The 56,780-nt window shown below is 62.3% G+C and carries 54 protein-coding genes, 1 tRNA gene, 1 riboswitch and 1 other annotated feature (1 of these 57 running past the window's edge); of the genes, 46 read left to right on the forward strand and 9 right to left on the reverse strand.

What is annotated here, in order from left to right; genetic code table 11:
* Positions 1-200: 200 nt before the first annotated feature.
* Positions 201-2,363, reverse strand: a complete 2,163-nt coding sequence (locus tag H6B31_RS02505; protein WP_204897058.1) for an ATP-dependent helicase — start codon at positions 2,361-2,363, stop codon at positions 201-203.
* A gap of 191 nt (positions 2,364-2,554) precedes the next feature.
* On the opposite strand from H6B31_RS02505, the gene H6B31_RS02510 reads away from it, so the two are divergent.
* The 21 genes from H6B31_RS02510 (at position 2,555) to H6B31_RS02610 (ending at position 22,887) form a co-directional block, all read left to right on the forward strand.
* Positions 2,555-3,238 carry a YoaK family protein gene (locus H6B31_RS02510; protein WP_204897059.1) on the forward strand — a complete coding sequence of 228 codons (684 nt, stop codon included), beginning with the start codon at positions 2,555-2,557 and terminating at the stop codon, positions 3,236-3,238.
* Between the two features lie 268 nt (positions 3,239-3,506).
* A complete protein-coding gene (gene smc, locus H6B31_RS02515) occupies positions 3,507-7,079 on the forward strand; it encodes a chromosome segregation protein SMC (RefSeq protein ID WP_204897060.1) in 3,573 nt (1,190 codons plus the stop codon).
* A 13-nt stretch (positions 7,080-7,092) separates the two neighbouring features.
* A complete protein-coding gene (locus H6B31_RS02520; protein ID WP_204897061.1) occupies positions 7,093-7,305 on the forward strand; it encodes a hypothetical protein in 213 nt (70 codons plus the stop codon).
* Between the two features lie 9 nt (positions 7,306-7,314).
* Complete coding sequence (locus tag H6B31_RS02525) at positions 7,315-7,623, forward strand: transposase (protein ID WP_204897062.1); 309 nt, start codon at positions 7,315-7,317, stop codon at positions 7,621-7,623.
* On the forward strand, positions 7,620-7,943 hold the full coding sequence (locus H6B31_RS02530; protein WP_204897063.1) for a hypothetical protein: 324 nt from the start codon (positions 7,620-7,622) through the stop codon (positions 7,941-7,943). Before H6B31_RS02525 ends, H6B31_RS02530 begins: the two co-directional genes overlap by 4 nt.
* Before the next feature lie 37 nt (positions 7,944-7,980).
* Entirely contained in the window at positions 7,981-8,292 is a 312-nt protein-coding gene (locus H6B31_RS02535) for a hypothetical protein (RefSeq protein WP_204897064.1), read from the forward strand.
* 15 nt (positions 8,293-8,307) lie between these two features.
* A complete protein-coding gene (gene ftsY / locus H6B31_RS02540) occupies positions 8,308-9,177 on the forward strand; it encodes a signal recognition particle-docking protein FtsY (protein ID WP_204897065.1) in 870 nt (289 codons plus the stop codon).
* A 148-nt stretch (positions 9,178-9,325) separates the two neighbouring features.
* Positions 9,326-9,529 carry a hypothetical protein gene (locus tag H6B31_RS02545; RefSeq protein WP_140394146.1) on the forward strand — a complete coding sequence of 68 codons (204 nt, stop codon included), beginning with the start codon at positions 9,326-9,328 and terminating at the stop codon, positions 9,527-9,529.
* A gap of 118 nt (positions 9,530-9,647) precedes the next feature.
* Entirely contained in the window at positions 9,648-10,361 is a 714-nt protein-coding gene (rph, locus tag H6B31_RS02550) for a ribonuclease PH (protein WP_204897066.1), read from the forward strand.
* A 45-nt stretch (positions 10,362-10,406) separates the two neighbouring features.
* Positions 10,407-10,679 carry a hypothetical protein gene (locus tag H6B31_RS02555; protein WP_087287919.1) on the forward strand — a complete coding sequence of 91 codons (273 nt, stop codon included), beginning with the start codon at positions 10,407-10,409 and terminating at the stop codon, positions 10,677-10,679.
* The gene (locus H6B31_RS02560) at positions 10,676-11,269 is read left to right on the forward strand and encodes an XTP/dITP diphosphatase (protein ID WP_204897067.1); all 594 of its coding nucleotides are present in this window, start codon (positions 10,676-10,678) and stop codon (positions 11,267-11,269) included. The genes H6B31_RS02555 and H6B31_RS02560 overlap by 4 nt, the downstream gene beginning before the upstream one ends.
* A 48-nt stretch (positions 11,270-11,317) precedes the next feature.
* Positions 11,318-11,638: a ribosome assembly RNA-binding protein YhbY gene (gene yhbY / locus H6B31_RS02565; RefSeq protein WP_204897068.1), complete on the forward strand. Its 321-nt coding sequence runs from the start codon at positions 11,318-11,320 to the stop codon at positions 11,636-11,638.
* 87 nt (positions 11,639-11,725) lie between these two features.
* Entirely contained in the window at positions 11,726-11,872 is a 147-nt protein-coding gene (locus H6B31_RS17050; RefSeq protein ID WP_243418806.1) for a hypothetical protein, read from the forward strand.
* Between the two features lie 39 nt (positions 11,873-11,911).
* Entirely contained in the window at positions 11,912-13,120 is a 1,209-nt protein-coding gene (nadD, locus tag H6B31_RS02575) for a nicotinate (nicotinamide) nucleotide adenylyltransferase (RefSeq protein WP_204897069.1), read from the forward strand.
* A gap of 9 nt (positions 13,121-13,129) precedes the next feature.
* On the forward strand, positions 13,130-14,848 hold the full coding sequence (locus tag H6B31_RS02580) for an LCP family protein (RefSeq protein WP_204897070.1): 1,719 nt from the start codon (positions 13,130-13,132) through the stop codon (positions 14,846-14,848).
* A gap of 48 nt (positions 14,849-14,896) precedes the next feature.
* Positions 14,897-15,256, forward strand: coding sequence for a ribosome silencing factor (gene rsfS / locus H6B31_RS02585; RefSeq protein WP_417092931.1), 360 nt, complete (start codon positions 14,897-14,899; stop codon positions 15,254-15,256).
* Between the two features lie 29 nt (positions 15,257-15,285).
* A complete protein-coding gene (locus H6B31_RS02590; RefSeq protein WP_087287872.1) occupies positions 15,286-15,477 on the forward strand; it encodes a DUF6440 family protein in 192 nt (63 codons plus the stop codon).
* An 80-nt stretch (positions 15,478-15,557) separates the two neighbouring features.
* Positions 15,558-15,775 (forward strand) — a binding site (T-box leader).
* An 80-nt stretch (positions 15,776-15,855) separates the two neighbouring features.
* Entirely contained in the window at positions 15,856-16,410 is a 555-nt protein-coding gene (locus tag H6B31_RS02595) for a YcxB family protein (protein ID WP_204897071.1), read from the forward strand.
* The gene (locus tag H6B31_RS02600) at positions 16,407-19,049 is read left to right on the forward strand and encodes a valine--tRNA ligase (protein ID WP_204897072.1); all 2,643 of its coding nucleotides are present in this window, start codon (positions 16,407-16,409) and stop codon (positions 19,047-19,049) included. The genes H6B31_RS02595 and H6B31_RS02600 overlap by 4 nt, the downstream gene beginning before the upstream one ends.
* Before the next feature lie 529 nt (positions 19,050-19,578).
* Positions 19,579-21,249, forward strand: coding sequence for an ammonium transporter (locus tag H6B31_RS02605; protein ID WP_204897073.1), 1,671 nt, complete (start codon positions 19,579-19,581; stop codon positions 21,247-21,249).
* A 324-nt stretch (positions 21,250-21,573) separates the two neighbouring features.
* A complete protein-coding gene (locus tag H6B31_RS02610) occupies positions 21,574-22,887 on the forward strand; it encodes an alpha-amylase family glycosyl hydrolase (RefSeq protein ID WP_204897074.1) in 1,314 nt (437 codons plus the stop codon).
* 49 nt (positions 22,888-22,936) lie between these two features.
* Here the strand turns inward: H6B31_RS02610 and H6B31_RS02615 are convergent, their stop codons facing one another.
* The 3 genes from H6B31_RS02615 to H6B31_RS02625 form a co-directional block, all read right to left on the reverse strand.
* Positions 22,937-24,286 (reverse strand): MATE family efflux transporter, encoded by a 1,350-nt coding sequence (locus tag H6B31_RS02615; protein ID WP_204897075.1) that lies wholly within the window; start codon positions 24,284-24,286, stop codon positions 22,937-22,939.
* Positions 24,287-24,454: 168 nt separating this feature from the next.
* Complete coding sequence (gene queA / locus H6B31_RS02620) at positions 24,455-25,483, reverse strand: tRNA preQ1(34) S-adenosylmethionine ribosyltransferase-isomerase QueA (protein ID WP_204897076.1); 1,029 nt, start codon at positions 25,481-25,483, stop codon at positions 24,455-24,457.
* Positions 25,484-25,624: 141 nt separating this feature from the next.
* Positions 25,625-27,370 (reverse strand): SpoIID/LytB domain-containing protein, encoded by a 1,746-nt coding sequence (locus H6B31_RS02625; RefSeq protein ID WP_204897077.1) that lies wholly within the window; start codon positions 27,368-27,370, stop codon positions 25,625-25,627.
* A 77-nt stretch (positions 27,371-27,447) separates the two neighbouring features.
* A riboswitch (Lysine riboswitch) is annotated at positions 27,448-27,634 on the forward strand.
* A 336-nt stretch (positions 27,635-27,970) separates the two neighbouring features.
* On the opposite strand from H6B31_RS02625, the gene asd reads away from it, so the two are divergent.
* From asd to H6B31_RS02650, 5 genes are read left to right on the forward strand one after another with little or no spacing between them, the layout of a single operon-like run.
* Positions 27,971-29,065: an aspartate-semialdehyde dehydrogenase gene (gene asd / locus H6B31_RS02630; RefSeq protein ID WP_204897078.1), complete on the forward strand. Its 1,095-nt coding sequence runs from the start codon at positions 27,971-27,973 to the stop codon at positions 29,063-29,065.
* Positions 29,062-29,436, forward strand: a complete 375-nt coding sequence (locus tag H6B31_RS02635) for a hypothetical protein (protein WP_204897079.1) — start codon at positions 29,062-29,064, stop codon at positions 29,434-29,436. The genes asd and H6B31_RS02635 overlap by 4 nt, the downstream gene beginning before the upstream one ends.
* Positions 29,437-29,450: 14 nt before the next feature.
* Positions 29,451-30,338: a 4-hydroxy-tetrahydrodipicolinate synthase gene (gene dapA, locus H6B31_RS02640; RefSeq protein WP_204897080.1), complete on the forward strand. Its 888-nt coding sequence runs from the start codon at positions 29,451-29,453 to the stop codon at positions 30,336-30,338.
* Positions 30,339-30,370: 32 nt separating this feature from the next.
* Positions 30,371-31,129 (forward strand): 4-hydroxy-tetrahydrodipicolinate reductase, encoded by a 759-nt coding sequence (gene dapB, locus H6B31_RS02645; RefSeq protein WP_204897081.1) that lies wholly within the window; start codon positions 30,371-30,373, stop codon positions 31,127-31,129.
* A 42-nt stretch (positions 31,130-31,171) separates the two neighbouring features.
* Positions 31,172-31,540, forward strand: a complete 369-nt coding sequence (locus H6B31_RS02650; protein ID WP_204897082.1) for a DUF2500 family protein — start codon at positions 31,172-31,174, stop codon at positions 31,538-31,540.
* 86 nt (positions 31,541-31,626) lie between these two features.
* Here H6B31_RS02650 and H6B31_RS17460 read toward each other — a convergent pair whose 3' ends face one another.
* Both H6B31_RS17460 and H6B31_RS02655 read right to left on the reverse strand, forming a co-directional pair.
* On the reverse strand, positions 31,627-31,758 hold the full coding sequence (locus H6B31_RS17460) for a hypothetical protein (protein ID WP_255378391.1): 132 nt from the start codon (positions 31,756-31,758) through the stop codon (positions 31,627-31,629).
* A gap of 13 nt (positions 31,759-31,771) precedes the next feature.
* Positions 31,772-31,942 (reverse strand): hypothetical protein, encoded by a 171-nt coding sequence (locus H6B31_RS02655; protein WP_204897083.1) that lies wholly within the window; start codon positions 31,940-31,942, stop codon positions 31,772-31,774.
* A 182-nt stretch (positions 31,943-32,124) separates the two neighbouring features.
* Here H6B31_RS02655 and H6B31_RS02660 point away from each other — a divergent pair, with 182 nt between their 5' ends.
* The 4 genes from H6B31_RS02660 (at position 32,125) to H6B31_RS02675 (ending at position 34,649) form a co-directional block, all read left to right on the forward strand.
* Entirely contained in the window at positions 32,125-32,469 is a 345-nt protein-coding gene (locus H6B31_RS02660; RefSeq protein ID WP_204897084.1) for a PadR family transcriptional regulator, read from the forward strand.
* 42 nt (positions 32,470-32,511) lie between these two features.
* Complete coding sequence (locus H6B31_RS02665) at positions 32,512-33,414, forward strand: DUF2812 domain-containing protein (RefSeq protein WP_204897085.1); 903 nt, start codon at positions 32,512-32,514, stop codon at positions 33,412-33,414.
* Between the two features lie 25 nt (positions 33,415-33,439).
* A complete protein-coding gene (locus tag H6B31_RS02670) occupies positions 33,440-33,655 on the forward strand; it encodes a DUF2812 domain-containing protein (RefSeq protein WP_204897086.1) in 216 nt (71 codons plus the stop codon).
* Between the two features lie 79 nt (positions 33,656-33,734).
* Positions 33,735-34,649 carry a DUF2812 domain-containing protein gene (locus H6B31_RS02675; protein WP_204897087.1) on the forward strand — a complete coding sequence of 305 codons (915 nt, stop codon included), beginning with the start codon at positions 33,735-33,737 and terminating at the stop codon, positions 34,647-34,649.
* Positions 34,650-34,711: 62 nt separating this feature from the next.
* Here the strand turns inward: H6B31_RS02675 and H6B31_RS02680 are convergent, their stop codons facing one another.
* Positions 34,712-36,742: a sensor histidine kinase gene (locus H6B31_RS02680; protein ID WP_204897088.1), complete on the reverse strand. Its 2,031-nt coding sequence runs from the start codon at positions 36,740-36,742 to the stop codon at positions 34,712-34,714.
* Positions 36,743-37,438, reverse strand: coding sequence for a response regulator transcription factor (locus H6B31_RS02685; protein ID WP_087287904.1), 696 nt, complete (start codon positions 37,436-37,438; stop codon positions 36,743-36,745). It lies immediately after the preceding gene.
* Between the two features lie 283 nt (positions 37,439-37,721).
* Between H6B31_RS02685 and H6B31_RS02690 the strand changes: the two genes are divergently transcribed.
* The 6 genes from H6B31_RS02690 (at position 37,722) to H6B31_RS02715 (ending at position 45,403) form a co-directional block, all read left to right on the forward strand.
* Positions 37,722-39,170 carry a sigma-54 interaction domain-containing protein gene (locus H6B31_RS02690; RefSeq protein ID WP_204897089.1) on the forward strand — a complete coding sequence of 483 codons (1,449 nt, stop codon included), beginning with the start codon at positions 37,722-37,724 and terminating at the stop codon, positions 39,168-39,170.
* Positions 39,171-39,443: 273 nt separating this feature from the next.
* Positions 39,444-41,060, forward strand: coding sequence for an amidohydrolase (locus tag H6B31_RS02695; protein ID WP_204897090.1), 1,617 nt, complete (start codon positions 39,444-39,446; stop codon positions 41,058-41,060).
* On the forward strand, positions 41,057-42,400 hold the full coding sequence (locus tag H6B31_RS02700; RefSeq protein WP_204897091.1) for a branched-chain amino acid transport system II carrier protein: 1,344 nt from the start codon (positions 41,057-41,059) through the stop codon (positions 42,398-42,400). The genes H6B31_RS02695 and H6B31_RS02700 overlap by 4 nt, the downstream gene beginning before the upstream one ends.
* A gap of 110 nt (positions 42,401-42,510) precedes the next feature.
* A complete protein-coding gene (locus H6B31_RS02705) occupies positions 42,511-43,731 on the forward strand; it encodes a M20 metallopeptidase family protein (protein ID WP_207752242.1) in 1,221 nt (406 codons plus the stop codon).
* Positions 43,732-43,827: 96 nt separating this feature from the next.
* Positions 43,828-45,219, forward strand: a complete 1,392-nt coding sequence (locus tag H6B31_RS02710; protein ID WP_243418807.1) for a YfcC family protein — start codon at positions 43,828-43,830, stop codon at positions 45,217-45,219.
* Positions 45,220-45,327: 108 nt separating this feature from the next.
* Positions 45,328-45,403 (forward strand) — tRNA-Ala (locus H6B31_RS02715).
* Between the two features lie 146 nt (positions 45,404-45,549).
* Here the strand turns inward: H6B31_RS02715 and H6B31_RS02720 are convergent.
* Positions 45,550-46,485, reverse strand: coding sequence for a helix-turn-helix transcriptional regulator (locus tag H6B31_RS02720; protein ID WP_204897093.1), 936 nt, complete (start codon positions 46,483-46,485; stop codon positions 45,550-45,552).
* Between the two features lie 196 nt (positions 46,486-46,681).
* Between H6B31_RS02720 and H6B31_RS02725 the strand changes: the two genes are divergently transcribed.
* From H6B31_RS02725 to alr, 10 genes are all read left to right on the forward strand, one after another.
* Positions 46,682-47,821, forward strand: coding sequence for a Gfo/Idh/MocA family protein (locus tag H6B31_RS02725; protein WP_204897094.1), 1,140 nt, complete (start codon positions 46,682-46,684; stop codon positions 47,819-47,821).
* Positions 47,822-47,866: 45 nt separating this feature from the next.
* On the forward strand, positions 47,867-48,868 hold the full coding sequence (locus tag H6B31_RS02730) for a sugar phosphate isomerase/epimerase family protein (protein WP_204897095.1): 1,002 nt from the start codon (positions 47,867-47,869) through the stop codon (positions 48,866-48,868).
* Between the two features lie 39 nt (positions 48,869-48,907).
* Positions 48,908-49,942 (forward strand): TIM barrel protein, encoded by a 1,035-nt coding sequence (locus H6B31_RS02735; RefSeq protein ID WP_204897096.1) that lies wholly within the window; start codon positions 48,908-48,910, stop codon positions 49,940-49,942.
* Between the two features lie 21 nt (positions 49,943-49,963).
* Positions 49,964-50,797: a class II fructose-bisphosphate aldolase gene (locus tag H6B31_RS02740; RefSeq protein ID WP_204897097.1), complete on the forward strand. Its 834-nt coding sequence runs from the start codon at positions 49,964-49,966 to the stop codon at positions 50,795-50,797.
* 7 nt (positions 50,798-50,804) lie between these two features.
* Entirely contained in the window at positions 50,805-51,866 is a 1,062-nt protein-coding gene (locus tag H6B31_RS02745) for a carbohydrate kinase family protein (protein ID WP_204897098.1), read from the forward strand.
* A gap of 324 nt (positions 51,867-52,190) precedes the next feature.
* Positions 52,191-53,018, forward strand: a complete 828-nt coding sequence (locus H6B31_RS02750) for a helix-turn-helix transcriptional regulator (protein ID WP_204897099.1) — start codon at positions 52,191-52,193, stop codon at positions 53,016-53,018.
* 167 nt (positions 53,019-53,185) lie between these two features.
* Entirely contained in the window at positions 53,186-53,677 is a 492-nt protein-coding gene (locus H6B31_RS02755) for a hypothetical protein (protein ID WP_204897100.1), read from the forward strand.
* Positions 53,674-55,341, forward strand: a complete 1,668-nt coding sequence (locus H6B31_RS02760; RefSeq protein WP_204897101.1) for an NAD(P)H-hydrate dehydratase — start codon at positions 53,674-53,676, stop codon at positions 55,339-55,341. The genes H6B31_RS02755 and H6B31_RS02760 overlap by 4 nt, the downstream gene beginning before the upstream one ends.
* A gap of 716 nt (positions 55,342-56,057) precedes the next feature.
* Positions 56,058-56,630, forward strand: a complete 573-nt coding sequence (locus H6B31_RS02765) for a hypothetical protein (RefSeq protein ID WP_204897102.1) — start codon at positions 56,058-56,060, stop codon at positions 56,628-56,630.
* A 17-nt stretch (positions 56,631-56,647) separates the two neighbouring features.
* Positions 56,648-56,780, forward strand: partial view of an alanine racemase gene (gene alr, locus H6B31_RS02770; RefSeq protein ID WP_204897103.1) — the start only. 1,001 nt of this gene lie beyond the right edge of the window; the window shows 133 of its 1,134 coding nt (coding positions 1-133); the start codon lies at positions 56,648-56,650; the stop codon falls past the right edge of the window.

Raw genomic sequence — 56,780 nt, forward strand, 5'->3', positions numbered from 1 at the left:
TCCATTTTTTCGCCCCCATATCTGTTTCTATTTTACCAGATATGGGGGCTTTGTGCTTGTTTTTTGACAGACTGAGACCGCCGCGGCTGTCTGCCGCGGCGGTCTCTTTGCTGTCAGAAAGCGGGAAAGCCGTTTTTTTCGCTTGGCTTCAGAAAATCTTTCCCTCAAGTTTCTGGAAAACTGCCTGGGGAGATTTTGGGTTACCCAGGGGGAAGGCCCTCCAGCCTGGCCCGGAAGGAGATCTTCCGGGGGGTATCTATAGAGTCAAACTGAACGGAGTAGGCCCCCCTGTCCAGATCCACCTCCAGGACGGTGCCCGGACCGAACATGGCGTGCTCCACCCGCTGTCCCGGGGAGAAGCGGTCAGTCTGGTCCGCCTCGGGCAGATACCGCAGGCTGTGGTCGATGTAGCTCCGTGCGTCCCGGATGAGCCCCTCCTGGGGCTCCTGGGGGAAGGTGAGCAGGCTGGGGTCGATGTCCAGCAGAAACCGGGAGGGATACCGGGGGGAGCCGTCAAAGTTCCGGCCGTCCGCCTCGGACAGGTAGAGGCCCTTCTCCGCCCGGGTGAGGGCCACAAAGGCCAGCCGCCGCTCCTCCTCCATCCCCGGGAGGGTGCGCACCTTCCGGGAGGGGAAGATCCCCTCGTTCATCCCGCACAGGAACACGTAGGGGAACTCCAGCCCCTTGGCGGCGTGGACGGTCATCAACTTCACCTTATCCCCCGGCTCCCCGGCGTCGGCGTTGGTGAACAGGGCCACATGGGACAGATAGTGCGCCAGGGTGCTCTCCTCGCCGCAGGTGGTCTCGTACTCATAGATGGACTGCTTCAGCTCCGCCAGGTTGTCCAGTCGTTCCTGGCTGCCCTCGGTGCGGAGCATGGCCTCATAGCCGCTCTCGTTGAGCAGGGCGGAGAGCACCTCGGAGATAGGGCGGTTTTCGTACCCGGCGGAGAAGAGCTCCACCAGGGAGACGAAGGCGGAGGCTTTGGTGCCCTTGAAAATGGGGTCCTCCAGGCTGTCGGTGAGAGCCTGGTACAGGGTGCACCCGTGTTTTTGAGCGTACTCCTCCAGAAAGGCCATCCGCCGCTTGCCTAGGTTCCGCTTGGGCACATTGGCCACCCGCCGGAAGGACAGGTCGTCCCGGTAGACGATCATCCGCAGGTAGGAGAGGGCGTCCTTGATTTCGGCGCGCTGGAAAAACTGCACCCCGCTGTAGATGGTGTAGGGCAGTTTCTCCTCCAGCAGCACCTGCTCCACCGTCCGGGTCACGTAGTGGGCCCGGTAGAGGACGGTCATGTCCCGGTAGGGCACCCCCTGACTGTGGAGGGCCTTCATCTCTGAAACCATCCACCGGGCCTCCTGCTCCTGGCTCTCCGCGAACTGGCACAGCACCGGGGGGCCGGAGGGCCGGGTGGGCCGCAGCTCCTTGGGGATGCGGTTCCGGTTTTTGGAGATGAGGGAGTTGGCCGCCGCCAAAATCTCCGGGGTGGAGCGGTAGTTGTCCAGCAGGAAGATGGTGCGGGCGCCCGGGAACTTCTGGTCAAATTCCAGCAGGTACTTCACATTGGCCCCCCGCCAGGTGTAGATGGTCTGGTCCGGGTCGCCCACGATGAACAGATTTTTGTGGTAGCCGCACAGCACCTCCATGAGCTCATACTGGAGCTGGTCGATGTCCTGAAACTCGTCGATCATAATGTACTCCAGCCGCTGCTGCCATTTGAGCTTGATGTCCGGGTGCTCCTGAAAGATGTACAGGGAAAATTTGATCAAATCGTTGTAGTCCAGGCCGAAGCACTTCTTCTCCTGGTACAGATAGCCGTAAAAGATGATGTCCGCGGGGGAGAAGGCCCGGTCGTACTTCTCCTTCAGCGCGTCCAGGGACAGGGCAATCAGGTCCCGGTAGTAGTCCGGCCGCTGGAACAGCTTCTGAATCTCGATCATGTCCCGGGCGGCGGAGAAGGTCATATCTCGGAGGGTGAGCCCCCGCTCCTCATAGATGATCTGGAGTATAGCGTCAATGTCCGAGTTGTCCAGCACCAGGAAGCTCTTGGGGTACTGGACCGCGTGGCTGTCCTCCTGGAGGACGGAGACGCAGAAGCCGTGGAAGGTGTTGATATAGCCGGTGTCATTGTCGCCGGTGAGGGCGTGGATGCGCTGGCGCATCTCACCCGCCGACTTGTTGGTGAAGGTGACGCACAGGATGTTCCCCGGCAGGATGCCCAGTTCGTTCACCAGATAGGCGAAGCGGTGGGTGAGGGCCCGGGTCTTGCCGGAGCCCGCCCCGGCCACCACCCGGATAAACCCCTCGGTGGCGGTGACAGCCTCCCGCTGGGCCGGGTTGAGGCCCTGGAGCAGATCAGTCATGGCGGTGCCAGCCCCTTTCTCGAACGGTTGTTTGCTTTATTATACCAGACGCCGGGCCGGGGCTCAAGAGGGAGGCGGGAAATCCAAGCGGCTGGTTCCGGGCCGGAAGCGGTCCGGCCCCGGATTTTCATTGCGGGCCGGAGAAAAATGTGCTATTCTGTAACCTGCAACATCTTCTGGAGGTCGGTTCCATGAAACAGTTTCAACCCTCGGAGTCCTTAGCGGTGGGATTTCTGCTGGCTCTCACCGGCGGACTGCTGGACGCGTACAGCTACTTAAATCGGGGCGAGGTGTTCGCCACGGCGGAGACGGGCAATATCGTCCTGATGGGAATCAATCTGGCCCAGCAGAACTGGAGCGGCGCGCTGCACTATCTGCTGCCCGTGCTGGCCTTCACCGCCGGAATCCTGGCCGCCGAGTGGGTCCGCCGCCGCTGTGACCCCGGGGAGGGGCGTCCGCAGCGTCTCCACTGGCGGCTGCCCCTGTTGCTGGCGGAGTGCGTGGCCATTCTGGTGGTCTCGGCGCTCCCCATGGGACCGCTGGACCCGCTGGCCAACATCATCATCTCCTTCGCCAGCGCCCTCCAGGTGGAGTCCTTCCGCAACATCCAGGGGTACGGCTGTGTCACCACCATGTGTACCGGAAATCTGCGCAGCGGGACGGAAAACCTGTTCCACTGGCTGTCCCGCCGGGAGCCCAAGGCGCCCCCCAAGATCAGGGTCTACTACGGCCTGATTACCTGCTTTATCCTGGGGGCGGTAGTCAGCGGCCTGGCGAGCCCGCTGCTGGCCCAGCGGACGGCGCTGCTGGCCTGTGTGCCCCTGCTGGCGGTGTTTTTCCTGCTGCTGCGCGGGGAGAGAGGGAGCGGGACGTGAGTTCCGCCTCCGATGCCGTCAGAAGAACACCCCTATCAGGGAGCTGAAGAGCCCGGAGAGACAGCTGTGTCCTCCGGGCTTTCTGCTGGGGAAAGGGGGCGCTCCCAGTTCTGCGGGCGGATGCCATCTGCCGCCTTGAAAAGGGAGGGGCGGTGTGGTACAATAAAATGCTTCATACTTTCTGAAATACCGGGGTGGGCGGAGGGGAGAGACCGCCGCGCCCCAGGGGAGAGAAATTGCAAGGACAGGAAAAGGGAGAGGTGTGCTTATGTACCTGAAGGCATTGGAGATCCAGGGGTTTAAATCCTTCCCGGACAAGACGGTGCTCACCTTCGGCGAGGACATCACCGCCATCGTGGGCCCCAACGGCTCGGGCAAGTCCAACATCTCCGACGCCATCCGCTGGGTGATGGGGGAGCAGTCCACCCGCACCCTCCGGGGGGGCAAGATGGAGGACGTGATCTTCGGCGGCACGGCCCAGCGCAAGCAGACCGGCTACGCGGAGGTCTCCCTGGTGCTGGACAACACCACCCACCTCTTTGATCTGGAGGAGAGCGAGGTCATGGTGACCCGCCGGTACTACCGCTCCGGGGAGAGCGAGTACTACATCAACCGCCGCTCCGTCCGCCTCAAGGACATCAACGAGCTGTTCATGGACACCGGCCTGGGCCGGGAGGGCTACTCCATCATCGGCCAGGGCAAGATCGACGAGATCCTGTCCCAGAAGTCCGCCGACCGCCGGGAGGTCTTTGAGGAGGCCGCCGGCATCTCCCGCTACCGCCACCGGAAGGAGGAGGCCGAGCGAAAGCTGGAGCGCACCGACGAGAACCTGGTGCGCATCAACGACAAGATTGCCGAGCTGGAGCTCCAGGTGGAGCCCCTCCGAGAGCAGAGCGAGAAGGCCAAGAAATATCTGGTGCTCCGGGACGAGCTGCGCGGTCTGGAGATCTCCGTGTGGCTGGATACCCTGGAGCGCATCCGAGTGAACAACATCAAGCTGGAGACCGACTATAAGGAGGCCGTCCGCCAGAAGGAGGAGGCCGAGGGGGCGGTGGAGGAGCGCTTCGCCCAGGCGGAAAAGCTCTCCGAACAGATGCGGGACAAGGAGGTCCAGGCCGACCAGCTGCGCTTTGCCATCCAGAGCCGGGAGGCCACCATCCGGGAGCTGGAGTCGTCGGTGGCCGTGCTCAAGAGCAGCATTCAGCACAATCTGGAGAACACCCAGCGCATCCGGGAGGAGCTGGAGCAGCGGGAGGGCCGCCAGGACAGTTTATCCGGGCAGATCGCCGAGCGCGCCGCCCGTCTGAGCGAGATTGAGAAGCAGCTCTCCGACACCCGCTGCCGGGCCGAGGAGCAGAACCAGAAGGCCCAGGAGGCTTTACGCACGGCCGGCACCCTGGCCCAGGAGCTGGAGGCTTTACGGGGGCAGGAGGCCACCAAGACCGCCGACGCCCACCAGGCCAAGGCCCTCCTCTCCGCCCTGGCCGCCGCCGCCCAGGAGGTGCTGGACCGGGACGGGGCGGTGCGCCAGGAACTGCGCGGTCTGGAGGAGCGGCTGGACTTTGCCCGCACCGACCTGGGGGAGGCGGACAAGAAGCTGAAACAGGCCCGGGAGGAGCGGGACAGCGTCCAGAACGTGATCTCCGGCTACGCCCTGCGGCTGGAGAGCCGGAAGAAGAAGGCCGCCCAGGCTCAGGAGCGCCACACCCGCCTGCGGATGGATGAGAACGCCCTGGCCTCCCGGATCAAGTTGCTCACCGAGATGGAGAAGGACCGGGAGGGCTACTCCAAGGCGGTGAAACTGGTGATGGGGGAGGCCGACCGGGGCAGCCTCCGGAACATCCACGGGCCGGTGGCCGGGCTCATCCACGTGCCCGACCTGTACACCGTGGCCATCGAGACCGCCCTGGGGGGCGCCATGCAGAACATCGTGGTGGACCGGGAGGAGGACGGCAAGGCCGTCATCCAGTACCTGAAACGACGGGACGGCGGCCGGGCCACCATCCTGCCCCTGAGCTCCATCCGGCCCTACGACCTGCGGGAGGCGGGCAGCCTCCAGCGGGAGCCCGGCTTTGTGGGGGTGGCCGACCAGCTGGTGCAGTTCGACCCCAGGTACCGGAATGTCTTTTCCAACCTGCTGGGCCGGGTAGTGGTGATGGAGGATCTGGACGCGGCCATCGCCGCGGCCCGGAAGTACGGCTATAAGTTCCGCATCGTCACTTTGGACGGACAGGTGCTCAACCCCGGGGGCTCCATGACCGGCGGCTCCGCCAGCCGCTCGGCGGGCATCCTGAGCCGGGCCAACGAGTTGGAGCGGCTGAATACCCAGGCCCAGGGCCTGAAGGAGCAGCTTGCCCAGGCGGCCCGGGAGCTGGAGAGCGCCAGCCGGGAGGCGGAGGCCGCCTCCTATGAGATGGAGACTGCCCAGGGCCAGCTGCGAGAGTGGGAGGACGCCATTCTGAAGGCTCAGGGGGAACAGAACCTGTGCAAGAGCGTCCTCTCCGACCTGGAGCGCCAGCAGGAGAGCCAGCGGGCTGAGTTGGAGCAGCTGAAACAGCGCTCTGAGGAGATCGAGCGGGACACCCAGGCCGCCCGGGCGCGCATCCAGGAGCTGGAGGGGGAGGCCGCCGCCCTGAAGAGCGAGGCGGAGGGCAAGGCCCGGGGCCAGAACGACCTGCAGGAGCGGTCTTTGAAGCTGACCCAGGAGCTCTCGGAGCTGAACGCCGCCCTGGCCGCCCTGGAGGCGGAGCGGGAGGCCACCAGCAAAGGGCTGGAGGAGCTGGAGAGCTTACGCAATGACATCGCCGGGGACCAGGAACAGAGCCGGGCTCTCATCGGCGACTACGAGGAGAAAAACGAGGCTTTCACCCGGGAGATCGGGGAGAAGGAGGCCCGCCTGGCCCAGCTGCGCCGGGAGAATGAGGGACAAAACCAGGCCATCGCCCAGCTCAACCAGGAGAAGCTGAGCTTGGAGGGGGAGCGGGTGAAGGCCACCCGGGAGGGCCAGGAGAAGAACAAGGAGCTGCTGACCATCAGCGGCGAGGCCTCCCGCCTGGAGCAGAAGAAGGTGGCCGCCTCCCTGGAGGAGAAGCAGCTGCTGGATAAGCTGTGGGAGACCTACGAGCTCTCCCACGAGGCGGCCAAGCTCCAGCGGGTGGAGATTGAGTCGGTGCCCAAGGCCAGCCGCCGCATCGCCGAGCTGAAAAAGCACATCTCCGCCCTGGGCAATGTGAACGTGGGGGCCATCGAGGAGTTCCAGCGGATCAACGAGCGGTACACCTACCTCACCGACCAGCGGGACGACGTGGAGACCGCCAAGAAGGAGCTGGAGGACGTGATCGCCCAGATCACCGGGGAGATGAAGACCATCTTCGCCCGGGAGTTTGAAAACATCAACCAGGCGTTCCAGCAGACCTTCCAGGAGCTCTTCGGCGGCGGACGGGCCGCCCTGGAGCTGGAGGACCCGGATGACATCCTCAACTGCGGCATCGAGATCAAGGTGCAGCCCCCCGGCAAGGCTCTGAAGGTGCTCTCCCTCCTGTCCGGCGGAGAGAAGGCCTTTGTGGCCATTGCCCTGTACTTCGCCATTCTGAAGGTGCGCCCCACCCCCTTCGTGGTCATGGACGAGATCGAGGCCGCCCTGGACGACAACAACGTGGTCCGCTTTGCCCGGTATATGCGCTCCATGTCCGATAAGACCCAGTTCATCGTCATCACCCACCGCCGGGGCACCATGGAGGAGGCCGACGTTTTGTATGGCGTGACGATGCAGGAACAAGGCGTGTCCCGGATGCTTACAATTAACCTCAACGACGTGGAGAAAGAACTGAATATCCGGTGAGGCGTTGATAGAAGTGCAGATGGAATATCCAGTACGAAAACAGATCCGGTTGAAGGATTATGATCACAGTAAAAACGGCGCGTATTTTGTGACGATTTGTACGGAAAATCGGATGCACCTTTTCCCATTTGTAGGGGCGGCCCCATGTGGCCGCCCGCATCCCGCGCGGGAAATTGCGGAAACATGGATGCAAAAGATACCGGAAAAATTTCCCCAAGTCTCCTAGTGCCATTATGTGATTATGCCAAATCATGTTCATATTCTCCTTGTGATCGATGCCGGAGAAGGGACGGGCGGCCACATGGGGCCGCCCCTACAGGCAATCTTGGATTGGTATAAGACCATGACGACAAACGCGTATATCCGCAATGTTCGGGAGGGAACGCTTCCGCCGTTTCAAAAAAGAATTTGGCAGCGCGGATATTATGAACATATTGTCCGCAATGAATCGGACTATCTGAATATCTGGACCTACATCGACCAAAACCCTGCCCGATGGACACAGGACGAGTATTACCAGGAAGAACGGGAGAGACAGCCATGAATGATAAGAAAAAACGCACAATTTTATCCGTTGTGGGGATGGTTGCCCTGCTGATTGTCTGTGTAATCGGGGTTCAGGCGGTATTTGCCGGGCTGGGGATGGTAAGCGCCCAGAATGGGGGCGTCTCCTCCAGCCAGAGCGCCCAGGCGGAGGGAGACGGAAGCCAGCCGGCTCAGGAGCCTGGTGCGTCTTCCGTGCCGGAGGATGCCGGCTCCGCCCAGCCCGCCCCCAGCTTCTGTCCCTTCTGCGGCGAGGGCCTGCCCTCCTCCTTCCAGTGGGGCCAGTTCTGTCCCTACTGCGGGGAGCAGATCGAGGCGTAGGAAAAAGCCACGTAGAAAAGAGTAGGAGGGAGATCACATGGAGAAAAAGCTGAGCTGTCTGCGCTGCGGCCGGGATATGGTTTTTTTGAGACGGGAGCACTTGCAGCTGGGCAAAACCGGGCTGTTCACCGGGGACTGGGGCAATCTGCTGGCCGGAGCCCTGGATGTGGCCATCCTCCAGTGCCACGGCTGCGGAAAGCTGGAGTTTTTCAAAGGGGACGCCTTTGAGGAGCAAGACGAGGGTCCGGCGGGTGACCTGGCCCAGGTGACCTGTCCAAACTGCGGCGTGCGCTACGACTGCGACTATCCTAAGTGCCCGGCATGCGGCACAAAGAACACCATTTTTTAAGGAAGGAACGACACCATGGGCTTTTTTGACAAACTGAAAAAGATCAACATTTTTTCCAGCTTCGGCTCGGAGCTCACCGACGACTTCTACGACGAGCTGGAGGAGTCTCTGATCCTGGCGGACACGGGGATGGACACCACCCTGGAGCTGGTGGAGGAGCTGCGCCGCCGGGTGAAAGACGAGCACATCAAGACAGTGGAGGAGGCCCGCTCCTGCATGTGCCGGTGCATTGCCGACGCGCTGAACGCGGGGGATGTGTCCCTGAACCTGTCCACCCGGCCCTCGGTGGTGCTGTTCATCGGGGTGAACGGGGTGGGCAAGACCACCACCATCGGCAAGATCGGCTATCAGCTGCGCCGGGAGCGGAAGAAGGTCCTCTTCTGCGCCGCCGACACCTTCCGGGCGGCCGCCGCCGATCAGCTGACCATCTGGGCGGACCGGGCGGGGGTAGAGATCGTCAAGCAGCACGAGGGGGCCGACCCCGCCGCCGTGGTCTTTGACGCGGCCACCGCCGCCAAGGCCCGGAACACCGACGTGATGCTGGTGGACACCGCCGGCCGCCTCCACAACAAGCAGAACCTGATGAACGAGCTGAATAAAATTTCCCGGGTGATTGACCGGGAGCTGCCCGGCTGCGCCCGGGAGACCCTGCTGGTATTGGATGCCACCACGGGGCAGAACGGCCTCATCCAGGCCAAGCAGTTCAAAGAGGCCGCCGGCATCACCGGCATCGTCCTCACCAAGCTGGACGGCACCGCCAAGGGGGGCATCGCCATCGCCATCGCCAAGGAATTGGGCGTGCCTGTCAAATACGCCGGCGTGGGCGAGGGCGTGGACGACCTGAAACCCTTTGATGCCATGGAGTTTGCGGAAGCGCTTGTTTGAATTGACAATTGACAATGGACAATTGACAATTTGCCGGGGACGGGAGCAGTTCGATTCCGCGCCCAGGGAGAAAAATTGTGAGGAGGCCGTATGCCGCTTCCAGGTCCCCCTGGAATATCAACAAATGGAAAATGAGAGGAGACACAACGTGACGCAGGAAAATCTTTGGTTTGGGCTGTTAGTGGCCTGGGTAGTCATTTGGCTGTGGACCCGGTTTCAGTCCGGGACCATGAAACTCAAGTATTTCAAGTTTTGGGGCGATGTGCCGGAGGCACAGCGGAAGGACAATCTCAGAGGCTTTGGCATGACCGCGGCATTGCTGGTCATCAATGTGCTGCTGAATATCTTCTGATGGCGGCCTTTGACAAGTTAAGAAAAATTTAAAGGGTCAATTCACATACTATCCAAACATTTCCGGTGGAACCTGTGGTACAATAAGAAAAATCAATTCGAGAGAGGAAGTTTTTGCCATGCCACGTATGGACGGAAGAGCCAACGACCAGCTTCGGCCGGTGGAGATCATTCCCAATGTAAACAAGTTTGCGGAGGGCTCCTGCCTGATCCGCTGCGGCAATACCCACGTGCTGTGCACCGCCAGCGTGGAGGACCGGCCGCCCCGCCACGTCCCCGAGGGGGAGGGCTGGGTCACCGCCGAGTACTCCATGCTCCCCCGGGCCAACCGTGAGCGGTCCCGCCGGGACATCTCCAAGCTGAAGCTCAGCGGCCGCTCCGCCGAGATCCAGCGGCTCATCGGCCGGGCTCTGCGCTCCGTGGTGGACCGGAAGAAGCTGGGCCCCTGGAATGTTACCATCGACTGCGACGTGCTCCAGGGGGACGGGGGGACCCGCACCGCCTCCATCACCGGGGGCTATGTGGCCATGATCCTGGCCTTTCAGAAGATGCAGAAGGCCGGGCAGCTGAACGCCTGGCCGGTGAGCGGGATGGTGGCCGCCGTCTCCGCCGGCGTGGTGGACGACGTGCCCATGCTGGACCTGTGCTATGAGGAGGACTCCTCCGCCATGGTGGATTTGAACTGCGTCATGGACGACCAGGGTCGCCTCATTGAGATTCAGGGCACCGGCGAGGGCCGCCCCTTTACCCTGGCCGAGCAGCAGAAGCTCTTGGAGCTGTGTGCCAAGGGAATTCAGGAGCTCCAGGCCATCCAGAAGAGCGTATTGGAGTAAGAAGAAGGGGGAGAGGGAGTCGTGGCTCAGGCATTTGAAGCGATCATGCTGATTTGTTTCGGGATTTCCTGGCCCTTCAACATCGCCAAATCCCTGAAATCCCGGACCGCCAAGGGAAAGAGCCTCCAGTTTGAGATCTGCGTGGTGGTGGGCTATCTCTTCGGCATCGCGGGGAAATTTATCGGCGGAAACGTCACCTATGTGCTGGCGGTCTACATCCTGGATGTGCTGATGGTGAGCACCGACATCGTTTTAACCTGCCGCAACCGCCGGCTGGACCGTCTGGCGGAGGCAAAAGAAGGGAGCGCTGCGGAATGAAACTGGTACTGGCCAGCAAAAATCAGAAAAAACTCGTGGAGATGAATGAGATCCTGTCCCACCTGGGAATTCAGGTCTGCTCCGAGGCGGAGGCCGGGGTGGACGTGGAGGTGGAGGAGACCGGCACCACCTTTGAGGAAAACTCCCTGCTGAAAGCCAGGGCGGTCATGGAGGCCAGCGGCATGCCCACCATCGCCGATGACTCCGGGCTGTGCGTGGACGCCCTCAACGGAGCGCCCGGGGTGTACTCCGCCCGCTACGGCGGGGAGGGGCTGGACGACACCGGCCGCTACCGCCTTCTGCTGGAGAACATGCGGGGACAGACCCCCCGGACGGCCAAGTTCGTGTCCGTCATCACCTGCTGCTTCCCCAATGGGGACGTGCTCTCCGCCCGGGGGGAGTGCCCCGGCACCATCGCCTTTGCCCCCATGGGAGAGGGCGGCTTCGGGTACGACCCGGTGTTCTTCATCCCCAGCCTGAAAAAGACCTTCGCCCAGCTCTCCCCCGAGGAGAAAAACGCCATCTCCCACCGGGGCAAGGCCCTGGAGGCTTTCCAGGTCAAGCTGGAGGAATACTTGAAGAAGAATTAAGAATTGGGCGGCGCCCGACACACTAAATTACAGGAGTTAGAAATTATTATGGAAGAACTGACAAGCAAACAGCGCGCCCAGCTGCGGGGCCTGGCCAACAGCATCGACACCATTCTGATCGTGGGCAAGGACGGCATCGGGGACAACCTGGTGAAGCAGGCCAACGACGCCCTGGAGGCCCGGGAGCTCATCAAGGGCAAGGTGCTGGAGAACTCCCTCATGTCCGCCCGGGAGGCGGCGGAGGCCCTGGCCCCCCTCACCCGCAGCGAGGTGGTGCAGGTCATCGGAACAAAATTTGTTCTGTATCGTCCAAGCCACAAGAAGGATAAAAAGGACAAGATCGTTTTGGTGAGCGGTAAAAAGAAGTGACAAATTTTGTTCCGATTGCCGCCAAAGGCGGCCGCGCCTGATGGCGCGTAAAATCGGAGCCGGAGGCGGAGATTTGCGCAGGGCGGATTGATTCCGCCCGAGCAGGAAAAGGACCCGGGGCCCCACGGCGGCCAGACGCCGTGGGAGACAAAATTTGTCCTGTATCGTCCAAGCCACAAGAAGGATAAGAAGGACAAGATCGTTCTGGTGGAGGGCAAGAAAAAGCGGCCCTGACGGCTGGGACAAAATTTGAAGCAAAGGTGGGATCGCGCAGTGAAAATCGGCATTTACGGGGGAACCTATAACCCGCCCCATCTGGGGCATCTGGCGGCGGCCCGGACGGCCGTTGACGCGCTGAAACTGGATAAGCTGCTGCTCATGCCGGCGGCGGTGCCCCCCCACAAGGCGCTGCCGGAAAACACCCCCGCCCAGGAACACCGGCTGGCCATGGTGGAGAAGCTGGCCGATGCCATGGACCTGCCCGGCGTGGTGGAGGTGTCCACCCTGGAGCTGGAGCGGGAGGGCAAGAGCTACACCTCCGAGACGCTGGAGGAGCTGCGCCGCCGCTACCCCAAGGCGGAACTGTGGCTGCTCATGGGGACGGACATGTTTCTGACCCTCCACCTGTGGCACGACGCCAAGACCATCCTGCGGCTGGCCAAGATCTGCGCCTTCGGCCGCACCGAGCAGGACGGAGAGGCGGTCTTTGCCCCCCAGCGGGAGTTTTTGACCCGGGAGTACCACGCCGACGTGGTGACCATCACCCTGCCTGGGCTCATCGACATCTCCTCCACCCAGCTGCGGGAGCTGCTGGTCCGGGGGAAGGGGCGGGAGTACCTGCTCCCCTCTGTGTACGGCTATATTCTGATGAATCACTTGTACGGCACTCAAGTGCATTTAAAGTGCCTGGAACTGCCCGAGCTGCGGGCCTGCTCCTATTCCATGATCCGCCACAAGCGGGTGGCCCACGTGATGGGGGTGGAGGAGGAGGCGGTCAAGCTGGCCAAATTCTGGGGCGCCGACCCGGAGCTGGCCCGCCACGCCGCTATTTTGCACGATTGCACCAAATACCTGGGCCTGGAGGACCAGTTGCATTTGTGTGAGAAATATGGTATTGAATTAGACAGCTTGGAGCGCCAGGCGGTAAAACTGCTTCACTCCAAGACGGGGGCATGTATTGCCAAGTATGTTTTTGGGGAACCTGATGAGGTATACGAGGCCATTTTCTGGCACACCACCGGCAAGGCGGATATGACCCTGCTGGACAAGGTCCTGTATATGGCGGACTACATAGAGCCGAACCGGGACTTTGACGGGGTGGAGGAGCTGCGGAAGCTGGCCTACACCGACCTGGATCAGGCCATGCTCCTGGGGGTGGACTCCACCATCCGGGAGATGGAGGAGCGGGGCTATCTCATCCATACCAATACGCGGGAGGCCAGACAGTGGCTGCTGGATCAGGGCGTGAAGCTGAAGGAGTAAACAGACCTTATGAGCGGAAAAAGAGAGAGTAAGACAAACAGAACCCGCCGGAAGTCCTCGGAAGGGCTGGCCGGCTGGTGGAGACAGCACCGGGCCTGGGTGTCCGGCCTGGACCGGGGACAGAAGATCCGGTACCGCCTGTTTCAGTTCCTGGTGGTGCTGGCCGTCCTGGCCATTGCCGCCTGTCTGGCGGCCCGGGCCTGGATCACCCTGCCCACCGTTCCCAATCTCCCCTCCGGGACGGTGACGACAGATGAGGGGGACATGACCTTCGACGGGGCTGAGCTGCCCAACGTGGCCAAGAGCGGCCGGAAGGACGGGGTGTACACCTTCCTCCTGGTGGGCCAGGACACCGGCGGCGGCGGCAATACCGACACCATGCTCCTTGTGACCTTCGACAGCGTGAACAAGGAGGTCCACGGTATGAGCCTGCCCCGGGACACCATGATCAACAGCAGCCACTCCGGCGCGGGACACCGGCTCAACGCGGTGTACAACTACAACAAGGGCAGCGACCCGGACACCCAGCTGGAGAAGGGGATCACCGCCCTGAAGCGGGAGGTGGGCAAGCTCACCGGCATCATCCCCGATTTCTATGTGGTGGTCCAGTGGGAGGCCGTGGGCGAGCTGGTGGACGCCATCGGCGGCGTAGAGTTCGACGTGCCCTTTGACATGGACTACGACGACCCGGCCCAGGACCTGCACATCCACCTGAAGGCCGGCCAGCAGACTCTCAGCGGCGAGGACGCCATGGGGCTGATCCGCTGGCGGCACAACAACGACTACTCGGTGCAGTACCCCAACGGAGACCTGGGGCGTGTGCAGACCCAGCAGGCCTTCCTGAAGGCGGTGGCGGCCGAGTGCCTGAAGCCGGAGATCCTGCTGAAGGCCCCCAGCCTGGCGCAGATCTTCCTGGAGCGGGTGAGCACGGATCTGTCCATCGGCAATCTGCTGGCCTTCGCCCAGAGAGCAGCGGGAATGGACGCGGAGAACGATGTGACCTTCGTCACCATGCCCTGGACCAACGCGAATTATCCCGGCGTGTCCATGATCCTGCCCGATGTGGACGAGCTGCTGGAGATCCTCAACGACGGGTTCAACCCCTATCAGGACGAAATCCAGGCCAGCGACCTGTCGGTGCTCTACCGCAACAGCGACGGCAGCTATGGGGTGACCAGCGGCACCCTGCTGGACTCCTCTCTGTCCCGGCCCAGAAGCAGCGGCTCGTCCAGCTCCTCCAGCGGGAGCAGCGGAAGCTCCAGCAGTCAGACGCCGGATGTGCCCGCCACCGAGGAGCCGGTGGAGAACCCCGACGGCTCCCAGACCACCGATCCCAGCGGCTCCGGCGAGGTCACCAATCCCGGCGGAACCGGTGAAAATCCCGACGGCTCCCAGACCGGAGACTCCAGCGGCGGGACCGGAGAAAATCCGGACGGCTCTCAGCCCACCGACCCCTCCGGTTCCGGCGGGACCACCGACCCCGGCGACGGCCAGGGCGGGGGGCAGACGGACCCCGGAGGCAGCTCGGGCGGCTCCCAGGATACCGACCCCTCCGGTTCTCAGAGCGGCGGCGGGAGCAGTTCCAGCACAGGGGGCGGGGAGGCTGTTCCCCCCTCCCAGGACATTCAGGGCGGCGCAACCGCCCAGGCGCCGGGGTCTGAAAGCGGCCTGACAGTGGCCGATCTGCCCAGCTGGCTCAACCCCACCGGGGCGGAGCCGGCGGCATAAAAATACGCAATACCAGGCTGGAACACAAAAGAGAAAGGAGAACTGCCTGTGACATCCTATGAAAGCGCCATGCTGTTGGCCAACACCTTGGACGGCAAGAAGGGGGAGGAGATCAAGGTCCTGAAGACCGAGGGCCTCACCACCCTGGCCGACTACTTTGTTATCTGCACCGCCACCTCCACCACCCAGATCAAGGCCATGTCCGACGCCTGTGAGGAGGCCATGGAGAAAAACGGGGAACAGGTCCACCACATTGAGGGCCACCGGGGCGGCACCTGGCTGCTGATGGACTTCTCCGCAGTAGTGGTCCACATCTTCATGGACGAGGCCCGGAAGTTCTATGATCTGGAGCGCCTGTGGGGCGACGCGGAGGAGATTCCTCTGGAGAAGCCTCAGGCGGCCCAGTGATAGAGTGCTTGGGGAGGAAAAAAGCTGAAATGGACAAGGACCGGTTTCAGAAGGTTTACAGCCAGGGCCTGGTCAACGTGGCTGAGATCCTGGTGGACACCCAGACGGGGGTCAATTACCTGTATTATTGGAGTGGGAACGGAGGGGGGCTGACGCCCCTGCTGGACCGGGAGGGAAAGCCGGTCATCACGGCGGTGGGCGGCGGCCCGGAGCGTTCCTGAGCGCCCGGTCCCAAGCGGAGGAGAGCGAAAACTCCTTGACAACTGCCGGGAAATCCCATATAATTCATATCTGAAATACCAGAAAAGCGTTGCCGAGGAGGAGTATCCGGCCGCGGGCGGTGAAGAGAGGAGACGGGTGGTGCAAGTCTCCCCGCCGGGCGGGAGAAGGTGGCCTCGAAGCTCCGCCCCTGAATTTGACGCAGTAGGGGGCGGCGGTCCCCGCCGTTACCGGGCTTGAGCGTTCCCCATGGGGGAAAATTCAGGTGGTACCACGGACATGCTTACGTTCGCCCTGAGCCCGAAGCGGCTCAGGGCATTTTTATTGCAAGGGGAGGAATCTGTGTGGCGCAGAAGCCAAAACTGAGGACCCATACCCATATGGATTTTTCGCTGGTGGAGGAGATGCAGCATGTGGTGGACCGGGTTCTGGTGCCAAACTGCATCCGCAAGACCCAGGCGTTCTATCTGGGCGTAGGGGTGCTGTGCCTGAGCATCGGGGCCGGCAGCGTGCTGGCAAGCGGGCAGCTGGTGGTGGGGGCGATTTTCGGCCTGCTGGGCCTGGCGATGCTGGGCTGGGGGGCCCTGGCCTACCACATCGCGGCCCGCAAGACCTGCCGGCAGATGGAGAAGGCGGTGCGGTCCACCGACTATGTGCTGGAAAAGGAGAGCCTGTGGGCGGCCAACGGGAGAGGGGACTTCCACTACCCCTACTCCAGCTGCGTCCGTCTGGTGGAGACCGAGAAGAACGTCTACTGCGTCACGCGGCAGGGGGACACCCTGGTGCTGAGCAAGGAAAATCTGAAGGGGGGAACTCTGGAGGAGCTGCGGCTGTGGCTGACGGAGAAGTGCCGGCTGCCCATCGTGGTCCTCGACTCCCATTGGAAGGTTATCGAGCGCGTTGAATCAAATCAGAAGAAGGAGAATCCGCAATGAGAAAAGAACTGCCAAAGGTCTATGAACCCCAGGAGGTGGAGTCCCGCATCTACGAGACCTGGGAGAAGAACGGCTGCTTCAAAGGCCATCGGGACCGGTCGAGAAAGCCCTTCACCATCGTCATGCCGCCCCCCAACGTGACCGGGCAGCTGCACATGGGCCACGCCATGGACTCCACCCTCCAGGACATCCTCATCCGCTTCAAGCGGATGCAGGGCTACGCCGCGCTGTGGGTGCCCGGCACCGACCATGCGGGCATCGCCACCCAGATCAAGGTGGAGGAGGAGCTGCGCACCAAGGAGGGGCTGACCCGCTACGACCTGGGCCGGGAGAAGTTCCTGGAGCGGGTGTGGGACTGGAAACGCCAGTACGGCGGCCGCATCGTCCAGCAGCAGAAGAAGCTGGGCGCCTCCTGCGACTGGGACCGGGCCCGGTTCACCATGGACGAGGGCTGCTCCAAGGCGGTGCGGGAGACCTTCTGCGAGCTGTACGAGAAGGGCCTCATCTATAAGGGCAGCCGCATCATCAACTGGTGCCCCCACTGTGTCACCGCCCTGTCCGACGCCGAGGTGGAGTACCAGGACAAGCCCGGCAGCTTCTGGCACATCCGCTACCCCATTGCGGGGGAGGAGGGCCGCTATGTGATCGTGGCCACCACCCGGCCGGAGACCATGCTGGGCGACACCGGCGTGGCCGTCCACCCCGACGATGATCGGTACAAGGACATCGTGGGCAAGAAGTGCATCCTGCCCCTGGTGGGCCGGGAAATGCCCATTGTGGCCGACGACTATGTGGACATGGAGTTCGGCACCGGCTGCGTGAAGATGACCCCCGCCCACGACCCCAACGACTTCGAGGTGGGCCTGCGCCACAACCTGGAGACCATCCGCGTCCTGGACGACAACGGCAAGGTGGTGGAGGGCTACGGCAAGTACTCCGGCATGGACCGGTATGAGGCCCGGAAGGCCATCGTGGCCGACCTGGAGGAGCAGGGCTACCTGGTGAAGGTGGAGCCCCACCAGCACAACGTGGGCACCTGCTACCGCTGCCACAACGACGTGGAGCCTATCATCTCCGCCCAGTGGTTCGTGAAGATGAAGCCCCTGGCCGAGGCCGCCATCAAGGTGGTGGAGGACGGGGAGGTCAAATTCGTCCCCGACCGCTTCGCCAAGACCTACCTCAACTGGATGGAGAACGTCCACGACTGGTGCATCTCCCGTCAGCTGTGGTGGGGCCACCAGATCCCCGTGTGGTACTGCAACCACTGCGGCCACATGACCGTCAGCCGCACCGACCCCACCGAGTGCGAGGCCTGCCACTCCAAGAACATCGAGCGGGACCCCGACGTGCTGGACACCTGGTTCTCCTCCGCCCTGTGGCCCTTCTCCACCCTGGGCTGGCCGGAAAAGACCGAGGACCTGGATTACTTCTACCCCACCGACGTGCTGGTCACCGGCTATGACATCATCTTCTTCTGGGTGGCCCGGATGATCTTCTCCGCCTGCGAGCAGACCAAGAAGCCCCCCTTCCACACCGTGTTCATCCACGGCCTGGTCCGGGACGACAAGGGCCGGAAGATGTCCAAGAGCCTGGGCAACGGCATCGACCCCCTGGAGATCGCCGAGAAGTACGGCGCCGACGCCCTGCGCTTCAACCTGATCACCGGCAACAGCCCCGGCAACGACATGCGCTTCTACACCGAGCGGTGCGAGGCCATGCGCAACTTTGCCAACAAGATCTGGAATGCCAGCCGCTTCCTGATGATGAACCTGACCATCGACAAGTGTGAGCTGCCCGAGAAGCTGGAGCTGGAGGACAAGTGGATTCTCTCCAAGCTGAACCGGGCCATCCGGGAAATCACCGAAAACATGGACCGGTATGAGCTGGGCGTGGCCGCACAGAAGATCTACGACTTTATCTGGGACGACTACTGCGACTGGTATATCGAGCTGACTAAGACGAGACTCCAGGGGGAGGACGAGGACAGCAAGATCCGGGCCCAGCAGGTGCTGTGCCATGTGCTCACCCAGATGCTCAAGCTGCTCCACCCCTTCATGCCCTTCATCACCGAGGAGATCTGGCAGGCCCTGCCCCACGAGGACGGGGTGGCAGAGGGCGGCTTCCTGATGCTCCAGAGCTGGCCCGTGGCTCGGGAGGCGCTGGACTTCCCGGAGGAGGAGAAGGCCATGGAGCTTATCATGGACCTGATCCGGGCCGTGCGCACCCGCCGCTCTGAGATGAACGTGCCCCCCAGCAAGAAGGCCCGGCTCACCGTGGCCACCGCCGAGGAGGACACCTTCCGCCTGGGCGAGGCCTTCCTGAAGAAGCTGGCCTACGCCAGCGAGGTGGACTTCGTGCCGGTGGGCACCGCCCCCGAGGCGGGCTCCGTCACTGTGGTTACCCACGCCGCCCAGGCCTCCATGCCCATGGCGGAGCTGGTGGACCTGGAGAAGGAGAAGGCCCGTATGGAGAAGGAGCTGAAGAAGAACTCCGCCGAGCTCCAGAAGCTGGAGACCAAGCTCCAGAACCCCGGCTTTGTGAACAAGGCCCCCGAGCACGTGGTCAAGGCCGAGCAGGAGCGGGCCGTCCAGCTGCGGGCCCTGGTGGCCAAGCTGGAGGAGCAGCTCCAGGGGATGTAACAAAACGCGGGATTCCAGCGGACGCTCTGGTGTCCCTTTGGAATTTGAGATCAAGAAGCGGTGGGGCGCGCCCCACCGCTTCAGTTTTTCGAAAAACCTGTGCAGAATCAAATCCGCCTGAGACAGGGCGGGGGAGCTCGAGGGGGCAGCGGCCCGCCTCGAATGGAATCAAATGCCCCGGAAGGCTTGCTGTGCAAGGCTTCCGGCAAGCGAAGCGCGGACTTTTACGCCGCTGCGGGGCGCAATCCTGCAGATTTCTCGCTTGAAATATAGAAAATATGGGGAAAAAGCAGGTTTTGCCGGATGAAAATTCAGAGGCCTTTCCAAACTTATCCAAGGCCCCTTGACAACGGGGGGCGGCGGGGATAAACTGCAAGACAAGCAAAGGCGCTGCAGTCAGCAATGACTGCGGCGCTTTTTCGCTTTTACCGCGCGGTACCGGTACTGAGAGCCTCAACACGCAAAGGCGCGTGTCCCGTTTTTGGACGGGATGCGCGCCTTCTACTTTTGTAGGGAGGGTGCATGAGCAATGGATATGTCTGTGTGGTTCCTGGTGGGCGCAATTTTGGTGTTCTTCATGCAGTGCGGCTTTGCAATGGTGGAGACTGGCTTCACCCGGGCAAAAAACGCGGGAAACATCATTATGAAGAATCTGATGGACTTTTGCATCGGCACGGTGGTGTTTGTCCTGCTGGGCTACGGCATTATGAACAGTGAAAACTATTTCTTCGGGCTGATCGGCATGCCGGAGTACCAGATGTTTACAAGCTTCTATGACTTTGACTGGTCCAACTTCTTTTTCCAGCTGGTGTTCTGCGCCACGGCGGCGACCATCGTCTCCGGCGCAATGGCGGAGCGCACCAAATTTTTGGCATACTGTGTCTACTCCGGCTTTATCAGCGCCATCGTCTACCCCATTGAAGCCGGCTGGGTGTGGAACAGCCAGGGCTGGCTGGTCCAACTGGGATATGTGGACTTTGCCGGATCTTCGGTCATTCATATGGTGGGCGGCCTGTCCGCTCTGCTGGGCGCCTGGATGCTGGGGCCCCGGCTGGGCAAGTACAGCAAGGAGAAGAACGGGAAGGTTCAGGTCAACGCCATTCCGGGTCACTCGCTGACCTTGGGCGCCCTGGGCTGCTTCATCCTCTGGTTCTGCTGGTACGGCTTCAACGGTGCGGCGGCGTCCGATGTGACGCAGATGGCCCAGATCCTGGGCACCACGACCATCGCGCCCGCGGTGGCCACCGTGTCCTGCATGGTATTTACCTGGATTCGGAGCGGAAAGCCGGACGTATCCATGTGCCTGAACGCCTCTCTGGCCGGGCTGGTGGGAATTACCGCCCCCTGTGCCTCGGTGGACGTGGTGGGGGCCGCCGCCATCGGCGCGGTGTCCGGCGTCCTTGTGGTCGCCGCGGTGGAATTCATTGATCAGAAGCTCCATGTGGACGATCCGGTGGGCGCCGTGGCGGTCCACTGTGCCAACGGGATCTGGGGCACCATCGCCGAGGGGCTGTTCAGCACCAGCGAGGGCCTGTTTTATGGCGGCGGCGTGACCCATCTGGCCGTCCAGTGTCTGGGGGTGGTCTCCATTGGAGGTTATACTCTGGTGGTGATGTTCCTGGTATATAAGTTCATCGACGCGACCGTGGGCCTGCGGGTCACGGCGGAGGAGGAGATCATGGGCCTCGACGTCACAGAGCATGGCCTGACCTCGGCCTATGCCGATTTCCTGCCGGTCGCGCCGGGCTACGGCAGCGGAAATGAGCACAGCGGCCCTGTGGACGTGACGGGACTCAAGCCGGTTCCTCTGGCGGGGACTGCGGCGGCTCCGGCCTCTGGCGCCCACAAGCTGACCCGGGTGTCCATCATCTGCAAGGAGGAGCGCTTTGCCATGCTGCGGGACACGATGGCGGCCATCGGGGTCACCGGCATGACCGTGTCCAGCGTGATGGGCTGCGGCACGCAGCTGGGCAAGGTGGGCCAGTACCGCGGCGTCAAGATGAGCATGAACCTGCTGCCCTATGTGCAGGTGGATATTGTGGTCTCCAAAGTGAACCCGGCTCTGGTGGTGGCGGCCGCCCAGAAGTGCCTGCGCACCGGCAACTCGGGGGATGGGAAGATCTTCCTGACCAATGTGGACCATGTCATCAAGGTGCGCACCGGCGAGCAGGACTATGATGCGCTCCAGGACGACAACTGAACCGGCTTGACCGGCTTCCGGCGGCCCCGGTCCTGTGGGCGGAGCCGGTGGAATCCGCAATCTGGCGCCGGCAGGCGAAAGAGTATGGAGGGACCATGTGGGAGTGGGGAGGACACACTCCCACATGGCCTTTCCTGTCTTCAACGGGAGGGACCATTTGCCGGCCATAGGATTCTGCCCTCAAACCGAATGGCGGGGACAGAGCCTGGGGACCTGTTGGAAGGGGCGGGAGCCCTCCTTTGGGCTTGTGAAACCGGCCAAAATGCGGTATGATAGAAGGGACTTCCCCGGAGAGACCGGCGGAGCGAAAGGAGTTTTCTTCCTATGTGGTTTGACGAAGCGGTCCTGTACCAAATTTATCCCCTGGGCCTGTGCGGCGCGCCCGAGTACAACGACGGAGTCACCGTGCCCCGCATTCGCAGCCTGCTGCCCTGGGCGGAGCATATCCGGAAGCTGGGGGCGGACACCGTCCTCTTAAATCCGGTCTTTGACAGCGACAAGCACGGCTATGACACCCGGGACTACAACCGGCTGGACCCCCGGCTGGGCACCAACGAGGACCTGGTCCAGGTGTGCCGGGCCTTCCACGACGCGGGGCTGCGGGTCATGCTGGACGGGGTGTTCAACCACGTGGGCCGGGGCTTCTGGGCCTTCCGGGACGTGCAGGAGAAGAAGTGGGACAGCCCCTATAAAGACTGGTTCCACATCGACTTCGGCGGCAACACCGACCGGAACGACGGCTTCTGGTACGAGTGCTGGGAGGGCCACAGCGAGCTGGTGAAGCTGAACCTCCACAACCCGGCGGTGGTGGAGCACCAGTTCCAGGCCATCCGCGGCTGGGTGGAGCAGTTCGGCATCGACGGCCTGCGCCTGGACGTGGCCTACTGCCTGCCCATCGACTATCTCAGGCAGCTGCGGGCCTTTACCGACACCCTGAAGCCCGACTTTGTGCTCCTGGGCGAGGCCCTGGGGGGCGACTACAACCAGTGGATGGGGCCGGACAAGTGCCACTCAGTCACCAACTACGACTGCTTCAAGGGCCTGTGGTCCAGCTTCAACGACCGGAACCTGTTTGAGATCGGCCACAGCCTGGCCCGGCAGTACGGGCCGGAGCCCTGGACCCTCTACAAGGGGGCACACCTGCTGTCCTTCGCGGACAACCACGACGTGACCAGGCTGGCCTCCAAGCTCACCGAGCCCAGGCACATCCCCCTGGCCTACGCCATTTTGATGGGGATGCCGGGCACCCCCGCCCTGTACTACGGCAGCGAGTGGGGCATCAAAGGGGAGAAGGGGGCGTGCAGCGACGACGAGCTGCGCCCCGCCTTGGAGCAGCCGGAGTGGAACGACTTGACCGACTGGATCGCCAAGCTGGCCGCCGCCCGGCGGAACAGCCCGGCCCTGTGCAATGGCAGCTACCGCAACGTCCTCCTCACCAACCGGCAGATCATCTTCGAGCGGAAGGCAGAGGGGGAGCGGGTGCTGGTGGCGGTGAACGCCGACGGAGAGCCCTATGTGGCCCACTTTGACGCGGGCTGCGGCCTGGCCTGGGACCTGATCACCGGGGAACAGCACGACTTCGGCGGCGGCAGCGAGCTGCCCCCCTACAGCGCCTATTACTGGAAGATGGAGCGGTGACGCGCCGCCTGTCCCCACAAAAAAAGCACCGCCGCTGGCGGTGCTTTTTTCAGGCTTGAAAGATGCCTTCGCTCTTCCACCGGCGCTCCTTCCAGACCGCCCGCAGTACGTACAGCAGGAGAAGCAGCACCCAGGAGAGGGCCTCCGCCCAGGCGATCACCATATTGGCGAAGAAGGCCACCAGGGTATAGGACAGGATAATCCGGCAGACCAGGGAGGCCATCCCCGCCAGACTGGAGTAGACCACGTCCCCCATCCCCTCCAGATAACTGCGCACCGCGTTGGCCAGGCCGAAGACCACATAGAAGCAGGCGATCCGGCGGAAAAAGGCGTCTCCGATGGAGACAGCCTCCGGGCCGGCCCCGAACAGGGCGATCAGCTCCCCGCCGGTGGGGATCACCAGCACGGTGAGCAGCAGGGAGACCGCCGCCATCACCGCCGTGCCCACCCGGAAGATGCTCCGGGCCCGCAGATTCTGTCCGGCCCCGCAGTTCTGGGCCACCAGGGTGGAGATGCCGGAGCCCAGGTTGAGAATGGGCACCATGACGATGGAATCCACCCGGTAGGCGGTGGTCACCGCCGCCACCGTCTGGGTGCCGAAGCCGTTCATAAAGTTCTGCAAAATCAGGCTGCCCACCGAGCTGACGCTGGACTGGAGCATGGGCGGGATGCCGAAGCGGCACCCCCGGACCAGCATGGCCCGGTCAAAGGACTGCCGCCCGGGCCGGAAGCGGAGAATGGGATACTTTATGATGCTGTATCCGGTCAGAAACACCGTCATGGCCGCCTGGGCGATCACGGTGGCAATGGCCGCCCCGGCCACGCCCCAGCCCCAGACAGCCACAAACAGCACGTCCAGGGCCACATTCACCACCGAGGAGAGGAGAACGGCATAGAAGGGAGCCCGGCTGTTCCCGATCCCCCGGAGGGCGGCGGAGTACACGTTGTAGACCGCCAGAAAGGGCACGCCGGCCAGGACGATACCCAGGTAGTCCGCGGCCAGGGGGAGCGCCTCCCGGGTGGTGTGGAGCAGACGCAGAAGTTCCTCCGCAAAGCAGATGCCCAGGGCGGCCAGGATCAGAAAGATCCCGCCCAGCACCCAGAGAAAGGTGGAGAGAATCCGGCGGATGTCCTCCAGCTCCCTGGCGCCGAATTTCTGGGCAAACAGAATGGACAGGCCCAGGGTAAAGCCGGTGATGGCCAGCACATAGAAGTTGACCATGGAGGTGGTGGAGCCCACCGCCGCCAGGGCCAGCTCCCCCACCACGTTGCCCACGATGAAGGCGTCCGCCCAGTTGTAGAGCTGCTGGAGAATTCCGCTGAGCATCAGGGGCAGACTGAATTTTACCAGAATGTACGCCAGGCGCCCAAAGCTGTCCCGGTTTTCCGACGCTGCCATGCCGCTCCTCCTTCCAGAAAAAAACCGCATGCAATAGCCTTGCATACGGTAGGTGCTCACCCGCTGATTTTCCATGTAAGGGACAGTATACCAGGAAATACCCCAAAGCGCAAGGAAAAGTGGGACTTATGTCCCCCGGCGGACGGAGGTCCGCCGGGGGGAGCCGGGTCACAGAATGATCATGGCGTCACCAAAGCTGAAGAACCGGTACCGCTCCCGCACCGCCTCCTCATAGGCGGCCAGCACGTGCTCCCGCCCCGCCAGGGCGGACACCAGCATGATGAGGGTGGACTCGGGCAAATGGAAGTTGGTGATGAGGCCGTCCAGCACCTTGAACCGGTAGCCGGGATAGATGAAGATGTTGGTCCACCCCGCCGACTCCTTCAGCGTCCCGTCCTCCGCGGCGAAGCTCTCAATGGTGCGACAGGAGGTAGTGCCCACGCAGATGACCCGGCCGCCGTTTTTCCGGGTCTCGTTGATGGTCTGGGCCACGTCGGCGGAGATCATGCAGTACTCCGAGTGCATCTCGTGCTCCGAGATGTCCTCCGCCTTCACCGGGCGGAAGGTGCCCAGGCCCACGTGGAGGGTGACGTAGCACAGCTTCACCCCCATGTCCTCCACCTGTTTTAAAAGCTCCGGGGTGAAGTGGAGGCCGGCAGTGGGGGCGGCGGCGGAGCCGTTGATTTTGGAGTAGACGGTCTGGTACCGCTCGCTGTCCTGAAGCTCCTCCTTGATGTAGGGGGGCAGGGGCATCTTGCCCAGCTCCTCCAGCACCTCCAGGAAGATGCCATCGTAGTGAAAGCGCACCAGCCGGTTGCCCCCGGACACCTCCGCCTCCACCGTGGCGGTGAGACGGCTCCCGTCCCCAAAGACCACCTGGGCCCCGGGCTTCAGCTTCCGCCCCGGGCGCACCAGGCACTCCCACAGGCCGTCCCCCTTGTCGGTGAGAAGGAGGACCTCACAGGCCCCGCCCCCGGGCAGCCGGTGGCCGATGAGCCGGGCGGGGAGCACCCGGGAATTGTTCAGCACCAGGCAGTCCCCCGGCCGGAGGAACTGGGGCAGGTCATGGAAGTGGTGGTGGGAGACGGCCCCGGTCTCCTTGTCCAGGGCCAGCAGCCGGGAGGCATCCCGCCGCTCCAGGGGATGCTGGGCGATGAGTTCCTCCGGGAGGTAAAAATCAAAATCGGATGTTTTCAAGAGTCCTTCGCCTTTCTGTTCCAAAATTTGCACCGCGCCGCTCCGGGAAGACCGGCGCGGAATGGGAGAATGCCGAAAAGGATTTCGGCAAGCTGTGTTCCCGCCCCCAGGGGAGCGGGAACAGGAAATCAGGGATAAGATTTACCGGACGTATGTACCGGGGTAGTAAAATTCGATGATCTCGTCATAGGTGAAGCCCCGCTCCGCCATGGCCCAGGCCCCGTACTGGCTCAGGCCCAGCTGGTGGCCGTTTCCGGAGCCCTGGAAGGAGTAGGAACTGCCGCTCACCGTCACCTGGGTGCCGATGGGGGTGTCCGTACCGGAGCCGCCGCCGGAGGCGGCGTCCTCCGCCGGGGTGATGCTGCCCGAGCCGGAGATGGCGTACAGTCCGTCCAGGCCCGCCTGGCTCAGGGAACCGGAGCCGCTGATCACCGTGTAGGTGCCCTGGGAATCCAGGGAGGTGGAGCCGTTGGCCGTGAGCCCGCCGCCGGAACTGGAGGTTGTCCCGGACCCGGAGGAGGCCGCCTGGCCGTTGACGGTGAAGCGGATGGAGGAGATGCCGAAGACAGAGCGCATGCTGCTGGGGCGGATGGTGTCGCTCCCGCCGTCCCGGTAGTTCACCCGCACTTGGATGACGTTGCCCAGGTCCGAGTAGGTGAGGGTCAGCGACTCGATGCCGCTGGAGGCGTCGTAACCATAGTTCTCCAGCCGCTGGGCCAGCTCCGAGCTGGTGTAGGACACCGTCCAGGAGGAGTAGCTGTTTTTGCTGGCCATGTCCGCCTCATAGGGGTCCTCCACGCCGCACAGATAGGGGTACTGCTCCAGAGAGGTGCCCCACACGTTGTACACGCTCTCGCTGGCTCCCCCGTGGCTGGAGGAGTAGAAGGCCTCGATGACCTGCCCGTCGTACCAGGCGTACTCCCCGGCCGTCTCGTCCACCGCCCGGTCGGTACGCTCGGTGGCCTGGTAGGAGGAGCTGTTTGTCCCCGCGCCGTAGTAGGCCTGACAGTCGGTGGTGTTGCACACGTCGAAGTGGTAGGAGGTGTGCTTTCCGCTGTGGATGTTGATGTAGGCGTAGCTGCGGGCGCACACCGCCTGGACCTTCAGGGCCTCCAGGGGCCAGCTGCTGCTCATCTCATAGGGGACGACACCCTTGATGTAGGTCTCCAGGTCCACGATGTTCACCACCGTCAGGTCGCCGCCGCCGATGCGCTCATAGCGGAAGCCGCCGTAGTACCGGTATCCCTTGAACCAGGTGCGCACGGTATCCGCTCCGGTGACGTCGGGCATCACCCCCAGGGCCAGGTCATCGCCCCCGTCAAACTGGAACAGGATCTCCGCGGTTCCGGTGCGGGTGACGTTGACGGCGTAGGAGCTGGTGCCTGCCACCGTGCCGCCCAGGCTCTGGGCGGCGTCCTCCGCCTCCTGCCGGCTGGTGTAGGAGCCGGCGCGCACCTGGTAGTCCCCGTCGATCCAGGCCACAAAGCCGTCCCGGTACTCCTGGGCGTCGGCGGCGGCCTGCTTATAGGAGCGGTAGCCGCTCTCCACCAGCACGTGGTAACAGCCGATCACGTCCCCGCCGTTGTCGGAGTTGGAGTAGGAGGTGCCGTTCACCCAGGTGTTCTGGGTCTTGACCATGGTGATCTGGGTCTCGTCCTCGTCCGTCCAGGCCAGCTCCACAAAGTCCAGGTCGTCGTCAAAGTAGCCCATGCGGTAGCCCGAGCCGTAGCCGGTGTTGTTCTCCAGGTTGGCGTTCACCAGGGCGCCGCTGCCATAGGCTAGGCCTACCCGGACCATCTCGCCGCCGCTCCCCGCCGCCAGGACAGTGGGAAGGGCCAGAACCACCGCCAGCAGAACGGCGGCAAACTGCATAAAGAATCGTCTCATAGCTTCCTTGATTTCTCCGTTTCTGATGATTCGCTCTCTTGACACCCACCGGCAAACATGATAGGATAATTTCAAGTTTGCATGATAGAGGTCGCGGCCGACATGAGTACGCGTGGCCAGGGAGCCGGTTCCCGTCCACCCACGCCCAAAGGGAAGGCCGCCGAAGGGTTTTCCTCTCGCACCGGAACGGAGGGCCCTGGTCGCCGGGTCAACAGCTCTGCGACTGTCATCAGGGCGGTTCCCTGATGGAGCGCTGTCTGCTTTTGTGAATATTTTGTCGGCTGTGGGCGGTTTCGGCCACAGCTGACATTATAGTACAAAATCAGCCGCTTGAAAAGCCGCTGATTTCTTTTTTTCTCTGGGCCATGTTTGAAAAATGTCAATATGCCCAAACAGCGAGTCTTTTTCCGTCATACTGCGTTGATTTTCCTTGCAATACACAAAGTATTGCTGCGTCAAATCGCCTTGTCTGGCGAAAAAATCCTTCGCTGCTGGGCACATTTCCAATTTTCAAACAAGGCTTGGTTTTGTCTGGAACCCCGGACACCGAACATTCAATGGGGCCATAGAATGGCCTGAACCACTTGGGAGGTATTTCTTATGAAACAGTACAAAGTCGGAATCATCGGCGGCACCGGCATGGTGGGCCAGCGCTTCGTCACCCTGATGGAGAAGCACCCCTGGTTCCAGCTCACCGTCATCGCCGCCAGCCCCCGCTCCGCGGGCAAGACCTATGAGGAGGCGGTGAAGGACCGCTGGGCCATGACCACTCCTATCCCTGAGGAGGCCAAGAACCTGGTGGTGCTGGACGCCCAGGCGGACATCGAGAAGATCGCCGGCCTGGTGGACTTTGTGTTCTGTGCCGTGGATATGAAGAAGGACGAGATCCGCGCCCTGGAGGAGGCCTATGCCAAGGCCGAGTGCCCGGTGGTGTCCAACAACTCCGCCCATCGCTGGACCGAGGACGTGCCCATGGTGGTGCCCGAGATGAACCCGGAGCACCTGGAGGTCATCGCCGCCCAGAAAAAGCGCCTGGGCACCCAGCGGGGCTTCATCGCGGTGAAGTCCAACTGCTCCATCCAGTCCTACGCCCCCGCCTTCCATCCCCTGATGAAGTACGGCATTGAGAAGGCCCTGGTGTGCACCTATCAGGCCATCTCCGGCGCGGGCAAGACCTTCGAGCGCTGGCCCGAGATGGTGGACAACGTCATCCCCTACATCGGCGGCGAGGAGGAGAAGAGCGAGCAGGAGCCCCTGAAGATCTGGGGCAAGGTGGAGGACGGCAAGATCGTCAAGGCCGCCGGCCCCGACATTACCGCCCAGTGCTTCCGGGTGGCCTGCCTGGACGGCCACATGGCCGCCGTGTTTGTGAAGTTCCAGGAGGGCAAGACCCCCTCCATGGAGCAGATCAAAGAGGACTGGGCCAACTTCAAGGGCCGTCCCCAGGAGCTGGAGCTCCCCTCCGCCCCCAAGCAGTTCCTCCACTACTTTGAGGAGCCCGACCGGCCCCAGACCCGTCTGGACCGGGATCTGGAGGGCGGCATGGCCGTCTCCCTGGGCCGCCTGCGCCCCGACAGCCAGTATGACTACAAGTTCGTGGGCCTGAGCCACAACACCCTCCGGGGCGCCGCCGGCGGTGCGGTCCTGCTGGCCGAGCTGCTGTGCGCCGAGGGGTATATTGAGCCCAAGGAATGAGGGACCATGTCCTTGTATCGGATGGGGAGAATACCGCCGTCGTCAATCAGCGCAGCTTCTGCGAGCTGATTAAATGGCTCTTGGTGGAGTATCTGGGCGTCTCTTATGAAGCGGCCAGCCTCCGCGTGGAAGAGAAAGCGGACTTTTTTGCCTCCCTTGACAATGTGATGTCAGCGGCGCTGGAGTCCCACAACTGGCCCTATTACTATACGGCCCTGGACCTCTATCTGGGCGGCCATGGGCCCGCCCAGGCGGAGGCCGGTATCCTGCCTTCTCCGGATACACCGGAAGGACTGGACCTGTATGTGGATATTGAGCGGACGATTCTGATTGCGCACCATTTAAAAGAACCGATCGAATGGATTGATTAGAAAGGATGTTTTTTATGCGGACTCCTGTCTTTACCGGCAACTGCGTGGCCATTGCCACCCCCTTTGACGCCAACGGGAATATCAACTACGACGCATTCGGCCGCCTCATCGACAATCAGATTGAGGGCGGTGTGGATGCCATCTGCGTGTGCGGTACCACCGGCGAATCGGCCACCATGACCATCCGGGAGCACATCGCCGTGGTGGAGTACTGCGTCAAGCGGGTGAACCACCGGGTGAAGGTCATCGCCGGCGCGGGGAGCAACGACACCTCCGCCGCCGTGTACCTGTCCCTCCACGCCCAGGACTCCGGGGCGGACGCGCTGCTCCACGTCACCCCCTACTACAACAAGTGCAGCCAGGCGGGGCTTGTGAAGCACTATGAGTACATCGCCGACCGCACCGAGCTGCCCATCATCCTCTACAACGTGCCCAGCCGCACCGGCGTGTCCTTCACCGCCGAGAGCTATCAGATCCTCTCTCAGAACCCCAAGATCAACGGCGTGAAGGAGGCCAGCGGCAATTTCTCCCTGCTGGCCCACACCCGCCACCTGTGCGGGGACGACTTCTACATTTGGTCGGGCAACGACGACCAGGTAGTGCCCATGATGTCCCTGGGGGCCAAGGGCGTTATCTCGGTGGCCTCCAACATCATCCCCGGCGTCATGCGGGAGATGACCCATCTGTGCCTGGACAACGACTTCCAGGCCGCCTCCAAGCTGCAGATCGAGTACATGGACCTGATCGACGCCCTGTTCTGCGACGTGAACCCCATCCCGGTGAAGGAGGCCCTGAACCTGATGGGTATGGAGGCCGGCCCGGTGCGCCTGCCCCTGTGCGAGCTGTCTGAGAAGAACCACGAGCGGCTCCGCGCCGCCATGGCCGCCAAGGGCCTGCTGTAAGCCCTCACGTTACAAAGGAGGTTTTCTCGCCCATGCTGAAGATCATCATTTCCGGCTGCAACGGCCACATGGGCCGGGTGGTGGAGTCCCTGTGCAATGCCGACCCGGAGGTGCAGGTGGCCGCCGGTTTCGACGTGCTGGGCTCTGCCGACCGGGAGTTCCCCGTCTATTCCTCTCCGTCCCAATTTACCGGGGAGGCGGACGCGGTCATCGACTTCTCCTCTCCCGCCGCCCTGGAGGGCCTGCTGGAGTTCGGCAAGCGGACCAAGACCCCTCTGATCCTGGCCACCACCGGCTACACCCCGGAGCAGGTGGCACAGATCGGAGCCGCCGCCCTGGAGGTGCCCATCTTCCGCTCCGCCAACATGTCCCTGGGCATCAACGTGCTGCTGGAGCTGGTGAAGAAGGCGGCCAGCGTGCTGGGGGACAGCTATGACATCGAGATCGTGGAGCGCCACCACCGCCGGAAGGTGGACGCCCCCAGCGGCACCGCCCTGATGATCGCCGACGCGGCGGCCCAGAGCTGCGGCCACGAGACGGAGTACGTCTTTGAGCGCCATTCGGTCCGCCATCCCCGGGACAAGAAGGAGATCGGCATCTCCGCTGTCCGGGGGGGCACCATCGTGGGGGAGCACGAGATCATCTTCGCCGGCCACGACGAGATCATGGAAATCAAGCACACCGCCCTCTCCCGGGAGATCTTCGCCCAGGGGGCCCTGGAGGCCGCCAAGTTTATGGCCGCTGTCAAGGAGCCCGGTCTGTACGACATGAGTTATTTGGTAAAGGGATAAAAACTGCGTTTCCTTCACAATAGGCCGAGGGGGGACGGAGGGATGGAGCACTTTCTGATCCGAAATGGGATATGGCTGGGCCTTGTTTTGGTGGTGCTTTTTACGGTCAGACTGCGGTATTCCCGCAGAAAGGACCAGAGAGAGCTTTGGGTGACCGAGGAGGCGCTGGTCCACCGGAAGTCAGATACCGCCACAGCCTTGTATCATGCCTACTGGCTCCACTTCTACATTGCCCAGCGGGATACGGTGATCGACTGTCAGGTGTCCCGCGCCGTTTGGCGGAAGCTGAGCAAGGGGGACCGCGGCATGCTCACCCACCAGGGCAATACCTTTCTTTCCTTTGAGCGGGACGGAGAGCTGATCCAGACGGAGGAGCTGCCTGAAAATGACTTGGCCTCGCCGCAGCGATGAGGAACTTTTTGCATAAAAACTGCCGCCTGCACCGCAGGCGGCAGTTTTCGGTCTATGTAGGAGGCGGCAGGGTGCCGCCTCTGGAATCAGTAGGTCTGATTGGGGTTGGACTTGTTCTTGGCGTCCTTCCCGGTGGAGTTCTGGGGATTGGCGGTGGGATTCTGGTTCTGGGCCTCGGGGCCGGTGTAGCCCGGGCGCTTCATGCCTTTCTTAGCCATAGCAGGTTCCTCCTTAGTCGTCGCCGCGCAGAAGATTGTCGGCATAGTCTTTCAGGCTGGCCAGTGAGTTGACCCCGTCCGGTCTGGTCTGGATCTGCTCCCGGGCGTAGGAGGGGAGGGAGTCAAAGTATCGCCGCGCCTCCGGCTCCCTGCGGAGCAGAGCATACAGGTCTTTGTACTGCAACGGATATCACCTCGGTCCCTAGTATGGCCGCTCTGGGGAGGATTATGCCCGCCGCAGAAAAAATTTGCATGCGGCGGTGAAAAGAGGTGCTTGACACTATCGAATATCGATGATATGATAAGGATGAAGATAGCGATATTCGATATTTCACAATGGAATTTCTGAAAAAGGAGGTGCCGTCCATGGCGCGGGAAAAATTTCAGACCCTCACCGAGCAGATGTTTTACATCCTCCTGGCCCTCCAGGAGGAGCGGTGCGGGGCGGACATTATGGCCCTGGTGGCCCAGATCACTCAGAACCGGGTGACCATCGGCCCGGGGACCCTGTACAACCTGCTGGAGGACTTTTTATCCGCCGGTATGATCATGCAGACCAAGGTGGAGGGGCGCAGGCGCAGCTATGTGCTCACCCAGCAGGGGAAGGACCGGCTGCTGATGGAAAAGCGCCGGCTGGAGCTCATGCTGGCCGACTACCGGCACATGACGGCGGAGCCGTCACAGGAGCTCCGGCGGGGGAGCGCCGGGTAGACCTATCCCGCTCTAGGCTGATTTGAGAGGAGGTGCCCCGGGATGAAGCGGAAATATGAACTCAACCACTATATACCCTGCCAGTTTGCGGACATCCGGGACCATCTGGAGGCTATGGCCCTCCGGGGCTGGCGGCTGGAGCGGATGGAGTGGTACTTCCTGGTCTACCGCCGGGGAGAGCCCAAACCGGTGCGTTATGCCCTGGTATTTCATCCCGAGATGGGCTATCTGGAGCCCGCCCCTACTTCGGAGGGGGAGGTGTACCGGGACTACTGCCGGCAGGCCGGCTGGGAGCCGGTGACTTTTTGGAGTACGGTTCCCCAAATCGAGGTCTACTGCAATGAGGAGCCCCACCCCATCCCCCTCCAGACCGACCGGACCATCCAGTGGCGGGTGATGGGGGACTGGCTGGAGCGGCGGTATGTGCCCCGGCTTCAGACGGGGGCGGCCGCGTGTTCGCTGATTTTTATCCTGTCGGCCATCTTCTGCGCTCTGTTCCTTATTGCCACAGAGGACTGGGCATTTCGGATTCTGACGCTCTGCCTGATTGCCCTTCTGATCTACCTGGTGGCTGATCTCCTGATCCAGCTGGCCAATGCCAACCGCTGGATCAGTCAGGTCCGCCGGGCGGAGGAGGGCCTGGGGGAGGGACCCGACGGCCGTCTGTCCCCTCTCCTGCGGTGGATGCGCAAGGCGGGCGGTGTGCTCTCTGCCTTCGCCCTCCTATACTGCGTATGGTATATGGCAACTCAGGGCGGCGGCATCCCCAGTCTGGTTCGGAGCGTTGGACAGACGGCGGTTCTCCTCCTGGTGTGGTGGGGAATGGGCCGGGCGGAGGACTGGCTGCGCCGCCGCGGGCGCTCCCAGGCGGCCAACTGGGTCGGCTATGGGTTTGTGGTGATCCTCGCGTTTTTCATTCTCCAGCTGCGCAGCACTCTGTTCTAGATCTTTCGAAAGGAGGAGGTTCTCAATGAAGCGGCGCTATGAGCTGAATTTGTACACCCCTGACCAGTATAATGATCTGCAAGAGCATCTGGGGCACATGGCTTCCCGCGGCTGGATGCTGGAGAGGATGGAGCAGCACTTCCTGGTCTACCGCCAAAACGTATCCTCGCCCGTCCACTATGCGGTGGCCTTCCATCCGGAAGTGGGAGATATGGACTCTCTCCGCACCCCTCAACTATAGTATATTCCTCACTGCAAATATTCTCATGGCCTTGTTTCTCGTTTGGGTACTCAACCGAGTTTTTTAAGGAGGAACCTCCATGAAGCGAAAATATGAGCTCAATATCTACGCCCCTTTTCATTACGAGGATTTACAGGACCATTTCAATCGCATGGCCGCGAAGGGATGGGGGTTGGAGTCCCTGGGAAACTATTTTTTCACATATCAAAAGCTGGAGGGTACGATCCCCGTGAGCTATGCCCTGGCCTTTCACCCCCAAGTGGGTTGGCTGGACCCCTTGCCCTCCGCGGGGCAGGAGATCTACCATGACTATTGCCGCTATGTGGGCTGGGAGCTGATAGGCACTTGGTCCAAATTTCCTCAGATCCAGGTGTATGCCTCCTCAAAACTATATCCCGTCCCCATTCAGACCGACTTGTCTACCCAGTGGCGGGTGCTGACCCGCTGGATGGAGGACAAGTACGTGAAGCCAGTCCGGACTGAGACCGCCCTCTGCAGCATTTTTGCTCTGTTGGGCCTTCTAATCTTCGGGGCCTACCTGTTCCTCGTCCCGTCAACCCCAGTGATCAGCGGCCTGCTGGCCGGTATGATTGCCATGCTGCTTGCCCTGCTTCTCCATCAGTTTATTGTTTTGGTAGATGCCCAGCGGTGGCTCCAGGAGGCCCGGCAGGCGGCAGAGGAGGGACGGCCCGGACCGGCGGGGCGGATGTCACGGGCCTGGCTGTTGTCCCTGGGCCTGGCCGCCGTGGGGATCGCCGCGGGACTGATTTCTCTCTTGCATACAGTCGGGACCTTCTATGGCGCGTGGACTGTGGTACGCACAATTTTTGTCTTCCTTCTGTTTTTGGGGCTGGGACTTCTGGGCGCCCGTATGCGGGCCCTGCTGCGGAGCAAGGGGACCTCAGCGGCAGGGAATAAGGTGATCTTCGCGGCGGCGGCGGTCATTTTGGCTCTTCTGTATGTGTGGGTCAAGAACGCCATTCTTCCCTTTTAAAGCGTCTTTCCCAATCCAAACGGAAACGGGACCGGCAGATGCCGGTCCCGCGCTGTCTTGTATCAGGAGGACTGGGGCAGGGTGACGATGGCCTTGAACAGGTCCCCGTCCACCACCAGCTCGAAGGTGCCCCCCTGGAGCTCGGTGAGGCTCTTGGCGATGGACAGCCCCAGGCCGGAGCCCTCGGTAGTGCGGGATTCCTCGCCCCGGACAAAGCGCTCCATCAGCCGCTCGGGCGGCACGTTCAGGGGGTCCCGGGAGACGTTTTTCACCGACAGGCTCACGCTCCCCTTTCCCCGGAAGATCTCAATATACACCCGGGTGCCCTCCAGGGCGTACTTGGCGCAGTTGGACAGCAGGTTGTCGATGACCCGCCACAGGTGGCGGCCGTCGGCGTACACGTAGCACTCCCCCTCGGGGACGGCGCGCACCACCGCCAGGTGCTTGCCCTCCAGCTTCTCCTCGTACTCCCCCAGGGCCTGGTCCAGCAGCTGGACCATCCCGATCTTCTCCCGGTTCACCGACAGGGCCCCCGTGGAGGCCTTGCTGGCCTCCACCAGGTCCTCGGTGAGCTTCTTGAGCCGCTGGGACTTCCGGTCCAGCACGTCGATGTACTGCCGGGCGGTGGGGTCGGTCTGCTCCGTGGTCTTCAGGAGGTTCACATAATTGATGATGGAGGTGAGGGGGGTCTTCAGGTCGTGGGATACGTTGGTGATGAGCTCCGCCTTGAAGCGCTCGCTCTTCATCTGCTCATTCACCGCCTGGGTCAGACCGCCGGAGATGTTGTTCAGGGCCTCGGCGTGGCGCTTCAGATCCCCGGGCAGGCGGGCCGTCTCGATCTGGTGGTTCAGGTTGCCGGCGGCAATGACCTCCGTCCCCTTGCGCACCCGCCAGAAGCAGGCGCTCCACCAGCACAGAAACGCCAGCACCGCCAGGTTGACCACCACTCCGGGCACCGGATACCAATAGTGGAGGGGCCACAGGTGGTCACAGGCGAAGATGGCGGCCAGATACAGGAAGAAACTCACCACCGCCTTCCAGGCCAGGGGCAGATCCCGGAAGAAGCCCGCAAGGCGGCGCGCCAGGAACATGACCACCCTGCACAGCAGGGTGGTCCGGGCCAGGGCCCGGGCCTTGATCCGGACCACCAGGGTCCGCAGGGCGGCCGCCATCAGAAGCACCCAGGCTCCCCCAGCCGCGGTACCCACGGCCAGCAGAACCGCAGTCATGGTCTGGTCCGCCTCTTCCATGGCCCAGACGGCCTCGGTTTTATACTGGGGGATCGCCAGAAACAGCAGCAGTGTTCCCACCGCCAAGGCGGCCAGCCACACCTCGCTGAATACCCGGTCCACAGGGGAGAGGACGATCCCCTCCTGCCCGGGCCGGTGGCCCGCCGCCCACAGAAGGAACAGCAGCAGAAGGGCCGCCGCCCCCAGGAACACCAGGGCCAGCCCCCCGTACAGGGGACCGTTGGCGGCGTATCCGTCGCACAGGGTCAGCAGGCTGCGGAATTCATCCTGGACCACCATCAGTTCCGGCTTGAGCACGCCGTAGCGCAGGATGGCGTTGCTTTGGCTGTCCTCCGACGGTACCGGAGCGCCAGCGCTGTAAGAGGCAGTCATGGAGGCAGTCCACGGTTCCGACTTGGCCGTAAAGTCCACCTGGCCGCTGTTGACCGTCAGCACCCCGTAGTAGACGCCGGTGACCTGAGTCTCAAAGGACTGGCTCGAGTCCTGGAGGTTGGTGTCCAGTACCTGGGCGCCGTCGGCGCTGAGGATCTGATAGCGGAAGTTGGTGCGCTCCGGCGACAGTGCCTCCCGGGTGGCCGCCAGCAGCGTCACCGTCTGCTCCCGCTCCACATAGTCCAGGCTTCCGCTGTCCAGATCGGTCTGGAGCTGCACATAGTCCTGCACCTGGTAGGTCCGCTGGTTCAAATTGGTGTCAAAGGCCCAGGTGGTGGTCCAGTCTCCAAATTGCGTATACCACAGGGCAAACAGAAACTGCTGTCCCAGCAGCAGGGCCGCGCACACCGCCGCCGCGAAGAGCGCCCAGGCGGCCGGCCGGAGGGTCCGATTGTCCCGCAGGCGTTTCAATCAGAGTCCCCCCTTGTCGATCTTGTACCCCAGGCCCCAGACCACCTTCAGATAGCGGGGGTCGGCGGGGTTGATCTCGATTTTCTCCCGCAGGTGGCGGATGTGGACGGCCACCGTGTTTTCCGAGCCGTAGGCCGGGTCGTTCCACACCTGCTCATAGATCTGGGCGGAGGAGAACACCTGGCCGGGGTGGGTCATGAGCAGGCGAAGGATGTTGTACTCGATGGGGGTGAGGGCCACCGGCTCCCCGTCTACCGTCACCTGCTTGGCCGAGTCGTCCAGGGAGATAGGGCCCACGGTGAGCAGGCCGGGGCTCTTGTCCGCCCCGCCCAGAGAGGTGTACCGCCGCAGCTGACTCTTCACCCGGGCAATGACCTCCAGGGGGTTGAAGGGCTTGGTGATGTAGTCGTCCGCCCCGATGTTCAGCCCCAGGATCTTGTCCGAGTCCTCACTTTTGGCGGTGAGGAGGATGATGGGGATGTTGCTCCCCTCCCGCAGCTTGGCGGTGGCCCGGATGCCGTCCAGTTCAGGCATCATGATGTCCATGAGGATCAGGTGGACCTCGTTCTGTTCCACCGCCAGCAGGGCCTCCTTGCCGTTGTAGGCCCGCAGAGTCTTGTAGCCCTCGCTGGTGAGATAGATGTCCAGCGCGGAAACGATGTCCTTGTCGTCGTCGCAGATCAGAATGGTATGCATGTCTCTCCCAGTCCTTTCCCCAAATCGTTCTGATGTGTTACGTTTAGCATAACACAGACTGTTTAAGATGCAAGACGTAAAATCTTAAGAACCGATAAATTTTGCTTCTCCGCCGCGGATGAACTTCTGCCTGCCGCCCGGCGGAAAGGGGTGCCGCCCCCAGGAAAAATCCATTGCCTTTTTGTTGGTTTTCCGGTAAACTAGAAGGCAGAAAATGGTCCTGCCGCGCTCCGGCCCGGCGGGAGGGGAACGGTGCTTTGGAGATCCGGGAGGAGGGGCACGCATGGAGGAATATCTGCAGCAGATTACCCGCCTGATGAACCTGAACGGCGAGGCCGTGGAGGGCATGATGGTGGTGAATAAGGACGGCATTGTGGAGTATTATAAGCCCGGAAATCCCTTCGGCAAGCTGCCGGAGGAGTTTGGGCGCAATGTGGTGGGGAACCACCTGCTCTCCGTCTATACGGAGCTGTCCGAGGAGAACAGCACCGTGATGAATACCCTGCGCACGGGACAGATCACGGTGGGGGAGAAGCAGGTCCTGACCCATGAGGACCTCCAGATCACCATGGTGACCACCACCTACCCTATTTTGAATCAGAAGGGGGAGATCCAGGGGGCGGTGGACATCGCCCAGATCCTGGACGTGCGCTCGCTGAAGGGGGCGGCACCTGCGTCGGCGGACCACTCGGTGCTGGACGACATCGTCACCCGGAACAAGGAGATGGCCAGGCTGAAGGCGGCCATCCGCACCATTGCGAAAAATGACTCGGCCACCCTCATCTATGGGGAGACCGGCACCGGCAAGGAGCTCTTTGCAGAGGCCCTCCACGCCCTCAGCGGCCGGAAAGACAAGCCCTTCCTGTCTCAGAACTGCGCCGCCATCCCGGAAAATCTGCTGGAGAGCATGTTCTTCGGCACCGAGCGGGGCGGGTTCACCGGGGCGGAGTCCAAAAAGGGCCTGTTCGAGCTGGCCGACGGGGGCACCCTGTTTCTGGACGAGATCAACTCCATGGACACCGCCATGCAGGCCAAGCTGCTCAAAGCCCTGGAGGAGCAGAAGGTGCGGCGCATCGGCGGCCGGGAGGACATTCATTTTGATGTGCGCATCGTGTGTGCCTCCAACGAGGACCCGGAGGCCCTTGTGGAGCAGGGGCGGCTGCGCTCGGACTTCTACTACCGCATCGGAGTGGTGCGCCTGCGCCTGCCCCCGCTGCGGGAGCGGCCGGAGGATATCCTGCCCCTGACGGAGCACTACATTCAATTTTTCAATCAGGCCATGCATAAGCAGATCCTGGGCCTGAGCCAGATGACCAAGGATCTGTTTCTCCGCTGGAGCTGGCCGGGCAACGTGCGGGAGCTGAAAAACACCATCGAAGGCGCCTTCAACCTGGAGAGCAGCGCCTACATCACCCTGGACTCCGTGCGGAACCTGCTGGAGAAGCTGGAGCACCAGGAGGAGGCGGCTCTGGCCGAGCCCGTCCCGGAGCTCCCGAAGCCGCTGGAGGCGGAACCCCTCTCCTTTGCCCAGATCCGAGAGCAGCTCCGCCGCGGACAGGTGGACCTGAAAAAATTACTGGCGGAGTATGAGGCGGGGATCATCCGGGAGGCCCTCCATCAGACCCGGCGCCTCAATGCCGCTGCCGAGAAGCTCTCCATGTCCCCCCAAAAACTGCAGTACCGGATGGAGAAGCTGGGGCTGAAAGAAAATCAAAAAAATTTGATAAAGTAAAAAATTTTTGATCCTCCATTCAAAAATTTTGACCAAACACTTTTCCATATTTTTCGTGGTGAGAATGGAACAGTTTCCCATGTGAATTTCCAAAAAAATTTGTAGGGACGGACAAAGGGACCGGAATTCCCTTGACAGGCCCGCATTGGAAACATTACACTGTGAAATGTGCGAAGGCGCCGGTCCCTGTTTTTGGGACCCGGCGCCTTTTTCGATTTTTTTGGCATCGAATTTGCTGTAATGTACAATATGACAGAAAGGGGGCTGTGCTCTATGCACGCAAATCGGAAAACTGCCTATATCAACGGAAAGATCTTCACCTCTGACCGGGAGAATCTCCACGCGGAGGCGATGACGGTGGAGAATGGCCGCATCACCTGGGTGGGCGCCCAGGCCGACCTGCCCGCCGGTCCCTATGATGAGACGGTGGATCTCCAGGGCCGTCGGGTTCTCCCCGGGTTTGTGGACGCCCACGAGCATCCGGTGATGCTGGCGGACTTCAGCAAAAAGATTTCCAGCCTGCCGCCCAAGGTCAACTCCATCGAGGAGCTCAAGCAGGCCATCCGGGACGTGCGGGAGCAGCAGGGCCCCGGCAAGTGGATCGAGGGCTGGGGCTATGACGAGGGCAAGCTGGCGGAAAAGCGCTCCCCCACCCGCTACGATCTGGATGAGGGGTGCAGCGACTCCCCCGTGTCCATCATCCGCACCTGCGGCCACATCCGTTGTGTGAACAGCAAGGCCCTGGAGATGGCGGGCATCACCAAGGACACCCCCGACCCCCAGGGCGGCCAGATTGACCGGGATGAGAACGGCGAGCCCACCGGCGTCCTCCGGGAGTCCGCCCGCAACCTGGTCACCCCCCTGATCCCCGAGACCACCGAGGAGCAGAAGGTGGACCTGGTGGTGGATCTGGGCAAGCTGCTCTCCTCCCAGGGCATCACTGCCACCTGCGACATGGGCAATCTGGACCCCTCGGACAGCTATGATACATACATGGCGGCCGTCAAGAAGGGGTTCTGCCAGAAGGTCGGCGTCTACTACATGTGGGAGTTCTTTGCCGACGACCCGAAGTTCCAGATCCCCGAGTCCCGCTTTGACCGCTCTCAGCAGATCTTTGCCGCCGGTCTGAAGCTCATCGGCGACGGCAGCGTCTCCGGCCGCACCGCCTGGATGAACGAGCCCTACCTGGACAGCGATGAGTGCGGCTTCCCCGTGTGCTCCGACGAGCTGATGGAGAGCGCCATCGCCTACTGCAAGGAGCACCACTGCCAGCTGTCCATGCACGCCATGGGCGGCCACGCCATCGACCGCATCGTGGACCGGGTCTATCCGGAGGAGAAGTGGACCGAGGGCGATGTGCCCCACCTGCGCATGGAGCACTGGACCGAGCCCTCTGAGTCCGCCATCCGCAAGAGCGCCGAGAAGGGGCTGGCGGTGGCCACTCAGCCCATTTTCCTCTACGCGGAGATCGAGAGCTACCTGACCAACCTGGGCGTGGAGCGCATGAAGAAGACCTACCCCATCCAGGACCTGCTGAAGGCGGGCGTGCCCTTCTGCTTCTCCACCGACGCCCCCGCCACCTCCTGGGCCGTGCCCTCCGATCCCTTCCCCTGCCTGAAGGGCGGCGTTACCCGCACCGCCTGGGACGGCACCGACTGCGGCCCCGACAATCGGGTGGACATCGAGACCGCCATCCAGCTCTACACCCGGGAGGGCGCCCGTGTGGCCGGCATCCCGGAGATCGGTGAACTGAAGGCCGGTTATCACGCCGATTTCATTACCCTCAGTGAGGACATCCTCTCCGTAGACCCCATGAAGATCGACCAGGTCTATGTCACCGCCACCTATGTGGACGGCGAAAAGGTTTATGAAAGTGAGGCCAAATCATGAAACAGAGCCGGACGAAAGATATTTTTGTACTGGGATTTGCCATGTTCGCCATCTTCTTCGGCGCCGGCAACCTGATCTTTCCCCCGTCCATCGGCATTAACACCGGCGAGGATGTCATCTTCGGAATCGCCGGCATGACGCTCACCGGAATCCTGTTCCCCATGCTGGCCATGTACGCCGTGGTCAATATGGGCACAGATTTCCACGACCTGTCCTACCACATCAACTCCTGGTGGCACCAGCTGTTCCGGGGCATCGGCCTGCTGATCGTCCTGTTCGGCACCATTCCCCGCTGCGGCGCAGTGGCGGCTGAGACCGGACTGCGGGGCATCGCCCCCGACCTGCCCGACTGGGCCAATGTGGTATTCCTGGTGGCCTTCTTCGCCCTGTCCTACTTCTTTGCCAGCAACCGCTCCAAGGTAGTGGACATGATCGGTACCTACGCCACCCCCATCCTGCTCATTGCTCTGCTGATTATCGTGGTGATGGTGTTTGCCATCCCCATCGGTTCCCCCACCGGCGGAACAGTGGACAATGCTTTTTCCTACTCTATGCTCACCGCCTATAATACCGGCGACATTCCCACCGGCCTGATCTGTGCCGGCGTGTTCCTGGGCAGCGTGAAGGAAAAAGGCTACACCCAGTACAAGGACCAGAAGGCTATTCTGGTGCGCTCCATTCTGGTCTCCCTCACCATCCTGTTCGTCGTTTACGGCGGCCTGTGCTGGCTGGGCGCCTGCGGCACTCCCTACTTTGCCCCCGATATGGACCAGACTGCGCTCCTCAACGGCTTGGTGGAGATGCTGGCCGGGCGGGTAAGCCTGGTGGTTCTGGCCATCGCCGTGATCTTCGCCTGCTTCACCACCGCCTCCGGCATGATTGCCACGGTCTCCGACTGGATCATTGACTGGACGAAGGGCAAGATCCCCTATCGGATCGTCGCCTTTGTGGTCACGCTGATCATTTTCCTGGTTGCCGCCACCGGCGTGAGCAACGTGCTGGTAATTTCCGGCCCGCTGTTCACCCTGATCTTCCCCATGTCTGTGGTGATGACCGTCCTGGGCGTGTGCAAGAAGTTCGTACCCAACGACGGCGCCTGGAAGGGCGCGGTCTACATGGCCACCCTGGTCAGCGTCTACGACGCCTTTGTCACCGCCCGCTCCAGCGGCCTTGTCTCCATCAACACCGACGCCCTGGACAGCCTGATTGCCATGATCCCCCTGAGCGAGTATGGCTTTGACTGGCTGATCCCCACCGTCATCGGCTTTATCGTGGGCGCCGTGATCTGGAAGGCTTTGGGCAAGGAGTCCAAGCCGGACGCCGCCCTTTCTTCTACCTGATCCCCATTTGTGCGGGCACCCCCGTCCGGCATCTGCCGGGCGGGGGCGGTGCCGCACCTGCCGCATTTTTACAGCAAACCCAATGTAAGGGACGAAAGGAGAGAACAAACATGAAATCCCTGTACCAGGAGGCAAAGGCGATTCAAGATCAGATCGTGGCCGACCGCCGCTACCTCCACCAGATCCCGGAGGTGGGCATGGACCTGCCGGAGTCTGCCGCCTACATTGAGAAGCGGCTCTCCGAGATGGGCATTCCCTCCCACCGGTGCGGCGTGATGCCGGACGAAATCCGGAAAAAGTATGTGGCCATGGGCTTCCCAGACATGGCCGCCTCCACCGGCGTGGTGGCCACCATCGGCAGCGGGAGCCCCTGCATCCTGCTGCGGGCGGACTTTGACGCCCTGCCCATGGAGGAGATCAACGATCTGCCCTTCTGCTCCAAGCGCAAGGCCAGCCACATGTGCGGCCACGACACCCACGCCGCCATGCTGCTGGGAGCGGCCAAGCTGCTGAAGGACCATGAGTCTGAACTGAAGGGGACGGTCAAGCTCATGTTCCAGCCCGGCGAGGAGATGGGCTACGGCTCCAAGACCATGATCGACGACGGCCTGCTGGAGAACCCCAAGGTGGACGCCGCCTTCGCGCTGCACATCTTTTCCACCACCCCGGTGGGAGAGGTGACCTACTGCACCGGCGTCACAAGCTCCTCTCTGGACAGCTTCATCGTGAACATCCAGGGCAAGGGCGGACACAGCTCCACCCCGCAGCTCTCCATTGACCCCCTGATGATTGCCAACCAGATCTATACCGCGGCCAATATGCTCATGACCCGGGAGGTGGACCCCAAGGCCACCGCAACCCTGTCCGCCGGTGTGCTCCGGTCCGGCACGGCGGTCAATATCCTTCCGGATACCGCCACCCTCCAGATGGGCATGCGTACCTATGACAAGGAGGCCCGGGCCCATATCCTGGAGCGGCTGCCCCAGATCATCGACCACTATGTAAAAGCCTGGCGGGGCGATTACGAGCTGGTCACCTTCAACTGCCCCTGCACCTACACCGACGACACGGTCTCCCATGAACTGCTTCCTGCCATCGCGGAAATTGTGGGAGAGGAAAATATCTCGAATACCGGACCCATGGCTGGCACAGAGGACTTCAGCTATGTGGCCGAGGCCGTTCCCAGCATGTTTATCTGCCTGGGCGCCGGCGGTCCCGACCAGTATCCCCACCACAATCCCCGCATGGTGCTGGACGAGAGCGTCTTCTTCCAGGGAGCCGCCATCCACGCCAACTGCGCCATGGAGTGGCTGAACCAGCACGGAAAGTAATTCCTCGTCCGGAAGAATCCCATAGAAATGAATCAGGCACGATGCCAAACCAATCACACCGAAAGGAGTGCGCGGATGCCTGCCGCGCAGACAGCTATGGAAAAGAAAAAACGTTCCTTCGCAATGCCCCATGTTTTTGTAATCCTCACCATCATCATGCTGCTGGTATGGGCCATCTCCTTCTTTGTGCCCAGCGGTAACTTCGAGCGGGTGCTGGACCCCAACTCCGGACGTGAGATTGTCAACCCCGATGTGTTCAACTTCGTGGAGAAAGAATACATCATGCCGGACACCTTCTTCCAGACCTTCTACAACGGCATTGTGGGCGGTATCAGCATCATGGCCAACCTGCTCATCTGCTCCGGCGTACTGGGCTTCCTGGAGTCCACCGGCGCCTTCTCCGCCGGTATTCACAAGCTGGTCCGGGCCACCAAGGGCAAGGAACTGAGCCTGGTGGTCATCATGTATGTGCTGTTCACCGTGTTCGGCGTGCTGGGCTACGGCGAGGGCGCATACCCCTTCTATGGCCTGGCGGTCATGGTGATCATGTCGGCGGGCTATGACCGGATGACCGGTGCGGCCACCGTCATCCTGGGCTCCTGCGGCAGCTTTGCCTGCGGCATGCTGAATATGTTCACCACCGGCGTCTCCCAGCAGATCGTGGGCCTGCCCATGTTCTCCGGCATGTGGTACCGGGCCGTCGTGCTGGTGGTCTTCTTCACCATCGGCCTGGTCTTCCTGCTCCACTACGCTATCAAAACCCGCAAGGACCCCACCAAGAGCTACTGCTATGAGGAGTACAAGGACCAGGACGCCAGCGCCTCTCTGGGCGAGGAGGTTCCCATGGACTGGCGGCGGGTCACCGCCCTGATCGGCTTCCTGGTGCTCACCATCATCCAGGGCTACGGCTGTGTGGCGCTGAAGTGGAGCTTCCCCAACATCACCGCCATGTACATCATCTTTATGATTCTCCTGGCCCTCTTGTTCCGGATCTCCCCCAACGAGGTGTGCAACCGCTTCACTGCCGGCGCCGCCCGGGTCCTGGGTCCCGCTCTGGCCATCGGCTTCGCCAACGGCGTTATGGTCCTGCTCAACGAGGCCAACATCATGGACACCGCCGTGTACTACATGAGCAACGCCCTCCAGGGCAAGAGCCCCATGATTACCCTGCTCATCATCTACGTCTTTGTTACCTGTCTGAACTTCTTTGTGGTCTCCGGCTCCGGCAAGGCGGTCATGATGATGCCCATTCTCAGCCCCCTGGGCCAGATCCTCGGCATCAATCAGCAGGTCATGGTGCTCACCTATCAGCTGGGCGACGGCCTGACCAACTATCTGTGGCCCGCCGGCGCCGCCGTGGCCTGCGCCCTGTGCGGCATCGACTTTGGCAAGTGGTTCCGCTTTGCCATCAAAGCCATCGGCACCATGATGGTGGCGGCCTATATCCTGATCATTGTTGCGAACGCCATCAACTACGGTCCCTTCTAAGCGGCGAAAAAATTTTTCAGGAATTTGAAAATTTCTCTTGACAATCGAGACATGCCCTGCTAAAATAAACTTCGTTGTTCGCCAAGTGAACCGGCGGACGGCGAAGTTGGGGGTATAGCTCAGCTGGGAGAGCGCTTGAATGGCATTCAAGAGGTCAGCGGTTCGATCCCGCTTATCTCCACCAAAGAAACGAAAGAAGCTCGTTTTAACGCAAGTTAAAACGAGCTTCTTTCGTTTTGCCCGCATTTTTATAGATTGATATATCCGCTCTGCCGCCCTGGAACTGTGTCATATGTTCCGGGGCGGCAGAGCGTTCCGGGCGGAGGGAGCCTAACCGGGGATACGGGGCGGGGGAGAGAGGTATTTTTCCAACACGTCCCGGCTGGCAGAGGGGGAGAGAAACTCCTGGGTGGTGAAGGTGAAGTCCTGCCGCGGGGCATGACTGTCCCGCTGAGCATCCAGACGGTATTGGCGGGGGGAGCAGCTGAACTGCTGCGCAAACCCCTGGTTGAAGTATTTCAGATCGGAAAACCCGCAGGCGAGGCTGATGTCCAGCAGAGACAGGTTGGTACAGAGCAGGAGCTGCCGCGCTTTTTCGCAGCGCAGCTTGCGCACATAGGACTGAAAGGACAGACCAAAGGCGGATTTGAAAAAAGCGGAGAGATATCCCATGGTCAGCCCCAGTTCACGGGCCAGATCGGTGAGAAGCAGCTTTTCCGAGTAGTGGCGGTCGATGTAGCTGCTGATGGTCCGAATGCGCTGGGCCCGGTTGGCGGAGCTCTGCCGCTCCTTCTCAGAGATGCAGCGGGTGGGGGCCGCCTCCAGCAGCTGCTCAAAAAACAGGCAGATCAGCCCGGCACAGCGCAGGGGGGCGTACTCCTCCGGGGAGAAATATGTGCGGGCGATCTCCAGAAGGGATGCGGCCAGCGGAGAAATTTCATCGCCGCCCGCAGCGGGGGAGAGGGAAAATTCTATATTTTCCATCTGGGGAAAGATGCCGGAGAAGAAAGCCGGGGCGATCTGAAGGGACAGGATCAGGGCGGGCCGCTCCGCGATGAGCTCGTGGCTCTCAAAGGGGTTAATGACCCAGAGACTGCCAGCGGAGAAGGCGCGGCTGGAGCTGGGTGACAGCAGCTGCACGGAGCCGTCCAGAAGCAGGCACACCTCAAACTCCTTGTGCACATGCGGCGTGCGGTAGAGCAGGTTGTTCAGGAATATATTATAGTCCATGTTTCCATGGGAGATCACTTCAAATTCCTCGCACATTGGCTCCATCACCTCTAGACAAAGTATACAAAAAAATACACGGATAGGCAATCAGAAAAGTGAATTTGTCAGGAGAGAATCACAAACTAATCCAGGAAAAACAGGCGGCCCTGTCTTATAGTAAAAGAAGAATCCCCCTGTGGGAGGCAGAAGAACAGCGGCGCCGGCAGGCGTCCCAGAAAAGGAGGCTGACAGCATGAGCAGAACATTGACCTATGGTATGGTGGGAGGCGGCCCCGGTGCGTTTATCGGGGAGGCCCACCGGAAGGCCATCGCCCTGGACGGCTCGGCCCGGCTGGTGGCCGGGTGCTTCTCCCGGAGTCCGGAGAAGACCCGCGCCCTGGGGGAGGAGCTGGGCCTGGACCTGGAGCGGTGCTACGCCGACTACCGGGAGATGGCCCGGGCCGAGGCACAGCGGGAGGACGGCATCGACTTTGTGGTGGTGGTCACCCCCAACGTCACCCATTATGAGATCTGCAAGGCCTTTCTGGAGGCGGGCATCCACGTGTCCTGCGACAAGCCCCTGGCCACCGACAGCGCCCAGGGGGAGGAGCTGAAGCAGCTGGCCCAGGAGAAGGGGCTTCTCTTCATGGTCACCTACACCTACACCGGCCATGTCACCGCCAAGTACATCCGGGACCTGATTCGGGCCGGAGAGATCGGGACCATCCGCACCGTGATGGCCGAGTACCCCCAGGGCTGGCTGTACAGCGAGGACGACTGCGGCGGCAAGCAGGGGGCCTGGCGGTGCGACCCCGCCCAGTCGGGCAGGGTCAACTGCCTGGGGGACATCGGCACCCACGTGGAGAACGCGGTGTCCACCATGACCGGGCTGAAGATCAAGCGGCTGCTGGCCAAAATGGACGTGGTGGTTCCGGGCCGGAAGCTGGACGACAACGACCAGGTGCTGGTGGAGTACGAGGGGGGAGCCACCGGCGTCAACTGGTCCTGTCAGTTCGCCATCGGCTGTGACAACAGTTTACGCCTGCGTATCTACGGCTCCAAGGGGACCATCCTCTGGGACCAGGAGCGGTGCGAGGAGATCACCCTCATCCGGGAGGACGGCGTCGCCCGGACCATCAAGCGGGGCTACAAGGCGGTCACTCCCGCCGCGGCCAAGTACGGCCGCCTCCCCGCCGGACACACCGAGGGCTGGCTGGAGGCCATGGGCAACCTGTACGACAGCTTTACCCAGTGCGTGGCGGCCAAGCAGGCCGGCACCTTTACGGAGGACATGATCGACTACCCCACCATCGACGCGGGCATCCAGGGCCTGAAGTACGTGGAGGCCTGTCTGGAGAGCAACGAGAGGGGCAATGTGTGGGTAACCCTGTAAGACCGCACACAGACGGATGAAATGTTTGGAAAGGAGCAGACAGCTATGGCAAGACCAGTGACCATTTTTACCGGACAGTGGGCGGATCTCTCCATGGAGGAGATGTGCAGGACCGCCAAGGAGATGGGCTATGAGGGGCTGGAGATCGCCTCCTGGGGCCAGATCGATGTGGAAAAGGCGGCCGAGGACCTGAACTATGTGAAGGAGCTGAAGGGCAAGCTGGAGGAGTACGGCCTGGGCTGCTGGGCCATCGGCATGCACCTGCCGGGCCAGTGCGTGGGCGATGCGGAGATCTGGGCCTATGACCCCCGTCTGGACAACTTCGCCCCCTCCGCCCTGGCGGGCAAGCCGGAGGAGATCCGGGCCTGGGGCGTCCATCAGATGGAGTGCGCCGCCAAGGCGGCCCGGAACATGGGAGTGAAGGTGGTCACCTTCTTCATGGGCTCCCCCATCTGGAAGATGTGGTACTCCTTCCCCCAGACCTCCCAGGAGCAGGTGGATGCGGGCTATCAGCGCATCAAGGAGCTGTGGTCCCCGATTATGGACGTGTATGACCAGTGCGGAGTGAAGCTGGCCCTGGAGGTCCACCCCACCGAGATCGCCTACGACTACTGGAGCACCAAGAAGCTGCTGGAGACCTTCGAGTACCGCCCCACCCTGGGCATCAACTTCGACCCCAGCCACCTGATCTGGCAGGGGCTGGACCCGGCCATGTTCCTCTTCGACTTTGCCGACCGGATCTACCACGTCCACATCAAGGACGCCAAGCTGAACCTGAACGGCCGCAACGGCATCCTGGGCTCCCACATCACCTTCGGGGACCAGCGGCGGGGCTGGAACTTCGTCTCCCCCGGCCACGGGGACGTGGACTTTGACAACATCATCCGGGTGCTCAACCAGATCGGCTACGACGGCCCCCTGTCCATTGAGTGGGAGGACAGCGGCATGGAGCGGATCTTCGGCGGCACCGAGGCCTGTGCGTTTACCAAGAAGATCAACTTCTCCCCCTCCAACGTGGCCTTTGACGACGCTATGAAAACAGACTGAGACAAGTTTTGACCATTGACAGAAAGGAGCCGGTGCGCTATGACCAAATTCAAATTTTCCGTGGGCCCCTGGAACGTACATGAGGGGGTGGACACCTACGGCCCCGCCACCCGCAGCACCATCCCCATCGAGGAGAAGTTCAAGAAGTTTGCCGAGCTGGGCTTCTCCGCCGTCCAGTTCCACGACGACGACGCGGTGCCCAATATCAACGACTACACCGAGGAGGAGATCAAGGAGAAGGCCCGGGAGCTGAAGAAAACCCTGGACAAGTACAACCTGAAGGCGGAGTTTGTGGCCCCCCGCCTGTGGATGGACCCCCACACGGTGGACGGCGGCTATATGAGCACCTCGGCGGAGGACCGGGAGTACGCCATGTGGCGCTCCTACCGCTCCATCGACATCGCCAACGAGCTGGGCACCGACCTGGTGGTTCTGTGGCTGGCTCGGGAGGGCACTCTGTGCGCCGAGAGCAAGTCCCCGGTATGGGCCACCAAAATGCTCATCGAGTCCATCAACAAGATGCTGGAGTACGACCCCAAAATCCGCATCTGCATCGAGCCCAAGCCCAACGAGCCTATTGACCGGAGCATCTGCGGCACCATGGGCCACGTGATGGCCATTTCGGCGGCCACCATCGACCCCGCCCGGGTGGGCGGCAACCTGGAGAGCGCCCACGCCATCCTGGCCGGCCTGGACCCGGCCCACGAGATCGGCTTCGCCATGGCCATGGGCAAGCTGATGACCGTCCACCTCAACGACCAGAACGGCATCCGCTATGACCAAGATAAAACCTTCGGCGTGGAGAACCTGCGGGCTGCCTTCAACCAGGTGAAGGTGCTGAAGGAGAACGACTACGGCAGCCACGGGGAGTACGTGGGCCTGGACGTGAAGGCCATGCGCACCACCCGGGACGAGGACTGCTATAAACACCTGGAGAACAGCCTGAACATCTTCAAGGCCCTGGAGGAGAAGGTGGAGCGCTTCGACTACGACTTCCAGAGGAAGTGCGTGGAGAACCGGGACTTTGAGGCCCTGGAGATGTACGTGATGAACCTGCTCATGGGGCTTGTGTAAGGAAACGGGAGTGAACAAGACATGCTGGTTACACTGCGAGAGGTGCTGAAGGACGCCCAGGAGAAGAAATACGGGGTGGGCCTGTTCAACACCGTCAATCTGGAGATGGCCAAGGGCGTGCTGACCGCGGCGGAGGAGCTGAACAGCCCGGTGATCATCGGCACGGCGGAGGTGCTGCTGCCCACCGCCGGTCTGGAGGAGCTGGCCTATTTCCTGCTGCCCATGGCCCGGAAGGCGTCCGTTCCGGTGGTCCTCCACTACGACCACGGCCTCACCGAGCCGAAGATCATGGAGGCCCTGCGCCTGGGGTTCTCCTCCATTATGTACGACTGCTCCACCGACAGCTATGAGAACAACGTGCGCCGGGTGGCCCGGATGGTGGAGATCGCCCATCTGTTCGGCGCCACCGTGGAGGGGGAGCTGGGCCACGTGGGAGCCAATGAGACGGGCTCCGGCGACGAGGGCATCTACACCCAGCCGGAGCAGGCCCGGGACTTTGTGGAGCGCACCGGGGTGGACGCTCTGGCGGTGGCCATTGGCACCGCCCACGGAGCCTATAAAGAGAAGCCCAAGCTGGACATCGGCCGGCTCTCCCAGATCACCCACACCGTCTCCACACCCCTGGTCCTCCACGGGGGCAGCGGCCTGTCCGACGAGGACTTCCGGAACTGCGTGGCCAACGGCATCTGCAAGGTGAACATCTTCACCGACATCAACTGCGCGGCGGCCCGGGCGGCCCACGACGGCTACCGGGAGGGCTGCGGCCTCACCGACCTGCAAGACGGAATCACCCAGGCGGTGAAGGAGGAGACCATGAAGAAAATGCGGGTCTTCGGCAGCGCCGGCAGGGGGTAAGGACACGATGGCGGGAACGATCATTGTGGCCGGGCACATCTGCCTGGACATCACTCCAGTCTTTCAGTCGGAGCGGGCGCAGCCCCTCTCCCAGGTCCTGACCCCCGGAAAGCTGGTCCAGATGAAGGACGTGAACATCAACACCGGCGGCGCCGTGGCCAACACCGGCCTGGCCCTGAAGCTGCTGGGGGCGGATGTGGAGCTGATGGGCAAGGTGGGGGACGACGAGTTCGGCCGGATCGTCCTGGACCGCCTGCGCGCCTATGGGGTGGAGGAGGGCAGCATGATTGTCTCACAGGACAGCAGTACCTCCTACTCCGTCGTCATTGCCCCGCCGGGCACCGATCGGATTTTTCTGCACAACCCGGGGGCCAACAACACCTTCCGGGCCCGGGACCTGGACTTCGCCAAAATTGCCCGGGCGGACTTCTTCCACTTCGGCTATCCCCCCATCATGCGGCATATGTACGAAGACGGCGGGGCGGAGCTGGCAGAGATCTTCCGCCGGGTCAAGGGGCTGGGCCTCACCACCTCCCTTGATATGGCGGCGGTGGACCCGGACTCGGAGGCGGCGCGGGCGGACTGGGAGGAAATTCTCAAAAACGTCCTGCCCTATGTGGACTACTTTGTCCCCAGCGCGGAGGAGCTGTGCTTCATGGCCGACCGGGAGCGGTACCAGGAGTGGCTGGCCCGGGCGGGCGGCGGGGATGTGACCGCCGTCCTCCACTGGGAGGAGGATATCCGCCCCATGGCCCGGAAGGTCCTGGCCATGGGCGCCCGAAATCTGCTCATCAAGTGCGGCGCCCCCGGCCTGTACTACACCGACGGCACGCGGGAGCTCTTTGAGCGCAGCTATAAACCGGAGCGGGTCCTCTCCGGCACCGGTGCGGGGGACACCAGCATCGCCGCCTTCCTGAAGGCGCTGATGGACGGATATTCCGTGGAGGACTGCCTTCACCTTGCGGCGGCCACGGGGGCCAGCTGCGTGAAGGCCTACGACGCCCTCAGCGGCCTGCGCCCCTTTGAGGAGCTGCTCCGCAAGATAGAGGCCGGATGGGAGAAACAGTGAGGGCGTCGCAGAGGGACTTTTCTGCGGGATAGGTTCAGCCACCCCTGCTGTCCTGAATGTCTTTTGTGACCTAGCGGAAGGACCTGCCGGTCCAGAGGGAACGGCAGGTCCTTCCGCCTTTGTTTGATGCGGCGGCCTGTGGCTGCGCCGCTTTTTGTTGGAGCCGCCCTGAATCGGAGTGAAAAAGTGCCGCCGGACCGGCCGGAGCCGAAAAAATGGGGTGTACGCGCCTGTCAACTGCCGGTTGACAGGGTGTAAGGGCCGGCCGCTTGCCAAATATTCCGCCATGAGGTAGGATAGAGGCGGAAGAAGGGAGTGAGCGCCATGACGCTAGGACAGAGAATTCAAGAGCACCGCCTCCGGCTGGAGCTGTCCCAGGAGGCCCTGGGGGAAAGGCTGGGGGTGTCCCGCCAGGCAGTGAGCAAATGGGAGGCGGACGCCGCTGTGCCGGATACTGACAAGTTGATTGCCTTGTCAAAGCTGTTTGGGCTCTCCCTCAATGAGCTGCTCCAGGTGGAGGGGCCGGAGGCAGGGCAAGCGGCAGAAAATGCGGAGGAAACTCCGCGGTCTGAGCTGCGCGAAGAGGAAAAGCCTGGGAAAAAGAAAATACATGCCGCTCCATGGCTGATCCCGGGTTTGGCTGTCCTAGCCCTGGTCCTGGGCCTGACTGCCATGACGGTTTCCTTCGGGCGGATGGCGGGGCAACTCAACGATCGTATTACCCGGCTGGAGCTGCGTGTGAACCAGTTGGAAACTGTCTCTACATTGGACCCGGCGGACCTGGTGGCCCGCTGGGAGATCCGGCCGGGGCAGGGGGACACTGTGGTGGAGGCGTACAGCGAGATGCCGTCCCTGGATGTGCCGGTGGAGGTCATGCTCACCCAGAACCGGGAGGAGGAGCCCATGGAGGTGGAGTTTGTATTCTCCGACGAGGGAATCGATCCCATCCGGGCAGAGGGCCAGGCGGCCCCCGGGGTCCCCAATCTGTATTCCGCTGTGCTGACCATTCCACTGGACCACTGTATCAGCGGGACCGGGACCCTGTCGGTGGTGTTTCGCCAGGGCGGCGCGGAGTATTTGCAGCCGCTGGCTGAGAGCCTGGGGATTTTTCCTGACACAGTGGACTTTGACCCTGTGCTGGAGCGGGAATAGACGGAGGTGCCGGATCGTGCATAAAGAAGGAGCGACGGAGAGAAAACTCCATTCGCCGCTCCTTCCTTTTTTGTTCCCTGGGTGGTACCATAATGGCGGAATGTGTGGTACAATACCCAAAAACAGAAGCGGAGGAGTGGGACCGGGTGAAAACGGTTTATTGGGATATGAGTGAGCTTTCGCCCAACAGCGGTGTCTTTGGCATTAGCAGCAGTGAAGTCAATGTGGTCCCCGCCGGGACCACCCTCAATGTGATGTCCGCCCGGGAGCGGGAGAGGATGCCCCAGTATGGGGAGATCGAGGAGCGGTACGGCATCTTCTTTTTCTTTTCGGACCGGGATGAGCCGGAACTCCCATTTTTTGCGGTGCCTCACCTGGAACTCTTTGCCCGGGACCGGGAGGGCGGATGGTTTGGAACGTCGAACCAAGGCGAGGAGGAAGTTTACTATATCACACCAGAGGGGGAGCCCTTTCGGGTGTCGAGCAGTATGAAGGAATTTGCCCGCCGCCTGCTGGCGGGGGAGGACTGGAGGGAGCTGTGGGAGCCGGCCCAGGAGCTGGCCCTCTACCCCTCCAAGGAGGCGGCCGCCCAGGCGGTGGAGCTGGTCCCACTGTCGGAGCTGCTGCCCAAAGACTGGAAAGGAGCGGAGGAGCGATGATGGTTGCCACGGCGGCCCAGATGAAGGAGCTGGACCGGCAGGCCATAGAGGAATACGGCATCCCGTCCCTGGATCTGATGGAGCGGGCCGCCCTGGGGGTGGCCGGCGCGGTCTGGAGTCTGGTGGGCCGGGAGGACGAGGAAGAAGGAGTCATTGGTGGAGCTGACGGGCCCATCGCCATCCTGGTGGGCGGAGCGGACCGGAAGGAGGCGCAGAGGGAGCAGGAGCGGCTCCAGAACCTGGCCAACGCCCTGGCGGAGGAGAAGGCCAAGAGCAAGGCCCCCTGGGTGGGAGTGCTGTGCGGTCCCGGCAACAACGGCGGGGACGGGGTGGCCGCTGCCCGCATCCTCATGGGCATGGGCTGCCGGGTCCGGGCCTTCCTGGTGGGGGACCGGTCCAAGATGACCCCGGACGAACGGGCCATGGAGGAGAAACTGAAGGAGGCCGGCGGGGCGCTGGAGGACTACCGGCCCCGGGACCAGGAACAGTCCTTCTGGCTGTCACAGTGCGACTGCCTGGTGGACGCCCTGTTCGGGGTGGGCCTGTCCCGGCCCATCGAGGGGGATTTCCTCTTTGCGGTCCACTTGATGCAGGACCGGCCCGATCTCCGGCGGGTGGTGTCCTGCGACATCCCATCCGGTGTCCACGCGGACACCGGGGAGGTGCTGGGAGAGGCCGTCCGCGCCGGGGTGACCGTCACCTTCACCTTTGCCAAGCCTGGACACTATCTGGGGGACGGGGCGGAGCATACGGGAAAACTTCGGGTCTATGACATCGGGATTCCAGACGAGCTGCAATACGGTGGAGAGGACCGCGTCCATGTGGAGACCATGGATGCGGGAGTGAGTCTGCCCAAGCGGAAGCCCAATACCCACAAGGGGGACTACGGAAAACTGTTCCTTCTGGCGGGGAGTGAGGGGTACACCGGCGCGCCGGTGCTGGCGGCCTCCGCCGCGGTGCGCAGCGGGGCGGGGCTGGTCTTTTTGGGGGTGCCCAGGGAGATCTACCCCATCGTGGCGGTGAAGTGCTCCTCGGCCATGCCCTTCCCCCTGCCGGAGCGGTACGGGGAGATCCTGGAGAAGGCCCGCTCCTGTGACGCGGCCCTCATCGGCCCCGGCCTGGGGAGAGCGCCCAAGACGGAAAAGCTGGTCCGCGCGCTGCTGGAGGATTTGGAAATTCCCGTGGTGCTGGACGCCGACGGCATAAATGCCCTGGCGGGGCATATGGATATACTGGACAGGCGGAAGGCCCTCACCGTGCTCACCCCCCACGACGGGGAGTTTGCCCGGCTCACCGGGACCGCCCTGCCCATCCAAAACCGCCTGAAGGCGGCCCAGTCCTTTGCCAGGGACTACCACTGTATTCTGGTGCTCAAGGGCCACCGGACCATCACCGCAGCCCCGGACGGCCGGGCCTGGATCAACACCAGCGGCAACCCGGGCATGGCCAAGGGGGGCAGCGGGGACGTGCTGGCAGGGCTGATCACCTCGTTCCTGGGGCAGAAGCAGTTGGAGTTTGGGTCTCCGGCAGCCCTAACCGCCGCGGCGGTGTACCTCCACGGCTTATCCGGAGATAGAGCGGCCCAGAAGTTCGGGGAATACGGCATGACGCCGGAGGATTTGATCGGGTGTATTCCGGAAACCCTGAAGGAACGGGAGCAGTAGGCGGGCGGCGTGTCCGGGAGGGGGCGCCCTATGACACAATCCCGCGTCCGGCGGCGGGGGCACACACCAGGGTGGCCTCTCTTGCCCTTTCGGGGCAATTCACCTTCAGCCCCCGCCCTACAAAGTGCCACAACCCACTGGGAACAGGCGGCCACATGGGGCCGCCCCTACAAAAGGTCCTAGACCTGCCCCCTCATCCGCCCCAGTGTGCGCACTGGGGCACCTTCCCCCCAAGGGGAAGGCTTAGCGGGCGCACAATGTGCGCCCCTACGGCGGAAACGGACGCGTTGACTCGGCAAAGCCAGGCGCTGTTCTTAAACCGCAGCGATTTTAAATTTTGCAGACCCAGGGCCCAGTGGCCCGGCAGGAATTTAGGGTGCCACTCAGATTTTGCGCGCCGGAAATGACGCACCAACTTCCAGGAGGGCGTCCCCCGTAATGGGGTCCGGGGAAAGCGACCTATGGGCCTAGGCGGAGCAAAGCGGAGCCGTAGCCCATCGGACGCGTCCCCGGTGGCGTTTTGCCTTCTTTTTCGCCATGGAAAAAGAAGGTCGCCGCCCGCAGGCGGCGAAACACCCCTGCGGAAAGCCCCGAAGCGGCGCGCCGAGTCGTCGCGCCCTACAGAGTGTAAACAGGCCCCTAAAATGTGGTGAAATTCCCTGTAATCAAAATCAGAAAGGAAGAACCTCGTGCGAAAATCCATCATTTTCGCACCAATGATACTCTCCCTCCTGCTGCTCCCCTCCTGCGGCGGGATGGAGGAGCAAAACCAGGCGGAGGAGCTGGCCCTGACCATCCGGGGGGAGTACCTGGCCCTGGAGAGCCTGAGCGCCAGCATGGACGTCACCGCGGACTACGGCGAGCGGGTCTATGACTTCGCCCTCACCGCCGCGGTCAGCGGGGAGGAGACCGTCCTCACCCTGACGGAGCCCGAGTGGGCGGCGGGCCTCACCGCCCGGATTACCGGGGAGGAGGGCGCGCTGGAGTACGACGGCCTGATTCTGGAGACCGGCTCCCTGGACGGGGAGGACCTGTCCCCCATGTCCGCCCTGCCCCAACTGCTGGAGGCGGCCCGGTCCGGCTATATGGCCGAGTGTACCCTGGAGGAGGGGGAGCAGAGGACCTTTTTACGGGTGCGGTATGCCGACCCGGACCAGCCGCCGGGGGAGGGGCGGGAGACCACCCTCTGGTTTGACCCGGACACCCACGCCCTGGTGGAGGGGGAGATCAGCGTGGACGGCCTGCGGGTCATCCGGTGCACCATTTCAGAATTTACCATAGGATCATAGAGAGGAAGCGAGGAGCTTTGGATACCACAAAGATGAGAACCTGGGCGGAGATTGATCTGTCCGCCCTGGAGCACAACTACCGGACCCTCCGGGCCATGCTGGCCCCGGGGTGCCGGTTTTTGGGATTGTGTAAGGCCAACGCCTACGGCC

The sequence above is a fragment of the Pseudoflavonifractor capillosus genome (genome assembly GCF_016899775.1).
Taxonomy (GTDB): domain Bacteria; phylum Bacillota; class Clostridia; order Oscillospirales; family Oscillospiraceae; genus Lawsonibacter.

Excerpts from the sequence above, each read along its gene's own strand:
- H6B31_RS02505 (WP_204897058.1), bottom strand. The coding sequence starts at position 2,363 with ATGACTGATCTGCTCCAGGGCCTCAACCCGGCCCAGCGGGAGGCTGTC.
- H6B31_RS02510 (WP_204897059.1), top strand. The coding sequence starts at position 2,555 with ATGAAACAGTTTCAACCCTCGGAGTCCTTAGCGGTGGGATTTCTGCTG.
- smc (WP_204897060.1), top strand. The coding sequence starts at position 3,507 with ATGTACCTGAAGGCATTGGAGATCCAGGGGTTTAAATCCTTCCCGGAC.
- H6B31_RS02530 (WP_204897063.1), top strand. The coding sequence starts at position 7,620 with ATGAATGATAAGAAAAAACGCACAATTTTATCCGTTGTGGGGATGGTT.
- H6B31_RS02535 (WP_204897064.1), top strand. The coding sequence starts at position 7,981 with ATGGAGAAAAAGCTGAGCTGTCTGCGCTGCGGCCGGGATATGGTTTTT.
- ftsY (WP_204897065.1), top strand. The coding sequence starts at position 8,308 with ATGGGCTTTTTTGACAAACTGAAAAAGATCAACATTTTTTCCAGCTTC.
- rph (WP_204897066.1), top strand. The coding sequence starts at position 9,648 with ATGCCACGTATGGACGGAAGAGCCAACGACCAGCTTCGGCCGGTGGAG.
- H6B31_RS02555 (WP_087287919.1), top strand. The coding sequence starts at position 10,407 with ATGCTGATTTGTTTCGGGATTTCCTGGCCCTTCAACATCGCCAAATCC.
- H6B31_RS02560 (WP_204897067.1), top strand. The coding sequence starts at position 10,676 with ATGAAACTGGTACTGGCCAGCAAAAATCAGAAAAAACTCGTGGAGATG.
- yhbY (WP_204897068.1), top strand. The coding sequence starts at position 11,318 with ATGGAAGAACTGACAAGCAAACAGCGCGCCCAGCTGCGGGGCCTGGCC.
- H6B31_RS02580 (WP_204897070.1), top strand. The coding sequence starts at position 13,130 with ATGAGCGGAAAAAGAGAGAGTAAGACAAACAGAACCCGCCGGAAGTCC.
- H6B31_RS02590 (WP_087287872.1), top strand. The coding sequence starts at position 15,286 with ATGGACAAGGACCGGTTTCAGAAGGTTTACAGCCAGGGCCTGGTCAAC.
- H6B31_RS02595 (WP_204897071.1), top strand. The coding sequence starts at position 15,856 with ATGGATTTTTCGCTGGTGGAGGAGATGCAGCATGTGGTGGACCGGGTT.
- H6B31_RS02600 (WP_204897072.1), top strand. The coding sequence starts at position 16,407 with ATGAGAAAAGAACTGCCAAAGGTCTATGAACCCCAGGAGGTGGAGTCC.
- H6B31_RS02605 (WP_204897073.1), top strand. The coding sequence starts at position 19,579 with ATGGATATGTCTGTGTGGTTCCTGGTGGGCGCAATTTTGGTGTTCTTC.
- H6B31_RS02610 (WP_204897074.1), top strand. The coding sequence starts at position 21,574 with ATGTGGTTTGACGAAGCGGTCCTGTACCAAATTTATCCCCTGGGCCTG.
- H6B31_RS02615 (WP_204897075.1), bottom strand. The coding sequence starts at position 24,286 with ATGGCAGCGTCGGAAAACCGGGACAGCTTTGGGCGCCTGGCGTACATT.
- H6B31_RS02625 (WP_204897077.1), bottom strand. The coding sequence starts at position 27,370 with ATGAGACGATTCTTTATGCAGTTTGCCGCCGTTCTGCTGGCGGTGGTT.
- asd (WP_204897078.1), top strand. The coding sequence starts at position 27,971 with ATGAAACAGTACAAAGTCGGAATCATCGGCGGCACCGGCATGGTGGGC.
- H6B31_RS02635 (WP_204897079.1), top strand. The coding sequence starts at position 29,062 with ATGAGGGACCATGTCCTTGTATCGGATGGGGAGAATACCGCCGTCGTC.
- dapA (WP_204897080.1), top strand. The coding sequence starts at position 29,451 with ATGCGGACTCCTGTCTTTACCGGCAACTGCGTGGCCATTGCCACCCCC.
- dapB (WP_204897081.1), top strand. The coding sequence starts at position 30,371 with ATGCTGAAGATCATCATTTCCGGCTGCAACGGCCACATGGGCCGGGTG.
- H6B31_RS02650 (WP_204897082.1), top strand. The coding sequence starts at position 31,172 with ATGGAGCACTTTCTGATCCGAAATGGGATATGGCTGGGCCTTGTTTTG.
- H6B31_RS17460 (WP_255378391.1), bottom strand. The coding sequence starts at position 31,758 with ATGGCTAAGAAAGGCATGAAGCGCCCGGGCTACACCGGCCCCGAGGCC.
- H6B31_RS02660 (WP_204897084.1), top strand. The coding sequence starts at position 32,125 with ATGGCGCGGGAAAAATTTCAGACCCTCACCGAGCAGATGTTTTACATC.
- H6B31_RS02665 (WP_204897085.1), top strand. The coding sequence starts at position 32,512 with ATGAAGCGGAAATATGAACTCAACCACTATATACCCTGCCAGTTTGCG.
- H6B31_RS02670 (WP_204897086.1), top strand. The coding sequence starts at position 33,440 with ATGAAGCGGCGCTATGAGCTGAATTTGTACACCCCTGACCAGTATAAT.
- H6B31_RS02675 (WP_204897087.1), top strand. The coding sequence starts at position 33,735 with ATGAAGCGAAAATATGAGCTCAATATCTACGCCCCTTTTCATTACGAG.
- H6B31_RS02685 (WP_087287904.1), bottom strand. The coding sequence starts at position 37,438 with ATGCATACCATTCTGATCTGCGACGACGACAAGGACATCGTTTCCGCG.
- H6B31_RS02690 (WP_204897089.1), top strand. The coding sequence starts at position 37,722 with ATGGAGGAATATCTGCAGCAGATTACCCGCCTGATGAACCTGAACGGC.
- H6B31_RS02695 (WP_204897090.1), top strand. The coding sequence starts at position 39,444 with ATGCACGCAAATCGGAAAACTGCCTATATCAACGGAAAGATCTTCACC.
- H6B31_RS02700 (WP_204897091.1), top strand. The coding sequence starts at position 41,057 with ATGAAACAGAGCCGGACGAAAGATATTTTTGTACTGGGATTTGCCATG.
- H6B31_RS02705 (WP_207752242.1), top strand. The coding sequence starts at position 42,511 with ATGAAATCCCTGTACCAGGAGGCAAAGGCGATTCAAGATCAGATCGTG.
- H6B31_RS02710 (WP_243418807.1), top strand. The coding sequence starts at position 43,828 with ATGGAAAAGAAAAAACGTTCCTTCGCAATGCCCCATGTTTTTGTAATC.
- H6B31_RS02720 (WP_204897093.1), bottom strand. The coding sequence starts at position 46,485 with ATGTGCGAGGAATTTGAAGTGATCTCCCATGGAAACATGGACTATAAT.
- H6B31_RS02725 (WP_204897094.1), top strand. The coding sequence starts at position 46,682 with ATGAGCAGAACATTGACCTATGGTATGGTGGGAGGCGGCCCCGGTGCG.
- H6B31_RS02730 (WP_204897095.1), top strand. The coding sequence starts at position 47,867 with ATGGCAAGACCAGTGACCATTTTTACCGGACAGTGGGCGGATCTCTCC.
- H6B31_RS02735 (WP_204897096.1), top strand. The coding sequence starts at position 48,908 with ATGACCAAATTCAAATTTTCCGTGGGCCCCTGGAACGTACATGAGGGG.
- H6B31_RS02740 (WP_204897097.1), top strand. The coding sequence starts at position 49,964 with ATGCTGGTTACACTGCGAGAGGTGCTGAAGGACGCCCAGGAGAAGAAA.
- H6B31_RS02745 (WP_204897098.1), top strand. The coding sequence starts at position 50,805 with ATGGCGGGAACGATCATTGTGGCCGGGCACATCTGCCTGGACATCACT.
- H6B31_RS02750 (WP_204897099.1), top strand. The coding sequence starts at position 52,191 with ATGACGCTAGGACAGAGAATTCAAGAGCACCGCCTCCGGCTGGAGCTG.
- H6B31_RS02755 (WP_204897100.1), top strand. The coding sequence starts at position 53,186 with ATGAGTGAGCTTTCGCCCAACAGCGGTGTCTTTGGCATTAGCAGCAGT.
- H6B31_RS02760 (WP_204897101.1), top strand. The coding sequence starts at position 53,674 with ATGATGGTTGCCACGGCGGCCCAGATGAAGGAGCTGGACCGGCAGGCC.
- H6B31_RS02765 (WP_204897102.1), top strand. The coding sequence starts at position 56,058 with ATGATACTCTCCCTCCTGCTGCTCCCCTCCTGCGGCGGGATGGAGGAG.